At 45.5% G+C, this 57,671-nt stretch carries 49 protein-coding genes; 35 read left to right on the forward strand and 14 right to left on the reverse strand.

The window, feature by feature from the left end:
• Positions 1 to 2,851, reverse strand: a 2,851-nt coding sequence (locus tag QUA78_RS04480) for a DUF4347 domain-containing protein (protein WP_333398605.1), incomplete at its 3' end; no start/stop codon positions are given.
• A gap of 541 nt (positions 2,852 to 3,392) precedes the next feature.
• Here QUA78_RS04480 and mtnA point away from each other — a divergent pair.
• Genes mtnA through QUA78_RS04495 form a run of 3 tightly spaced genes read left to right on the forward strand, consistent with a single transcriptional unit; the run spans position 3,393 to position 5,845 of the window.
• Complete coding sequence (gene mtnA / locus QUA78_RS04485; protein ID WP_333299850.1) at positions 3,393 to 4,454, forward strand: S-methyl-5-thioribose-1-phosphate isomerase; 1,062 nt, start codon at positions 3,393 to 3,395, stop codon at positions 4,452 to 4,454.
• A gap of 37 nt (positions 4,455 to 4,491) precedes the next feature.
• The gene (locus QUA78_RS04490) at positions 4,492 to 4,980 is read left to right on the forward strand and encodes a type IV pilin-like G/H family protein (RefSeq protein WP_333398606.1); all 489 of its coding nucleotides are present in this window, start codon (positions 4,492 to 4,494) and stop codon (positions 4,978 to 4,980) included.
• A 7-nt stretch (positions 4,981 to 4,987) separates the two neighbouring features.
• A complete protein-coding gene (locus QUA78_RS04495) occupies positions 4,988 to 5,845 on the forward strand; it encodes a rhodanese-like domain-containing protein (protein ID WP_333299852.1) in 858 nt (285 codons plus the stop codon).
• Between the two features lie 114 nt (positions 5,846 to 5,959).
• On the opposite strand, the gene QUA78_RS04500 is transcribed toward QUA78_RS04495, so the two are convergent.
• Positions 5,960 to 6,307, reverse strand: coding sequence for a hypothetical protein (locus QUA78_RS04500; RefSeq protein ID WP_333189233.1), 348 nt, complete (start codon positions 6,305 to 6,307; stop codon positions 5,960 to 5,962).
• A 241-nt stretch (positions 6,308 to 6,548) separates the two neighbouring features.
• On the opposite strand from QUA78_RS04500, the gene QUA78_RS04505 reads away from it, so the two are divergent.
• A complete protein-coding gene (locus QUA78_RS04505; RefSeq protein WP_333299853.1) occupies positions 6,549 to 7,469 on the forward strand; it encodes a cation diffusion facilitator family transporter in 921 nt (306 codons plus the stop codon).
• Positions 7,470 to 7,684: 215 nt separating this feature from the next.
• Here the strand turns inward: QUA78_RS04505 and QUA78_RS04510 are convergent, their stop codons facing one another.
• Positions 7,685 to 9,106 (reverse strand): TIGR03985 family CRISPR-associated protein, encoded by a 1,422-nt coding sequence (locus QUA78_RS04510; RefSeq protein WP_333299854.1) that lies wholly within the window; start codon positions 9,104 to 9,106, stop codon positions 7,685 to 7,687.
• Between the two features lie 103 nt (positions 9,107 to 9,209).
• Between QUA78_RS04510 and QUA78_RS04515 the strand changes: the two genes are divergently transcribed.
• The 10 genes from QUA78_RS04515 to QUA78_RS04560 all read left to right on the forward strand — a co-directional run bounded on the left by QUA78_RS04515 (position 9,210) and on the right by QUA78_RS04560 (position 19,223).
• The gene (locus tag QUA78_RS04515) at positions 9,210 to 9,515 is read left to right on the forward strand and encodes a CRISPR-associated protein Csx3 (RefSeq protein WP_333299855.1); all 306 of its coding nucleotides are present in this window, start codon (positions 9,210 to 9,212) and stop codon (positions 9,513 to 9,515) included.
• A gap of 32 nt (positions 9,516 to 9,547) precedes the next feature.
• Positions 9,548 to 11,839, forward strand: coding sequence for a type III-A CRISPR-associated protein Cas10/Csm1 (cas10, locus tag QUA78_RS04520; RefSeq protein WP_333299856.1), 2,292 nt, complete (start codon positions 9,548 to 9,550; stop codon positions 11,837 to 11,839).
• Positions 11,840 to 11,869: 30 nt separating this feature from the next.
• On the forward strand, positions 11,870 to 12,442 hold the full coding sequence (csm2, locus tag QUA78_RS04525; protein ID WP_333299857.1) for a type III-A CRISPR-associated protein Csm2: 573 nt from the start codon (positions 11,870 to 11,872) through the stop codon (positions 12,440 to 12,442).
• A complete protein-coding gene (gene csm3 / locus QUA78_RS04530) occupies positions 12,439 to 13,395 on the forward strand; it encodes a type III-A CRISPR-associated RAMP protein Csm3 (protein ID WP_333299858.1) in 957 nt (318 codons plus the stop codon). The genes csm2 and csm3 overlap by 4 nt, the downstream gene beginning before the upstream one ends.
• A gap of 11 nt (positions 13,396 to 13,406) precedes the next feature.
• Positions 13,407 to 14,438, forward strand: coding sequence for a type III-A CRISPR-associated RAMP protein Csm4 (csm4, locus tag QUA78_RS04535; protein WP_333299859.1), 1,032 nt, complete (start codon positions 13,407 to 13,409; stop codon positions 14,436 to 14,438).
• A gap of 5 nt (positions 14,439 to 14,443) precedes the next feature.
• On the forward strand, positions 14,444 to 15,727 hold the full coding sequence (gene csm5, locus QUA78_RS04540; RefSeq protein WP_333299860.1) for a type III-A CRISPR-associated RAMP protein Csm5: 1,284 nt from the start codon (positions 14,444 to 14,446) through the stop codon (positions 15,725 to 15,727).
• Positions 15,721 to 16,485 (forward strand): CRISPR system precrRNA processing endoribonuclease RAMP protein Cas6, encoded by a 765-nt coding sequence (gene cas6, locus QUA78_RS04545; RefSeq protein WP_333299861.1) that lies wholly within the window; start codon positions 15,721 to 15,723, stop codon positions 16,483 to 16,485. The genes csm5 and cas6 overlap by 7 nt, the downstream gene beginning before the upstream one ends.
• Before the next feature lie 11 nt (positions 16,486 to 16,496).
• Positions 16,497 to 17,774 carry a TIGR02221 family CRISPR-associated protein gene (gene csx2 / locus QUA78_RS04550; RefSeq protein ID WP_333299862.1) on the forward strand — a complete coding sequence of 426 codons (1,278 nt, stop codon included), beginning with the start codon at positions 16,497 to 16,499 and terminating at the stop codon, positions 17,772 to 17,774.
• A gap of 112 nt (positions 17,775 to 17,886) precedes the next feature.
• Positions 17,887 to 18,513 (forward strand): hypothetical protein, encoded by a 627-nt coding sequence (locus tag QUA78_RS04555; protein ID WP_333299863.1) that lies wholly within the window; start codon positions 17,887 to 17,889, stop codon positions 18,511 to 18,513.
• 83 nt (positions 18,514 to 18,596) lie between these two features.
• Entirely contained in the window at positions 18,597 to 19,223 is a 627-nt protein-coding gene (locus QUA78_RS04560) for a hypothetical protein (protein WP_333299864.1), read from the forward strand.
• Between the two features lie 33 nt (positions 19,224 to 19,256).
• Here the strand turns inward: QUA78_RS04560 and QUA78_RS04565 are convergent, their stop codons facing one another.
• Positions 19,257 to 20,066 carry a Uma2 family endonuclease gene (locus QUA78_RS04565; RefSeq protein WP_333299865.1) on the reverse strand — a complete coding sequence of 270 codons (810 nt, stop codon included), beginning with the start codon at positions 20,064 to 20,066 and terminating at the stop codon, positions 19,257 to 19,259.
• Between the two features lie 124 nt (positions 20,067 to 20,190).
• A complete protein-coding gene (locus QUA78_RS04570; RefSeq protein ID WP_333398607.1) occupies positions 20,191 to 20,472 on the reverse strand; it encodes a hypothetical protein in 282 nt (93 codons plus the stop codon).
• Between the two features lie 162 nt (positions 20,473 to 20,634).
• Between QUA78_RS04570 and QUA78_RS04575 the strand changes: the two genes are divergently transcribed.
• Complete coding sequence (locus tag QUA78_RS04575) at positions 20,635 to 20,862, forward strand: hypothetical protein (RefSeq protein ID WP_333398608.1); 228 nt, start codon at positions 20,635 to 20,637, stop codon at positions 20,860 to 20,862.
• 124 nt (positions 20,863 to 20,986) lie between these two features.
• Here QUA78_RS04575 and guaA read toward each other — a convergent pair whose 3' ends face one another.
• Positions 20,987 to 22,588 (reverse strand): glutamine-hydrolyzing GMP synthase, encoded by a 1,602-nt coding sequence (gene guaA, locus QUA78_RS04580; protein WP_445302325.1) that lies wholly within the window; start codon positions 22,586 to 22,588, stop codon positions 20,987 to 20,989.
• A gap of 347 nt (positions 22,589 to 22,935) precedes the next feature.
• Positions 22,936 to 24,117: a cobalt-precorrin-5B (C(1))-methyltransferase CbiD gene (gene cbiD, locus QUA78_RS04585; protein WP_333299870.1), complete on the reverse strand. Its 1,182-nt coding sequence runs from the start codon at positions 24,115 to 24,117 to the stop codon at positions 22,936 to 22,938.
• A 421-nt stretch (positions 24,118 to 24,538) separates the two neighbouring features.
• Here cbiD and QUA78_RS04590 point away from each other — a divergent pair, with 421 nt between their 5' ends.
• The 4 genes from QUA78_RS04590 (at position 24,539) to QUA78_RS04605 (ending at position 31,555) form a co-directional block, all read left to right on the forward strand.
• Complete coding sequence (locus tag QUA78_RS04590) at positions 24,539 to 24,967, forward strand: hypothetical protein (protein WP_333204085.1); 429 nt, start codon at positions 24,539 to 24,541, stop codon at positions 24,965 to 24,967.
• 313 nt (positions 24,968 to 25,280) lie between these two features.
• Entirely contained in the window at positions 25,281 to 26,714 is a 1,434-nt protein-coding gene (locus QUA78_RS04595; protein WP_333299871.1) for an MFS transporter, read from the forward strand.
• Positions 26,715 to 27,347: 633 nt separating this feature from the next.
• Positions 27,348 to 30,104, forward strand: coding sequence for a phospholipase effector Tle1 domain-containing protein (locus QUA78_RS04600; protein ID WP_333299872.1), 2,757 nt, complete (start codon positions 27,348 to 27,350; stop codon positions 30,102 to 30,104).
• A gap of 248 nt (positions 30,105 to 30,352) precedes the next feature.
• Positions 30,353 to 31,555, forward strand: a complete 1,203-nt coding sequence (locus QUA78_RS04605) for a catalase (RefSeq protein ID WP_333299873.1) — start codon at positions 30,353 to 30,355, stop codon at positions 31,553 to 31,555.
• A gap of 436 nt (positions 31,556 to 31,991) precedes the next feature.
• Here QUA78_RS04605 and rpsD read toward each other — a convergent pair whose 3' ends face one another.
• Positions 31,992 to 32,600 carry a 30S ribosomal protein S4 gene (gene rpsD, locus QUA78_RS04610; RefSeq protein ID WP_172190738.1) on the reverse strand — a complete coding sequence of 203 codons (609 nt, stop codon included), beginning with the start codon at positions 32,598 to 32,600 and terminating at the stop codon, positions 31,992 to 31,994.
• Between the two features lie 194 nt (positions 32,601 to 32,794).
• Here rpsD and QUA78_RS04615 point away from each other — a divergent pair, with 194 nt between their 5' ends.
• Both QUA78_RS04615 and QUA78_RS04620 read left to right on the forward strand, forming a co-directional pair.
• Complete coding sequence (locus QUA78_RS04615) at positions 32,795 to 33,421, forward strand: hypothetical protein (RefSeq protein WP_333299874.1); 627 nt, start codon at positions 32,795 to 32,797, stop codon at positions 33,419 to 33,421.
• 151 nt (positions 33,422 to 33,572) lie between these two features.
• Positions 33,573 to 33,920, forward strand: a complete 348-nt coding sequence (locus QUA78_RS04620; RefSeq protein ID WP_333299875.1) for a rhodanese-like domain-containing protein — start codon at positions 33,573 to 33,575, stop codon at positions 33,918 to 33,920.
• A gap of 197 nt (positions 33,921 to 34,117) precedes the next feature.
• Here QUA78_RS04620 and QUA78_RS04625 read toward each other — a convergent pair whose 3' ends face one another.
• Positions 34,118 to 35,842 carry an AAA-like domain-containing protein gene (locus tag QUA78_RS04625; RefSeq protein WP_333299877.1) on the reverse strand — a complete coding sequence of 575 codons (1,725 nt, stop codon included), beginning with the start codon at positions 35,840 to 35,842 and terminating at the stop codon, positions 34,118 to 34,120.
• 303 nt (positions 35,843 to 36,145) lie between these two features.
• Between QUA78_RS04625 and metK the strand changes: the two genes are divergently transcribed.
• From metK to QUA78_RS04660, 7 genes are all read left to right on the forward strand, one after another.
• Positions 36,146 to 37,408 (forward strand): methionine adenosyltransferase, encoded by a 1,263-nt coding sequence (metK, locus tag QUA78_RS04630; protein WP_333299901.1) that lies wholly within the window; start codon positions 36,146 to 36,148, stop codon positions 37,406 to 37,408.
• A 268-nt stretch (positions 37,409 to 37,676) separates the two neighbouring features.
• The gene (locus QUA78_RS04635) at positions 37,677 to 38,849 is read left to right on the forward strand and encodes a family 10 glycosylhydrolase (protein ID WP_333299878.1); all 1,173 of its coding nucleotides are present in this window, start codon (positions 37,677 to 37,679) and stop codon (positions 38,847 to 38,849) included.
• A gap of 333 nt (positions 38,850 to 39,182) precedes the next feature.
• Complete coding sequence (locus QUA78_RS04640) at positions 39,183 to 41,099, forward strand: HEAT repeat domain-containing protein (RefSeq protein WP_333299879.1); 1,917 nt, start codon at positions 39,183 to 39,185, stop codon at positions 41,097 to 41,099.
• Between the two features lie 88 nt (positions 41,100 to 41,187).
• Complete coding sequence (locus QUA78_RS04645; RefSeq protein ID WP_333398609.1) at positions 41,188 to 41,445, forward strand: hypothetical protein; 258 nt, start codon at positions 41,188 to 41,190, stop codon at positions 41,443 to 41,445.
• Between the two features lie 228 nt (positions 41,446 to 41,673).
• A complete protein-coding gene (locus tag QUA78_RS04650; protein ID WP_333299881.1) occupies positions 41,674 to 43,638 on the forward strand; it encodes an ATP-binding protein in 1,965 nt (654 codons plus the stop codon).
• Between the two features lie 291 nt (positions 43,639 to 43,929).
• On the forward strand, positions 43,930 to 44,517 hold the full coding sequence (locus tag QUA78_RS04655) for a type II toxin-antitoxin system antitoxin SocA domain-containing protein (protein ID WP_333299882.1): 588 nt from the start codon (positions 43,930 to 43,932) through the stop codon (positions 44,515 to 44,517).
• Positions 44,489 to 44,866: a hypothetical protein gene (locus QUA78_RS04660; RefSeq protein ID WP_333299883.1), complete on the forward strand. Its 378-nt coding sequence runs from the start codon at positions 44,489 to 44,491 to the stop codon at positions 44,864 to 44,866. Before QUA78_RS04655 ends, QUA78_RS04660 begins: the two co-directional genes overlap by 29 nt.
• Positions 44,867 to 45,016: 150 nt before the next feature.
• On the opposite strand, the gene QUA78_RS04665 is transcribed toward QUA78_RS04660, so the two are convergent.
• The 5 genes from QUA78_RS04665 to mnmG all read right to left on the reverse strand — a co-directional run bounded on the left by QUA78_RS04665 (position 45,017) and on the right by mnmG (position 50,950).
• A complete protein-coding gene (locus QUA78_RS04665) occupies positions 45,017 to 45,961 on the reverse strand; it encodes a hypothetical protein (protein WP_333299884.1) in 945 nt (314 codons plus the stop codon).
• A gap of 48 nt (positions 45,962 to 46,009) precedes the next feature.
• Positions 46,010 to 47,236 (reverse strand): hypothetical protein, encoded by a 1,227-nt coding sequence (locus QUA78_RS04670; protein WP_333299885.1) that lies wholly within the window; start codon positions 47,234 to 47,236, stop codon positions 46,010 to 46,012.
• Positions 47,237 to 47,775: 539 nt separating this feature from the next.
• Positions 47,776 to 48,015, reverse strand: coding sequence for a type II toxin-antitoxin system RelN family antitoxin (locus QUA78_RS04675; protein ID WP_333299886.1), 240 nt, complete (start codon positions 48,013 to 48,015; stop codon positions 47,776 to 47,778).
• Positions 48,016 to 48,134: 119 nt separating this feature from the next.
• The gene (locus QUA78_RS04680) at positions 48,135 to 48,869 is read right to left on the reverse strand and encodes a GDSL-type esterase/lipase family protein (protein ID WP_333299887.1); all 735 of its coding nucleotides are present in this window, start codon (positions 48,867 to 48,869) and stop codon (positions 48,135 to 48,137) included.
• Positions 48,870 to 49,033: 164 nt separating this feature from the next.
• A complete protein-coding gene (gene mnmG / locus QUA78_RS04685; protein ID WP_333299888.1) occupies positions 49,034 to 50,950 on the reverse strand; it encodes a tRNA uridine-5-carboxymethylaminomethyl(34) synthesis enzyme MnmG in 1,917 nt (638 codons plus the stop codon).
• Positions 50,951 to 51,154: 204 nt separating this feature from the next.
• On the opposite strand from mnmG, the gene QUA78_RS04690 reads away from it, so the two are divergent.
• The 7 genes from QUA78_RS04690 (at position 51,155) to QUA78_RS04720 (ending at position 57,528) form a co-directional block, all read left to right on the forward strand.
• Positions 51,155 to 51,898 (forward strand): DUF3800 domain-containing protein, encoded by a 744-nt coding sequence (locus QUA78_RS04690; RefSeq protein WP_333299889.1) that lies wholly within the window; start codon positions 51,155 to 51,157, stop codon positions 51,896 to 51,898.
• A 433-nt stretch (positions 51,899 to 52,331) separates the two neighbouring features.
• Positions 52,332 to 52,454 carry a hypothetical protein gene (locus QUA78_RS04695; RefSeq protein WP_333299890.1) on the forward strand — a complete coding sequence of 41 codons (123 nt, stop codon included), beginning with the start codon at positions 52,332 to 52,334 and terminating at the stop codon, positions 52,452 to 52,454.
• A gap of 16 nt (positions 52,455 to 52,470) precedes the next feature.
• On the forward strand, positions 52,471 to 52,800 hold the full coding sequence (locus QUA78_RS04700; protein WP_333299891.1) for a hypothetical protein: 330 nt from the start codon (positions 52,471 to 52,473) through the stop codon (positions 52,798 to 52,800).
• A 198-nt stretch (positions 52,801 to 52,998) separates the two neighbouring features.
• Positions 52,999 to 54,528 (forward strand): photosystem II chlorophyll-binding protein CP47, encoded by a 1,530-nt coding sequence (gene psbB, locus QUA78_RS04705; protein ID WP_333299892.1) that lies wholly within the window; start codon positions 52,999 to 53,001, stop codon positions 54,526 to 54,528.
• 143 nt (positions 54,529 to 54,671) lie between these two features.
• Positions 54,672 to 54,767 (forward strand): photosystem II reaction center protein T, encoded by a 96-nt coding sequence (locus tag QUA78_RS04710; protein WP_083622085.1) that lies wholly within the window; start codon positions 54,672 to 54,674, stop codon positions 54,765 to 54,767.
• A 194-nt stretch (positions 54,768 to 54,961) separates the two neighbouring features.
• A complete protein-coding gene (gene nrdR, locus QUA78_RS04715; RefSeq protein ID WP_333299902.1) occupies positions 54,962 to 55,519 on the forward strand; it encodes a transcriptional regulator NrdR in 558 nt (185 codons plus the stop codon).
• Between the two features lie 833 nt (positions 55,520 to 56,352).
• Entirely contained in the window at positions 56,353 to 57,528 is a 1,176-nt protein-coding gene (locus QUA78_RS04720; RefSeq protein ID WP_333398610.1) for a 30S ribosomal protein S1, read from the forward strand.
• Positions 57,529 to 57,671 lie beyond the last annotated feature (143 nt).

The following is a 57,671-nucleotide window of genomic DNA, read 5'->3' on the forward strand; positions in this document are numbered from 1 at the left end:
TCACTCCGGCGACGCCAAGTTCTCCGGCTGCTTGAGTGCCGTTGCCGTCGGTGTCGTTAAATTTGATGCCGGTGATGGTACTCAGCGGTACGGGTATTGCTTGGTTGCCAAAATTCACTGTAGCAGGAGTAGTTTGACCGGCTGTCAGTATGACGGAAACCGGGTTAGCCGTAGTTGTTTGGCTTCCAGCCGGTACAACTTCCCGGACGCTGTAAGTACCTGCGGGCAAGTTGGGGAAAGTGAAACTGCCGTTGGCCCCGGTAGTTGCGGAAGTTTCGCCGGCACCGAGGATGCCGTCACCGTTTGTGTCGAGGAAAACAGTCACTCCGGCGACGCCAAGTTCTCCGGCTGCTTGAGTGCCGTTGCCGTCAGTGTCGTTGAATTTTATACCAGTGATGGTACTCAGGGGTACGACAACGGGAACAGGCTGTGCGGAAAATTCAGAAGTGTTGCCGGCGGCGTCGGTTGCTGTCGCGGTGATTAATTGACCTGCGGTGACTGCTGCTGGGAAAGTTTGATTAAAAGCAGCGTTGCCGGCGGCGTCAGTAGTTACCGGGACAGAAGCGATGAAGGTTTGACCTTGGGTGCCGGGGGGGGTGTTAGCAAAAAATTGGAGGGTGAAGTTGGTATTGGGGGTGCTGTTGAAGCTTCCCGCGACGGTGACGCTGCCAGCACTGGCGGTAGCGGTGGTGAGTACGGGGGTGTTTTGGAGGTTGTTTGCACCGGTGTCGGCGTCGCCCGCATCGTTGGCGGTGATGCCGTTGTTGCTGAGGTCGATGCCGATGCCAAGGTTGGCGAAGATGGAGTTGTTTTGGATGCTGTTGCCGGTGCCGGATGCAACAGCTACGCCGATATTGCCGTTGTTGGCGATGATATTTCCTTCACCTGCTGCTGTACCGCCGATCGCATTATTAGTTGCCGCAGCGGTAATCTGTACTCCGATTGAGCTATTGCCTAAGGGGCTAGTACCGTTGGCTGCAACGCCGATGAAATTGCCGCGCAAAGTGTTACCTGTTGCAGAGATGCCTGTAATCTGCACGCCTAAACCTGCGCTGAGACTGCTGTTGCCGGAAATGATATTGCCAGCGCCTGCGGCACTGCCGCCGATCGTATTGCTGGGTGCATTGTCTACAACGACGCCAATAATATTTGGCAAGGCAGCAGTGCCGGCGGCGTTGGTGCCGATGTAGTTGCCGAGTACCGAGTTGAGAGTGGCATTGGCGTTGAGAATTTGCACGCCGAAACCGTCATTGCCGGAAATGATGTTGCGATCGCCCGCAGCAGTCCCGCCGATCGTGTTGCTGGCAGCATCCTGTACGAGCACGCCAGTCAAGGTGTTGCCCAAGTCTGCTGTGCCGTTGACATCGGTGCCGATGAAGTTGCCCACGACTCTGTTGCCTGTGGCAGCGTTGCTGGTAGCAGGGGTGTTTTGAATGACTACACCGAAAGCATTATTGCCGGAAATGATGTTGCGCGCACCTGCGGTATTTCCGCCGATCGTGTTACCGGGGGCATTCTGAATCGCTACGCCAAAACCGACGTTGCCCAAGTCTGCGGTACCGTTGATGTCGGTGCCGATGAAGTTGCCCAGCACAGTGTTGCCTGTGGCTGTGGCACCATCGATAAACACGCCAGCGCTGCCATTGCCAGAAATCAAGTTGCGCTCGGCTACTGTGGTTCCGCCAACGATATTGTTAGAACCACCCGATATTTGCACGCCCGTCAAGGTATTGGGCAACGCAGCAGTACCAGCAGCGTTGGTGCCGATGATGTTGCCCAGCACAGTGTTGCCTGTGGCACCTGCGGCATTGATTAACACGCCGAAAGCATCGTTGCCAGAAATGATATTTCGATCGCCCGCAGCAGTCCCGCCGATCGTGTTGCCCGGTGCATTGTCAACTACTACGCCACTGCCACCGTTGCCCAAGTCTGCGGTACCGTTGGAATCGGTGCCGATGTAGTTGCCGAGTACAGAGTTGCCTGTGGCGGTATTACCTAAAATGAAGATTCCAGAACCCTGAAAGCGATTGATTGCCAGTCCGCGAATGGTGCTGCCACTGCCGGTGATGAGTATGCCGTTGGTTGTAGCCCCCGCATTGGTTCCATCGAGTTGGATCAGCGGGGTGCCGGCGAATCCAGGCTGAGAGGTGCCGTCGATGCTTACGGCCTCGGTAATTATTGGCAAAGAAGTGAGGAGCGCGATCGTCTGAACGCCTGCAGCGGGAATGTTGAAGTTAATAATATCCGCCCCAGCAAGGGCATTGGCTTGAGTAATTGCATTTCGCAGCGAACCAGGCCCAGCGTCAGCGGTATTAGTAACAGTAAACGTTGCCAAGGTGTGGGCGTAATTTGCCATTACCTCCGGCTCGATCGCCAATCCTGTTTTAATCGCTCCAGTAGCGTATTCAAGTAACCAGTTTCCGCCTTTTTGGGCACTCCCCGTAATATCTGCAGAAGCAGCAATATTAGCTTTTGTTAACTTGCTCAACTTTTGTACAAAAGCTTCTCCTTTTTCACCTGCTGCTACGTTGCAACCGTAAAGCAGAATTTCCCATCGATTTTGAATTGAGTTGACAGATGACGAAAACCACCGTTTCAAACTGTCGCGATATGTTTCTAAATTGTCGGAATTCAGCATAGTTTGCCCTAGCTGCAAACTTCCCGATTCCCCGTGAGAAATAATGTGAACGCTTTCTATACCTTGGCGGCTCTGCAGTGCTTCGGCAATTTGTTCGATGCCGTCCCGCGCCCGATCGACTAAAATTACCTCTGTACCGGCTTTAACACCGACCGCCAGACTCTGCCAATCTTCAACTGCTGAATCTACGAAGACTATTTGTTGGTTTTTCATAATTACTGTTACCCCATGCACCTAAGTAGGTTTTCAAAATGTTGTTTCCGTGCGATGATAGCCCCTACTTCAATCCACCACAAATACGGCTACCACAAAACCCGCCTTCAACTCAGTAAAAGTTGCACAGACAAAGCTTTACAATCATCTATTTCTGTGATTTTTCTCAATGTGTTGGAGCTGGAATGTTGCTCGATCGCACTTTTTCATTCTCAACTTTCTCAACTTTAAAAAAAAGGACTTCATGTACAACTAGCTTGTTCCCGATTTCGGAAATTATTCAAAAAATATAAATATAATTTACACAACTTAATGTTCTATTTTTTACTAAGTACACTTTTGTGAAAAAGAATCCAACTCTACGCAAATTCCAAACCCAGAGAGTGATAAGTATCCAGCAATTATTCAATCTCAAATCTCAAATCTCAAATCTCAAACCGCAGGACTGGGATTTTGGCAAATTCAGCGTATCGCTCATAACATAGAGAAATAGTCGCCTTCATGGCATCATAGAAACTTGTCCCTCACATAATTGAAATCGATGACCGCTCAAAACTCCCCAGTTTCCCCCGTCACCTGGCTCGAAGACCGAGTTCTGCTAATTGACCAAAACCGACTGCCGAAAGAATACGGTGTAGTCGAAATTAGCCGCTGCGAAGATATGGCTGAGGCGATTAAAACTATGATAGTCCGAGGTGCCCCGGCAATTGGGGTAGCAGCAGCTTACGGGATGTATTTGGGGGCGCGAGAAATCGAAACGGGCGATCGTACCGAATTTCTCGCTAAACTAGAAGAAGTTGGGGACTTATTGCGATCGACTCGTCCCACAGCGGTTAATTTGTTTTGGGCAATATCGCGAATGCTCAAAACAGCCGAGAAAACTAGCGGTTCCGTCGAACAAGTGCAAAAAACTTTGTTAGAAATGGCTAAAACCATTCAAGCAGAAGACTTGCAAACTTGTAAAGATATCGGCGACAAAGGTTTAGAAGTTCTGCCCGCTACACCCGAAAAATTGAACTTACTAACTCACTGCAATGCAGGTGCATTAGCAACAGCAGGCTACGGTACTGCCTTAGGTGTATTTCGTTCTGCTTGGCGAGAAGGAAGACTCGGAAGAGTTTTTGCAGACGAAACTCGGCCCCGTCTCCAAGGTGCAAAACTCACCACTTGGGAATGCGTGCAAGAAGGAATTCCCGTGACATTAATAGCCGACAATATGGCCGCTCACTGCATGAAACTCGGCATGATTCACGCGGTAGTTGTCGGTGCAGATAGAATCGCTGCTAACGGCGACGCTGCCAATAAAATTGGCACTTACAGTTTAGCAATTGTTGCCAAAGCTCACAACGTCCCGTTTTTTGTCGCTGCGCCTCTGTCAACAATTGATTTTGAACTTTCAGACGGCAGCAAAATCCCCATTGAACAACGCGATCCAGTTGAAATGTATCAAGTTGGAACTACGCGAATTTGTCCTGTGGGAGTCGAGTTTTACAATCCCGCTTTTGACGTAACTCCTGCGGAATTAATCTCAGGAATTATTACAGAACACGGCACGGTTGCTCCTGGGGCATTGAAACAGTTTCAGGCAAAACAATTAGTTTAATTATATGTTCTTCAACCGCTCATTCCACCTGGTTTCTGTGAAATTAAGCAGGATTTATAGCAGCAGCAACTGGCAGTTCAAAGTTGCAATCGCAGCTCTAACTCTGCCAGTTGTTTTCAGTCCAGTCTCGGAAGCTCAAGTTTCACCAACGCTTAAAGCTAAGGAAGCAGAAGCCAAAAAATTTGTGGGTTCGATGAATAAAGCTCAGCAAGTTTACTATTCTGAAAAAGCAGGTTTTACAAGTTCTGTTTCCAATCTATTGGTTTATATGGGTCTCCAAATTAAACCTGACGCAGCCAATTACAGCTACTCGATCGGCATGGTGAAAAAAGGTGCTGTATTTAACTACGGAGTCTCGAAGCAAGCTAATCTAAAAAGTTTTGTGGGGGGAGTCTTTTTGGTGGGAAACAAAACCCAAACTATCTTGTGTCTAAATGCAGCCACTGGCAAAATTAAACCAGCTAATCCAACTAATACCAAAGGGGTTTTAGCCTGCGGTGCTAATACAGCCAAAGTTACTCAATAAATAAATTATGTCTAATTTACTGGGTAATTTAGCAAATAACTGGATAGTAAATGCAGATTTAGCTAAGCAATTGCTGGAACAAGAAGCTACTCTTCTAGATGCTCGCGAACCTATTTTAAAGTGGTTTTGCCGTCTCCGACCAGCTATTCCCGTAACTTGGCAGGAATTTTCGCGATCTGACTTTCCCCACAAGGGAAAAATTATCGAAAATAACACAGTTTTAACTCAAAAACTGCAAGCAATTGGCATTTATCAAGACAAACCTGTCATCGTCGTTGCCGATTCCATGAAAGGGTGGGGCGAAGACGGGCGAATTGTTTGGATGTTGCGGACTTTGGGACACGAAAAAGCCGTTTTTGTCGATGGAGGATATCGAGCCTTTATCAAAGGTGGAATTAATCGAGTAAAAGCTACAAAGACTCCACCGAAAACTGGAGATTTTGTAATATCTCGCCGCTCGAATTGGGAAATTCAGCGGGATGAGTTGAAAGCTATTTTAGGCAATGATAATTTAGTAGTTATCGACGCCAGAGAGCGGCGAGAATATGCAGGTAAAACGCCTTACGGAGAACAGCGGGGCGGCCACATTCCCGGTGCGGTTCACCTCTATTACAAACAGTTAATGGACAAACAGGGAAAACTGCTGGCTCGCGGGGAAATTGTCGCTATTTTGCAGCAAAAAGGAGTTTCGCAGTCAACTCAAATTGTGAGTTATTGCTCCGGGGGAATTCGCTCTGCATGGTTGACTTGCGTCTTGACAAATGTGGGATTTTGTGCTAAGAATTATGCAGGTTCAATGTGGGAATGGTCGGCTTCGCCGGCAGATAGCTATCCCCTTTCAATCAGCCTTTTAGGGGCCGGCTAGAAGCCCAACCCCTACTCCCCACAAGAAAATTAACTCTTCGCTTCACAGGCCCGAAAGCCTGTTCTTATTCAAGAAGTCGGGAATCTAAAACAAGAGCGTTTCAGGTTGAGAATCTCAACCGACTTGTTCGATATACTGAGCGAGATCGTCGCGCAGGCGGCTGAGTTCGGCTTCGGTGGTCACGCGCACGCGATCGTCCCGAACCGTAATCAGCACTTTCGCAGCAAAAGGAGTTGGCCAGATATTCGGGTTGCAGAAAACTTCCAAAAATACATCCCCTGCATAGCGATATTCCATGGGTTTCTGGGGAGAAGCTTTAGCGCCAGCGGTTTTGGCTGCTACAGCTTTCAAGCTTTCCATCAAAGCTGCAATTTCGTTTTGCAAATCCCGCGCGGCTTGCGGAGAAAAGCTAAAGGAGACAGAACCTTCGACTAAATTCAGTGTCAGCGGAGAAAGAGACATGGGCAATGAAATTTAACATACAATTGTTAATGATAAAAGATATAGTAACCCAAAAGAAGTACATTCCCGCTCAATTGGACTGCGAGAATGCTATTAATTAAAATTTATCTCAAGAAGCTAGGCTAAATTAATGAATATAAATCTAGTCGCAAGCTAGATTCCGCAATACTTTTAACCTGTGATGACTTGATAAGCTTTAAACTAGAAACCAGAAAACTTGACGGCCGATCGAGGAGATTTTATGGTTGCCGATAACCGTTCCGAAGTCCGCAAGGTTTTAATAATTACCTTATTGCTAAACTTGCTGGTGATGGCAATTAAAGCAGCCGTGGGATGGCTGACTGGTTCTCTCAGTTTGCTGGCAGATGCTTTGCACAGTGTCACGGACAGCGCTAATAATATTTTAGGATTGGTAACTAATCATTATGCCAACCCGCAGCCCGATCGCGATCATCCCTACGGACACCAAAAATTTGACGCTCTCGGAGCTCTGGGAATTGCTGCTTTTCTGGGAATTGCCTGTTTTGAAATTCTCAGCGGTGCTGTCGAAAGGCTGCTCAAAGGTGGCACAGTTGTCAAAATATCGCCAAATGAACTGTGGATTTTGCTGATTGTACTGGGGATTAATATTTTTGTCACTTTTTACGAGCGCAGAGTTGGCCAACGTCTCGGTAGCGCGATTTTAGTGGCTGACGCTCAGCACACGATGAGCGATGTTTGGGTGACAATTATGGTCATCGGCGGGTTGATCGGTGTTTGGCAAGGGCAGGTTTGGAATATACCTCAACTGCAATTCCTGGATGTGTTTTTGTCTTTTCCTGTGGCTGTTTTGGTGTTTAGCAGCGGTTGGAAGGTTTTAAGGGAAAATCTGCCTTGGTTGGTGGATGAAATGGCGATCACACCGGAGATTATTCACGCGATCGCGATCGATGTACCGGGGGTTGTCAACTGTCACTCGATCGCCTCCCGTGGCGTTGTAGGGCGTCAAGTATTTATTGAGATGCACATGATTGTGGATGCTGTCGATGTAGAAACAGCTCACCGGATTACAGAAAAAGTAGAAGCCCGTTTGGAAGAACGTTTCAGCCCTGTACGCATCTTAATTCACGTTGAGCCGCCGGCTTACGAGTCCGACCAAATTAGCTACGATTCTGAAAAATGAAGGAACAACCAGTGATTTTGACACGGATACAGGGATTAATTGAAGAATCGGGAAAGTATTTTTACTTACCGCAATTCCTCCAATTTTTTAAATCCTATCAATCGGGTTAGAGCGATCGCACTTAATTTATTGCTAGTTTTCCACAGGAAAAGGGGGGTTTTCCACAGAAATCGGCAAGTTTTCCACAATAGCTTTGATAATTATCGGGCAAGAGACTATTGGTACAAGTTCCGAGTTTTTTGGATTTCTACGGCCATTTTCTGTCGCAAGTTCCAAGGTAGCAGAATTTCGACTTCTGAACCTAAAGCGCGCAACCACCTCAGCGGGTAGTAGTCTGTCTCTCGGTAAGTGACTTGGTAGTAAGCATCGTCGGTTGGGCGAGACTGGAGGATTTGTAAAAGTGCCGATCGGTGTTCTGGGTTGGGAGTGTATTGTTTGATTAATGTGGCGGCGCGATCGATATCTATGGCGGTACAGGTATGGTGAATGCTGATTCCCTGCATATAACTTTGATGAAAAGTGCGATCGAACCGCAATACCATCAGTGCAGTTTCTTTATAAAAATCGCAGCCCCAAGCTTCTTTTAACATATCGTTAACTGTTTTGGGAGTTGGCAGGTTATTTTCCTGATATTTTTCCTTGAGTAATTGCGGAACCCGAGAATCTTGCCAATCCAAGGATTCTAGACGTTTTGAAATAATGCGATCGAGCCGATATTTGTACCAATTAATTTCACCTCTGGGGGTGCTGCCGTAGGCACACAAATATTTAGCTCGATCCATAAAGTAAATACAAACAGGATAAACAACGCACTCTTTAATCTGATTTTGATGAGCGCTGCGATAAGTTAATAGCAAAGGAGCGATATTTTGAGAATCCCACATTTCCTGCAAATCGCTCTGAAATTGATCGACAGCATCTTGCATGGGACTAGATTCGGGTACGAGATAATCAACGTACAAAAAGACGCGGTGATTATCTTCATCAACTACCTCTTCTGAAAATTGGTCGGCTAATAAAGGCAAACTTGGGTCGAGAAAACTAAACATCCCCAAAGTAGCAGCGAGATAAGCCTGTGTTTTTGGAGTCAAATTGCTGTCTGTATTGGGGTTTTCTGTTAGACGGGAAATTGGCGGTATTTGTTCAACTCGGCGGTAGTTTTTACTTCTACCCGTCACGCTGGTTAACCGTTGCAGCAAATTCCGACTTACCAAGAAATCGAAGTCATTTTGCAGCGATTTTCGTACCTGAGCGAATAACTTTTCTGCTAAGAGCTTGTCTAAATCAGCATCGGCAATAGCTATTTGTTTTTGCAAAGAATGCCGCCACTGATTTACAGATACATTCCATTTTGTCAACCACTGTTGCGTTGTTTTGTTGCAAGCACAATTCGGGTCTGAATAGTTAAGAATATCTTCCTGCTTTTCATCTTTGTAATTTTTGCCAAAGAAAGCTTCGCGCCAATCAGCATAGGTAAAGGGACTGCTAAGGGCAATATATCCCTCGTCGCTGTACAGCCAACTTACCAAAACCCATAACCTGATGGCGCGGGTGAGATTTTGCATTTGGTCGAGAGTTCCGTTGGCGAAATCCTCTAGGAGTCTGGGGTGTGGCGGATTGCGAAATGTTGGGTTCATGGTGGGTTGAGGGATTTAAATTGTGTTTTATAGCGTAAGGGCGATCGGAAGGGGGTGTTTCCGATAGTATGCAATAATCCGGGAGATCGAGTGGGAATAGCTGATGACTACTTACAAGATTGAACTTCAGGGTGAAGTGTTAAAAATTGGATTTGGAGAAGCTGCTCAAAACGACCAAATTGTGCGAGATGCGGCGGCTCGTTTGGCAGAAATGAGCAATTCTGGGGAATTGTCGGGAGGCCGGCTAATTAAAATTAATGGGCCGGCATCTGTACCTGTAGCTTGTGTTTTGGTTCACAAAGTTTCTCATATTTACGGTGCAGTTGGAGTTTTCGATCCCAAATTGGAAAAATATGTAATTGCTATTACTCACAATCCTGAGTATAATTTGGGTGACTTAGTTGATTGATAGTTCGCTAGGTAATTGAGGAAGTTTTAGATATGACATCACAAGAAGTTGCTCTCCAAGTTATTCAGCAAGCTATCTGCGCTTTAGCAGATTGGGCTGAGGCCACATTACCCGATGGATGTCAGTTTTTAACTGAAAATCCAGCCGTGACTAAAGCGAAAGGATTATTGTCATGGCAGGACGATACGCACATAAGTTACTTGGAGTTGCTATTTGATGCTGTCAAGTTTTCAGAGGATAACGAACGAAATAAGCAACACTATTGTCCGGCAGTGGCTATTCATGCTAGCGATGATTCTTACCCATCTATTCCTTACCCGTTGACAGAACATCCTGATTTAAAAACATATAAAATCATTGTCAAACAAGAGTTAGAAAATATTGGAGAACAAAACTGGCAAAACTTATCGCTGCTAACTCTGATCTTAGAGAAGTATGGTTCTTGTCTCAGCTTTGGCGAGGGGAATATTGCTTTTATAGATATGGCGCGATCGACTGCGGCTGTTGCTTGTGCGATCGCTCACAATCCAAAAGCAGATAACATTTGTTTAATTGCCGGCGATTTATCGGGAATTCAAAATTTTATTTACACTATCTCTTCTGATGGAGCGCTTAAATCTCTCCGTGCCAGAAGTTTTTATCTGGAATTAGTAGCAGAAGAAATTGTGCAGCAACTTTTGGAAAAGCTAAATTTACCGCGTACCAGTGTTATCTATGCTGGTGGTGGAAACTTGTATTTGTTAGCACCGGCTACTGAAAAGACTAAAACTGTTGTTGGGCAAGTACAAACTGATTTCAATAAATGGTTGCTTGGGAAATTTCAAGCTAAAATTTTCTTGGCTTTAGCTGTCTCAGAACCTTTCCCCGTCGCAGATGTAGCGAACGCTAACTTTGCAAATCGTTGGAATAACGCTATCAAACAAGTAAACAAACAAAAGTCTCGTAAATTTTCTAACGAAATTGGTGATTTACTCGCTCTTAAAATTAGCTACGAACAAAAATGCCGAGTTTGTCATCGAGACGATACGGAAGATTTAGATATACTAAATCGAAATGAGGTAGATTCTGTATTAGCTTGTCCCACTTGTCGGGAGATGTTTGATTTGGGGAGTAAATTGTTAAAAACTGAGGTAATTATCCGTTCTTCTGAACAACAAATACAAAGTGATACGCATACAATTAGTTTGGCTTTGCCAACAGGCCAGAGATACTATCACATTTTTTCAAGCTGGAAGCAAATTATTCAGGATGCCGATACAGCATTATTAGTTAACGACTGGGAAGTTCAACATTATCAATTTCGTCATTTTCGCAATTCAGCACCTTTATTATTGGGTAACTATGCAAGAGAAAGCCTAAAAGAACCCGGTACAACAATGCGTGCGGGAGAGTTAGCAGAAAAGTCGGAAGGTATTAAGCGAGTAGGATATTTGCGGATGGATGTTGACAATCTAGGCAAAATTTTTGCTAAAGGTTTAGGAAAGAAACACTCATTGCCCAGATTAGCTGGACTTTCCCGCCAGATGAGTTATTTCTTTAAAACTTACCTCAACAGCTTGGCCAAAAATCGGAATACCAATTTTATAGAATCATTACAAAATCCTAAGTATTTAACAGGAAAATCACGTCTTGAAGTAGTATTTATTTATGCAGGAGGTGATGATTTATTTGTCAGCGGCGCTTGGAACCAAGTCGTTGAATTTGCCTTTGATGTTTATCAAGCTTTTCGAGCTTACACGGGTAACAATCAAGATATCACTTTATCGGGTGGAATCAGTATCAACGATATCAAGTTTCCCTTGTATCAAGCAGCTAGTGAATCAGGTGCAGCGGAGGAAGCTGCAAAAGGAAACGGTAGAGATAGTTTAGGATTATTTGGAGAGGTATTTAAATGGGATGAATGGTTGGGATCAGTTAAGGTAAAGGTTATAGAAGAAACAATCAAGTATCTAAATCCAGAAAAATTACCTAGTTTGTTTGGCATTTTACCTTTTGTCCAGAAACTCTATAATATAGACAATAACTATTCTCGAAGCTTTGTCAGAAATCTACTCAACACTGCTCAAGTTCAAAATCACATGATTAAGGAGATTAAGGAAAAACGAAAACAACGACATTATCAAAATCAAGAGCAAGATATTCGCTATTATCTGCACTTGCCCAAAGTTGCTTATACTTTAGCTCGATTACCTAAGAAAGTGTTGGATGATGATGATTTCCGTAAATCATTAAAGAGTCCGTATAATGCACCTTATTTTCAAGCGCTCGCAACTTGGATAGAACTACTCACTCGAAAAGATAGCCATGACTCAAATAACGATTAAAACCAAACACATTTTTGAAGAGAACTAACTATGGCACAATTACCAAACAAACCTAATCCTTCACCGAGAAGTGATCGCTCAAATCAACCTTCTTCTAGTAATAGTCAAAATCGAGCGAAGCAACACGATATAACTGCTGAAGGACAAAGAAATGAAGATATCGTGACCACAATGGTAAAAAAAATTGATGGGTTCAAGATAGGGCTGAGGGAGTATAAAATTCGAGAGATAGTTGAAGATACAAACGAGTTAGGAAAAATCCTTGCAGTTAAAGGGGATAAAGGATTGAAGACTAACCAAATTCGTAAATTTTTAGATGCCATTAACCGTTTTAAAGTGCAGCAGAGAAAAAACACTGGATTTTCCGAGAATCATAGAGATGAATTACATATTCTAAGATATCAACTAGCCTATGCGGCAGCTAGACAAAAAAAGAAGGATAGCGATCCAGTGGAACCTTTGAAAAAAGTTTTGGAAGCAGCCATTAAACAGACTGGTGTTACTGGTAATGACTTAGAACGTTTAGAGGATTTTAATCGTCTCGTTCAACTTGTTGAATCAATCGTCGCTTATCACAAAGCAGCAGGAGGAAAAGATCAATGACCGTATCAACGACTGACAGACCTCAAAAGCAACTTCTTGGCAAGCTTCATGTCAAAAGCATTCTTATAGTAGAAACAGGACTGCACATAGGTGGTGGTGGTGAAGCACTCAACATTGGTGGACTCGATAAACCCGTCATTCGCGATCCCATCACTCAACATCCTTATTTACCTGGTTCATCAATCAAAGGAAAACTGCGCTCTATTTTAGAACGGCTTCTGAATAAACCATTAAATCGTAAAGGAAGCCGAGATACTTATCGCTATGAAAGTGGTGACTTAGTGGATGGAGTTACAGAGATAGACGCACAATACGTCAAATTTCAAGGAGCAAGAACTTGCGAAGTCTCTCGTGTTTTTGGATCTACTGGTGTAAAGTGCTGGATTGAAACCGAAATAGCTCGTCGAGAAGAACTGCTTGAGGATAAAAGTGAGTCAAAGCAGATTGATGGCAAGGCATATTCAAAAATTACAGGACGTAATGCACCAGCGCGTTTAATTGTTCGTGACTGCCATTTAATTGAAGACTCTGCTAAAGAACTCGAAAGCATTGATACTGGATTATACATGACAGAGTGGAAGTTTGAAAATGGACTCGATCGCGTCACAGCAGCAGCAAATCCCAGACAAGTAGAGCGAGTTCCGAAAGGTGCCAAATTCCTGTTTGAGATGGTTTATACAGTTGAAGATGCTACTCAGGCACGAGAAGATTTGAGAAATATTTTGCGTGCAATCCTGGTTCTGGAAGATGATGCTTTAGGGGGACATGGTTCTCGTGGCTATGGCAAGATTAAATTTCAAAAATTAGAATTTTGCTACCGAGATTATCATAGCATTAACGAAGAAGGAAGTAGTGCGCTGAGTTTACCATCTTGCAATGAACTACCTGAACCAATCGAGGATACAACAAAGTTATCAGAAAGGTTTGATGAAATTCAGAAACTTTTACCATAGGGATGTCAAAAATGAGGATCTGGAAATTATTCAAACTCAACTTTGGGCGCAACCCCGTTCACTTTGGCGAGTTGGGAATCGGGATAGAAGAAACCAGCGAACGAGTCCATTCAGACACACTGTTTAGTGCATGGGTGAGTGTTTATGCTCGATTATTTGGCCAAGTCGTGGTTGAGGGGTTGTTGAGAGAAATTCAAGAAGAACCTTCATTTCGTCTGAGTTCTACCTTTACTTATCGGCAAGTAGATGGTAAACCAATTTACTATCTACCCCGTCCTTTGCAGCGACCAATTAACTATCCCGAAGATGATTTTGAGTTTACCAAAGCTTACAAGAAGTTAAACTATCTTCCTCTGGAAATCTGGCAGCGATGGTATCAAGGAAAAGGATTTATAGAAAGTGATCGCCTAGAACTAATCGCCAAAACAAAAGGTCAAGCAAATGGCGATTTACAAAAAGCAGGCACTTTTGACTGCGGTGAAGCTTCTAAAAAAGCAAAAATTCCCAAAATAGCAGTCGATCGCACCACAAGAGCTACTAACCTCTATTCTACAGGATTTGTTAAATTTGCAGAAAATTCAGGGTTATATTTTGTAGCTGAATTTGATAACCAAAATATAGCGAATACTTTCTTAGCAGTTTTAAACTTTCTAGGTGAAGAAGGATTAGGTGGCGAACGTTCTAGCGGTGCGGGACAGTTTAAGGTTGAACCAGACGAGTTAACCCTGCCTTGGAAACAAGTTATCGAATTCCCTAGCAAAAACTATTACAGTCTTATCAGTCTTTTTTGGGAAAATCCTTTACCTAGCGGTTGCTTGGAAAATGCCAGCTATGAATTACAAAAGCGAGGCGGATGGATTTCATCTTCTCCCTCTGGCAGTCAGCGTCGTCGCAAGTCATTACAAATGTTTGCTGAAGGTTCAGTTTTTCCTCTTAAACCACAAGGAAAATTAGCAAATGTAACACCAGATGGTTTTAGGCATCATCAGATTTATCGGAGTGGCATTAGTTTGAGCTTACCCATTCAAGTACAAAGTAACTAAAAATCATGGTTTCTACTTCCGAAAATACTCTTAGTAAACCAGAAGTTTATGAAACGAAGTGTATCCAGCTTACCAGTCCGATTCTGCATATTGGTTCGGAAGTGTCTCAACTGAGTTGGTTTGAATATGTACAAACGAGCGATCGCGTTTATTTACCAGATCGAGAAGCTTTAGCTAAAGCCTTAAACCAGAGAGGAAAGTTACAGGAGTATATTCGCCGAATAGAAGAGCGAGAAGAAATTACCTCGCTGCTAAAAGATGCTTTTGGTGACAACTGGCAAACTAAAAAATTCGATGGTGAACTAATTTTTCCCAAAACTGGTATCAATCGCAACTGGACTGATGAAACAATTACCGATTTGCGTCCGATGATTCGTAATGGATTCGGACAGCGTTACATTCCCGGTTCTTCAATTAAGGGTGCGATTCGGACTGCGATCGCCTACCATCTTCTCAAACGCGAAGTAGATTATCGCGTCCCCTTGTCAATACCATTTTCAAACCGAGTTAGCGAGATAGAGGCTAGGCTACATGATAGCATGGGAGCAATCAAACACAATGCAAAATTTACTGACGATCGACTCTTCATGGATAGTTTATTCACTGATTTTGAGCTATCATATCAAGGGCGATCGGTCAAAAGCAAAATTGGGCCTAACACGGACTTTATGCGAGCCATTAAAGTCACCGATTCTCAGCCTTTGCTAGAATTCAAAAGAGTCACTAAGCAAGGAAAGAATGTATTTTTTAACTTACCTATAGTTGCTGAAGTTATTGTCTCCAGCCGCTTTCCAGATTATAAGGCAAAATATCGCGCTCCGATTTATGCGGAAATGGTTCGCAACGTGCAGACTGAATTTACCATCAGTCTGGATACGGAAATGCTGCAATGGTTCACTCACAACGAAGGGATGCAAATACCGTTTAAAAATCTGGATGAACTGCTGAAAATTTGTCAAGAGTTTGCTCAAGAGCAATGGGATGCTGAACACGATTATTGGGAGGATATCAAAAATAATCGCTCTCAAGGTAAAGACTTAAATTTCAGCTATATTCAGGAACTATACGAACCGACTGAGTGCCCTTATAGCTTAAGGGTTGGTTGGGCAAGCGGAATGTTGGGAACTACGGTTAGTTTATGTCTTGATGAGAAATTGGTAGCAGAAATCCGTGATACTTGCGGAAGCAAAGCACCGGGTTTTGAAGCACCAAAATCGCGGCGGACTGTTGTAGATCATAAGGGCGATATCAAATATGTACCTGGATGGGTAAAGTTTAAGCCATGCTAATTCGTTCTACCTGGACATTAACTGTATCCGAACCCGCTCTTTTGCCGCGCGCCTACCATTTAGAATTGGTGAAGGAGTTGCATCGCCGATTAGACTTAGAAGTCGGGAGTGAGGCTGTACCTTCTGTAAGTTTTTCAGGAATTCAGGGTTTCTACCAAGTTTCAAAAGATTTTCAGACGTTTACACCAGATGAGTTTTATACCTTGTCTTTGTCTGGCTTGCAGGAAAATGCTGCAAAAGCGATCGCCTCCTTAAATCTCTCACCATCTCTCGAATTTCTAGGTGCTAAATTTGATATAATTAATCGAGAAGATGAAATCAGCAGCTACGAACAACTTTACACAGAACTTGTAGCCAATGAACCCGAACCCGTCCGCCGCTTCGACCTTAAATTTACAACTCCGACTGCTTTCGCGCAAGGTTCTACGCACTTAGCTTTACCCGTTCCCAATCAGATGTTTCGCAGTTGGTTAGAAAGGTGGAATCACTTTGCTCCTGTTTATTTGGGGAGTGATGAATTAATCGCTTATTTGAGTCAGGCTGTTTTATTAAAACACCACAACATTCAAACGCGATCGCACCAGTTGCCGAGAGGATATGTAAATGGGTTTGTTGGCAAAGTAACGCTGCAAATTCCTTACCGCACTGATGCTTTGCTGGCTAATGTAGGGAATTTACTGATTCAATACAGTCAGTATGCAGGTACGGGAATTAAAACCCGTTTGGGAATGGGTCAAACCAAGATTAAACTAGATTAAGGAGCTTAGCAATGAGTCAAACAAAAATCATTACAAAAATCATTACATTTTTAGGTAAATATCCAAGAGAAACTATTTACAGTCATAACGATAGCACCTACAAAGGTCAAGTATTTGCTGAAGCACTGCACCAGTTTTGTAAATATGACACTATGTTAGTGTGCGTCACAGAAGAAGCAAAAGCAACTACTTGGCCTCTATTAGAAGCACTAGGAGATGCGCGTATCAAGCCGATTGATATCCCAACTGGTAGAACTACGGAGGAAATGTGGGAAACTTTTAAAATCATCACTCAATATGTTGATGAAGACGATCGCGTAATTTTTGATATTACTCACGGACTCCGATCGCTCCCTTTTCTCGTATTTTTATTCGCTGCTTACCTCAAAGCCGCTAAAAACGTAACAATTGCAGCTATTTACTATGGTGCTCCTGAGTTAAGCGACAGCAAAAATAACGTACCAGCGCCTGTCATTGACCTATCTGAATTTGTGTCAATGATTGATTGGATTACAGCCACTAATCAATTTGTCAAAATAGGAGACGGACGAGAACTAGCTAAGTTACTTAAAAGTGCTATACCATCAAATTCTGAACTAAGCGAAATTCCATCTAGCAGACAAATTAGAGACAATCTTAAAAAGTCGGTTGAAGCAATTGAGAATATCTCTCTAGCTTTAAGTGTAACTAGACCAATTGAGACGATGCAATCGGCTACTAAGTTAGAACAACTTCTCAAGGAAGCTGCACCAAGTTTTGCCGATAGAGCTAAACCATTTTCACTTTTATCAGACAAGGTAGTTCAACAGTACGGACAATTTGCTCTCGAAAATCCTAAAGATGAAGCAGCATTAAGCGAGAATCTGCGACTACAATTGCAGATGATTCAATGGTATATCCAAAAGGATAAAATTGTACAGGCTGTCACCTTAGCTCGTGAATGGTTAGTTTCTTTGTTAGTGCTGAGTTTGGGACTCGGTAAATATATGTTTGACAAAAATAAAGGTCGAAAATATGCAGAAGACGTTCTCAATAATGCTGCTGAACACCGCAAACCTGAAGATAAACGTCGTAAAATTACTGCAACTGAGTACGACAAGCTGTTTGAAGCATTACCCCTAGCAAATGAATTGGTTAATATTTGGAATCAAATGCCAGAGTTGCGTAATGATATTGCTCATTGTGGCATGAATAATCAACCTCAGACTGCTGGCAGGCTTAAAGAAAAAGTTGTATCACTATCTCTTAAATTCGAGACAATTAGCAAGGAACTATTGCCAGATAAATAGACTGAAGAATAAATTTTTGTCAAGGCGATCGCTCTTCCCACCAAAAGCGATCGCCCTTTCCCATACTAAAATCATCTCAATAAAATACCTAACCTAAATTTGGTAAGTGATTATGCCATTCAGCGCTTACAAAACCATCGATTCTGTTGTCAAAGAATTTCAGATTACCTACACCAAATCTAACTTTATTATTGAAACTGAGTTAAACATCCCCGATTACTTTCGAGAAGACTTGGAAATAGTCATGCAAGATGGTGCAGCGGACTGTTCGGAATATGCCATTTGCGAAAATCTGATTTATCCAGTTTTAAAGGAAGTTTGGAAGCAATATCGCCAAAAGTTTATATTGTGGAGTCACAAATCCTTAACCTATGACGAAAATCTATCAGGATTTCCCGAGTATATATTAGCGAAAAAGTCTCCGTTGGGAAATGTTGTATTTGACAAGCCTTACTTTTTGTTAGTTGAAGCCAAACAGGATAATTTTGAGGCGGGATGGGCGCAGTGTATGGTGGAAATGATTGCCGCACAGCGACTGAATGAAAACTCAGAGCAAGAAGTCTTTGGGATTGTCTCAAATGGCGATCGCTGGCAGTTAGGCAAACTTAAATCTAATGTTTTTACTCGCAATCAAATGTTTTATACAATTCAAGAATTAGACAAACTTTTCGCTGCTATCAATTACGTGTTTCAACAGTGCGAATTGCTACTAGATGCTGAAGCCACAAGCCAGAATTGAAAGCCTGAAGCGGAAACCGATCGCCCTTTTCCCATGCTAAAATCATCTCAATAAAATACGCAACCTAAATTTGGTAAGCGATCATGCCCTTCAGTGCTTATAAAACCGTCGGTTCAGTCCTCAAAGAATTTCAGATTACCTACACCGAATCTAATTTTATAGTAGAAACAGAGTTTCATGTCTCTGACTATTTTCGAGAAGATTTAGAATTTACAATGCGAGAGGGAGTCGTTGACAATTCTAAATTTGCAATTTGCGAAAATTTAATTTATCCAGTGCTCAAAGAAGTTTGGAAGCGCTATTACAGCGGGTTTGTTTTGTGGAGCCATCAATCTCTCACCTACGATCAATATCTTTCGGGATTTCCTGAATATATTTTGGCCAAACGTTCTTCATTAGGAAAAGTCGTCTTTGAACAACCTTACTTTCTGTTAGTTGAAGCGAAACAAGATAACTTTGAAAATGGATGGGCGCAGTGTTTGGCTGAAATGATTGCCGCACAGCGACTGAATGAAAACTCAGAGCAAGATGTTTTTGGAATTGTATCAAATGGGGGAGTCTGGCAGTTAGGTAAACTCAAATCTAATGTTTTTACTCGCAATCAAACGTTTTATACAATTCAAGAATTAGATCGGCTTTTTGCCGCGATCAATTACGTGTTTCAACAGTGCGAATTGCTGCTGGATGATGAAATTGGCTATCGCAATTAAACATTCTTTTTGCGTGACATTTTCGGTTCTCAACTACACTTCATCTGGATTAATCCCCATTGCCCTTAACCTCTCGGCTAAACGCTCTGCTCGCTGGCGTTGTTGTTCGGTTTGCTGCTGAGCGAGTTCTTTTTCCTGACGTTGTTGTTCGGTTTGCTGCTGAGCGAGTTCTTTTTGCTGGCATTCTTGCTCGGTTGGAGTCGGAATCCAACTGCCACTCGCATCATACCAGCGCAGCCACGATCGCTCAAGACCTTCAAAAGCACCTTGCCAAATTCCCAAACCCAATTCGATCTCCGGCATCCAAACCCGCGACTCTGTTAAAATTAATTCTTCATAGCGATCGCCCGCTAACACAAAAGCCCGGAGGTTATTGGTTGCTCCATCAAATACTATATAGTAAGGAACTCTCAGAATCTGTTCGTAAACTTGCCATTTAGTCGGAGGTTGAGCAAGCCCTCTGACTGTTTGTCCTAAATCTTCGTTTTCTGTTCCCGGCGACACCAGTTCCACTACCACAAAAGGACTGACTTCTTCTTGCCAAATAACGTAGGATTTCCGCAACTCTTGCTGTTGGTAAAGCCTGTCAACGCCAACCACGCCAAACCAATCAGGCCTTTTGTACCACTGAGTGTGGCTCACATCAAAGTATAGATTTAAGTCGCTGGCAACAAATACTCGATCGATCGGATAATTGGACGGGCTAAAAGTATATTCCAGGCAGCGGGATTGCCAAAGATGAAATAGATCGGGCAAACCTGAATCCTCCGGGTGTTCGCTGTTGAGATCGTACATCGTTGGGAGTACGTTTTTCGGGGTTGGAGACTGTTCGGTTTGATACATAGTTGCTCGTTTCCTAGCTGCAGGTAAAATCGGGAGCAATTTGTCGATCGAAAAGACGCGACTTCACGCTGTTCGATCGAGAAATCTAACTTTGGTTCGCATTAACTTTAGATTAACCGATCGGTTAAGGGGCGATCGCACGCACCAGAAAAAATGCGATCGCCCCCAAGTATGACTCGGCAAAATAGCGAATCAAAATCCGAATTACTTCACCGCCCACAGGTGACGGTATCGGCGGACTCCACTCCCAAACTTCTGCAACACCTTTGACGTGCAACTGGTGAATCATGCTGTCTACGCCTTTGGGAAGGCCACAGGCCAGCAAGCGGACGGGTTGCTTGTTAACAGGGACATCGGGAATCTTTTCTCGCAGCAGTTTCGGGACTGACTTGGAAGTTGATATCATAGAGTATCCTCCTGAATTTGGGAGTCCAAACCCCTGCCGTGTCTAGATTGGAGTCAGAAGCGGTGGGGGTTTGGTTTTTGTTGTCTGAGGCTACTATAACATCTCTGCATCAATCTGCATCAATCTGCATCAATATTAATCGTTATTGTTCGGGCTGATGTAATGCGATACACTGAAAAGATGACTAAACCCGACAGAACAACTGTAGACATAAAAGGATTGCGCGAAAGAATTACGGCTGTTTCGGCTTTGCCAGAGTTAGCCGATCGAGCCCTGTCGGCTGTGTTGCGAATCCTAGTTACCAAAGGGCTGGAGTCTTACGAACAAAAGTTAGCCCAAAGTACGCAGCAGCAAATTTCGCAGCGAACAGAGGAATCAAACAATGATTAATCTAGTTGTTCAGACCGTACAGATCCCTTCCCCTGAAAGCGATTTCTGTAGATACAAAGGGCGGGTTTCACCCACAATAATTGCCTAAAACCCACAATCTCCTAAACCCGCCCCTAACTACAAATCACTCCCACTCGATCGTTCCCGGCGGCTTAGAAGTAATATCGTAAACCACCCGGTTCACCCCCTTAACCTCATTCACAATCCGGTTCGAGATCAGTTCCAACAAATCGTAAGGAACCCGCGCCCAATCAGCCGTCATCCCGTCTTCACTCTTAATAAATCGCAGAACGATCGGGTAAGCATAAGTGCGCTGATCGCCCATCACCCCTACACTGCGAATCGGTAGCAAAACTGCAAAAGCTTGCCAAAGTTCACCGTACAATCCGTGGCGGTTAATTTCTTGGCGAACAATGAAGTCAGCATCTCGCAAAATATTTAGTCTCTCTGCGGTAACTTCTCCTATAATCCGAATCGCCAATCCCGGGCCGGGGAAAGGTTGTCGGTTCACGATTTCTTCGGGAAGCCCGATCGACCGGCCGACTTTTCGCACTTCATCCTTAAACAGTTTTCGCAGCGGTTCAATCAGCTTAAATCGCAAATCTTTCGGCAAACCGCCGACGTTGTGGTGGCTTTTAATTTTAACAGCAACTCGCTCGCCGCTTTTCGGGTCTGCATTAGTGTCAGCCGACTCAATCACATCAGGATAAAGAGTACCTTGTGCCAGGTAGTCGAAGGGGCCCAGACGCTTCGATTCTTCTTCAAATACGTTGATAAATTCGTGACCGATCCGCTTGCGTTTTACTTCCGGATCGGTAATCCCTTCAAGTTGAGCTAAAAAGCGTTCGCGAGCATTAACATACTCAACGTCAATGTGGAATTGCTCTTTAAATAATTTTACCAACCGTTCTGGTTCATACTTCCGCATAAACCCTTGGTCGATAAACATACAGGTAAGTTGGTCGCCGATCGCCTTGTGCAGCAAGAAAGCCAAAGTAGAAGAATCTACACCGCCCGATAGAGCCAGCAACACTCGTTTCTCTCCGACTTGCTCTCGAATTTCGCGAATCGATTGATCCACAAAAGTAGCAGTCGTCCAAGTCGGTTCGCACTCGCAAATGTGGTAAACAAAATTGCGAATTAAAGCTATTCCCCCGATCGAGTGAACTACTTCTGGATGGAACTGAACGCCGTACAAATTTTTCTCGTGGTTAGCAACAGCAGCAGACGGAGTATTGTCCGTGTGAGCGAGGATCTCAAAACCCGACGGCAACTCGGAACAGGAGTCTCCGTGACTCATCCACATCGTGCTGCCTTCTTCGACATTTGTCAGCAAATCCGTAGGATCGTCAATAAATAGCGATGCCTTGCCGTATTCGGCTAACTTAGCCCGCTCAACAGTTCCTCCGAGCTGCTTTACCATCAACTGCATCCCATAACACACTCCCAACACCGGTATTCCCAAATTCCAAATTTCTGGGTCGCATTGGGGAGCTCTTTCATCGTATACAGAACTCGGGCCTCCTGAAAGAATAATTCCTTTAGGATTGATAGCTTTTAACTGTTCTGCCGTAGTGCGGTAAGAAATAACTTCTGAATATACTTGAGTTTCGCGAATTCGACGAGCAATCAGTTCGGAATATTGCGAACCGAAGTCGAGAATCACGATTATCTGGCGCTCTATCTGCTCCACAAAAGAGTTTGTGAGGACTGATTCAGTTTCTATTTGAGTAGTCACGGTTATTGCGTAATTGCTAAGTGCTAATTGGGCAGAAAGTAGCGGAGGTATCTGTCGCTGTCTCAGTACAATTATAAGGAAAGCGAAGCACCATTTCTCGCTAGGAATAAATCTTATTTATACTAGATTGCAGTCAGCGATGTTAGTCGATTAATCGGGCACAGGGCAAGCATAGATTTACGTCGATCCTTACCCTAATTAATAGAATTATTGCTTCAGAAATAACTTCCCGAAGCAACCTAGTATAATTAAGGTCTAGGGACAGAGAATTATTACTTGTTAAATATTATCCCTGACCGATGTTTTAAACAGAATTCAGGGATATTCACACTACATTAACAAATTTGGGTCAAAAATGTATCTCCTATGTCACTTTTAACAATAATTTTGCGATCGCGCCCGAACATCACCGATCCCACGGGGATTCTCCGGTTGGTGTGAGTAAAAATGCAATCCGATGAGCGCAAGTCTATTTGTCGGGCGATGTCGCCGTAAATTCGATCGACCCAATTGCTGCCAGTTTGGGCGTCCAAAGCCCGCAGTTGCCCGAGAGCATCTTCCGCCGTCGCTGCGGCAAAAATTGCGGAACACGCATCAGCGGACATTCCAGCCTTAGCACAGTAAGCTGTGAGAATTTCCCTGCGCCCGTCAGCGAGGTGGTGGTGAGTGTGAAAAATTCCCGCCGCCAATTTCATCAGTTTTCCGTGATAGCCAAACAGCAAAATAGATTGCACGCCCTGATATCCTGCTTCTACCAGCAGCGGGCCCAGCCAGTTAGCGGTTTTGACGAGCCGATCGGGATTAATCCCCAGTTGTCGCGCCAAATCCAATCCGTTTTCGCCGATGCAGAAGACTAAAGTGTCAAACAGTTCCGCTTTCTGTTGCAGTTGTTCGCGGTAAACTTCCAACTGTCCCGGGGCGCTCAGCGGTTGAGAAATGCCAGTTGTACCCAGCAGCGAAAGTCCTTCTACCACGCCGAAAGCTTCGTTAGAAGTGCGGGTGGCTAGTTGGCGCCCTGACGGCAGAATCAGGGTGACAGTAATTTTTTCGGACGGTGCGAGTTCTCGGCTCAGATTCGATCGCAGCAGCCGCATTGCGTAATCATAGATCGCCGCTCCTCCACCGACTGTGTGACGCCCTATACCTTCACCGCCGAGAATCACAATCTGCTCTCCCTCTCCCCGATTCTCTCCCTCTCTCCCCCTCTCCCTCTGTTCCTCTCTCCCGCTTTCCCCCTCTTCCCCTCTCCCCAATTCCACCATTGCCCAAACAGGGGTATTGCGAGTCAGATCGAGGTTGTCCCCCGGATCTGAGCGAGTCACGCCTAAAGCCGTACCAGTTTTGAGTACAGACGCCTGCTCGATCGGAATTTCTGCCGTTATTTGTGGTTCCAGTAAATTTACTGATACGCTCTCTAGAGACTGAATACCCTCACGCAAGCACCGCAAAGCTGCAAGTGCAGCCGCACAGGCAAATACTGGCAGTGTATACCCGGATAAAGGTTGAGTTTTAGTCACGCTATAATTCAGAAATCCGTAAATTTGCCGGCGATCGACATCACGCCTTCGCAGTGATACCCCTCAAACATTTAAGTTTGATTCTAGGGTTTGCTATTATCATCAGTTAGCGTAAATTTTGTCAAGTCATTATTTTGTCCTGCCAGTTGCCGAGCGCAGCCACACTTTTCTTGAGGTGCGCTCGCCAACAACCGACTCCGAAGCCTTACGGGCACGTACGGGTGATTTCCCTAAACAACCAGGAATCTCGATCGCGAGCGCTGGGACTGACCAACTGATTCCAGGAATTAAGTACAATTACTGTAAACAGGTTCAAAAAAAAGATGGTTACAGCTATCTTGCACAGACGTTGCACCCTTTTTCCTCGCATCTACCCCGTCCTGAGTACAGGTATGGTGAGGGGTTCGCAGGAGGAGGAAAGATGAAGACCGCCACTACCTTCACGGCGTCAGTTGTTTCGGATTCCACCGCTCAACTAGATCCAGAAACCACCGCATCCAACACCATTGTTTTGCAACCCAAGGGCTGCCTCGGCGGCATCGCTGTCCTAGATTTCCAAACCAATTTGGAGCAAGCCTTAGAAACGGCTGCCCTTGGAGTTGTCGTGGATATGCAGCAAGTGGATGCTGTCGCCCCAGAGGCAATTGCCGCCCTGGCCCGAGGGCTGGAGTTAGCAGCTATACTCGGCAAGTCGATCGTCTTACATTCTATAGATTTAGCTAGCCGTAAAGGTTTGAGAGCCGAGTGGAGGATCTCGCGCGAAATTTGCTTTGGCCCTTGGGGGGACTTGTTTGAGGTGGAATTCGAGCAATTTTTGTCAGGGGAAATGCTGCGATCGCTTCCTTGTTAAGCCCTAACACCTACTTTTGTACAATTAGCAAATTTATATCTCCCAAGCGGTTGATGTCCAAGCGATCGCTTGCCCTCTATATTAATAACAATTACCCGGAAGTGCCAGTCTAGCTTTCAAGCTAACATCTTGAAGGCGGGGCTGGTTTTATCTTAATAGGCTAGCTCAGCAATTCCTAGCAGAAAGATTAAATTTTTTTGACACCTGCGCATGAAAAATAATTTAATGGCCGGCCAGCCTCAAACCCTTGCCAAACCAAGATTTTGCCATTAATTCTTTAATCTGCGATCTAAAATATAAAATTCTATGACTTATGGTTGAACCAGTTGCAGAGTTAAATCAACCTCTATCTTTCCAGACTCCAGAAATACTAGATAATAAAATATCTCAGCTAGTTCTACCTCCAAAAACAGCTCTCAAAATTTCTAAACAAGACATTCGCTCGACTCTCAAAGCCTCAATTCTGGACGGCGTTTTTGCCAGTGTCTTCGAGTCGGCGACCGCCGGCGTGCTGCTGAGCAACTTCTTGCTGCAACTCGGTGCCAGCAGCGTGGAAATAGGTATATTCTCTGCTATTCCGATGGTGGTAAATCTCCTGCAACCATTAGGAGCCTACATCGCAGACCGCACAACCAGTCGCTACTGCTACAACCTAGGGATATTCGGCGTGTCTCGGCTGCTGTGGCTGGTGCTGGCGGTGGCAATTGTTTGGGGTTTCCAGCAGGCAGACCCCCACCAACTGCTGCTGTGGACGCTGGCAACCGTCGTAGCAGCTAGCGTGCTAGGAGCTTTTGCCAGTGCTAACTGGTTTAGTTGGCTCGCGGCCGTCGTTCCTCAACGTTTGCGGGGACGCTATTTTGGCTTTCGCAACAGTGCTACGAGCTTGATTAGTTTGCTGGGAGTGCCGCTCATGGGATTGTCCGTGTCAACTTGGGGCGCAGATCCAATTTTGGGCTACGGTGTTGTTTTATTGGTGGGTGTTTTGGCGGGAATGATTAGTTTGGGGTGTCAATTCTTCATGGTTGATGTGAATCCGCAGGTATACAAAAAAGATGCACAGAGCGATCGACTTACAGAGAAAAAAGAAAAGCAAATAACAGATTTTGTGCCTTCTGTACTCAAAGATTCTAATTTTTTAATCTTTATCCTTTACTTCAGCGTGTGGACATTTGCAGTTAATCTCTGCGCGCCTTTTTTTAATATCTACCTGCTGAAAGATTTAAGCTTGGATGTAAGTTTGGTAACGATTTACACCAGCTTGAGTTCCGGGGCAAATCTGCTGCTGCTGATGTTTTGGGGCAAGTTGGCCGATCGCTTGGGAAATCGCCCCCTGCTAATTGCGGTGGGGCTGGTGGTGGCGATAACGCCTTTGCTGTGGTTGGGTACGGGCAATTACCCGTTTGCGGTTTGGGTGTGGCTGCCGCTGCTGCACTTGCTGGGGGGAACGACTTTAGGGGCGATCGGGCTGTGTACTAACAATATTCAAATGGAGATAGCGTCGATCGAGCAACCCTCGACTTATTTTGCGATCGCCGCAGCAGTTTCGGGATTGGCTGGGGCTTTGGGAACTACTACCGGCGGCTTTCTAGCCCAACTTCCCGGCATGAGTTTGGGATCGCTCTTTGCCCTCTCGGCTGCTGTGCGATTGGTAGGCTTGCTGCCTTTGGTTTTGGTGCGAGAACCCCGCAGCCAGTCGCTGCGGTCGATCGTCCCTACTTTTGGACGCTTCAAATTAAACCGGGGCTAGAAAATTTTCCCACAAATTTATCGATCGAGAAACCAGAAAAGCCCAAAGATTGTTAAAAACTTCAAGCACATCGCAGAAAATCTGAGAGTCGCTGCAACAAATTTTCATCCAAAACACAGTCCAAACCTGCTATCCGTGTGGCCAATACGTCACAATTATCTTGCAGCTAACTGACAAATCGATAAGATATAGCTGTTTTACAAGCTGACAAGGCAGAGCGTAAATGTGTTTAAATGTTTGTTAGCTAGGGCGTCGGAGCGCTACTCCTGTTAGGAGAATCGAGCCTTTTCCCAGAACCAAACCTAGGATTTCACGCTCTAAATTTTTTACGTTTTAAGAGAATCGAGCCTTTTCCCAGAACCAAAGCTACTATTTCACGCTGTAAAGATTTTAATTTAAGAAATATAAATAAAATTAACATTTTAATACAGCCAACTAGACTAGATGGTGTTTTGAGACTAATATCCGGACAATCGAAATAGCTAAAGATTGCCCAGCCACATAACAATTTCAAGCCAAAAATTAGCAGGGAGCGCCTGACGCGACAGAAAAACGCGAATTGGCAATTCTCTTGTAACCGATTACCAATGACAGCTTGCTATCAAATTTCCGATTCAAAGAGAGAATGTAAATATGAAACGTCTGATCGTTTGCTGTGATGGAACTTGGAACAAACTAGATACTGAGTGCCCAACTAATGTGGTTAAGCTTGCCCAGGCCGTGAAACGGACAGCCAGTGACGGGGTTCCGCAGATCGTGTTTTATGACGAGGGAATTGGAGTAGACAGTAACAAGATTGTGGGCGGAGTCACTGGGCTGGGAATCGATAAAAATATACAAGATGCCTATCGTTTTCTTTCTTTCAACTACGATCGGGGTGACGAAATCTATCTATTCGGGTTCAGTCGCGGTGCTTACACAGTCAGGAGTTTAGCGGGGATGATCTATTGCTCCGGTCTCCTATCCCGCCGTAACATTACCATGGCATCAAAAGCTTACGAGCTTTACCGTAAGCCAAATATTAAACCACAGGCTCAGGAAGCAAAGGATTTCCGCAAAAATTACGGCAAAGATAACGGCGATAGCGTCCCGATTACCTTGCTTGGTTGTTTCGACACCGTTGGAGCCCTTGGTATTCCTCTTGTACCCGCCTTGAAGAAGTTTGAGACACAGCTCAAAACAAGGTACAAATTCCACGACACCACTTTAAATAAGGATATTGAGAATGCGTTGCACGCCGTGGCGATCGACGAAATTCGCGAAATCTTTGATGTTACCCTGATGAAGAAAAATCCTGATGCCCCGAAGCAGAAGCTTCGTCAAGTTTGGTTTCCAGGCGAGCATGGCTGCATCGGCGGTGGTACGCCAGCATACCGCGGGTTATCAGATACTGTCTTGAAGTGGATGTTGGATCAAATCAGTGACTTGGAATTGAAGCTTGAATTCGAGCCAGAGGCCATTAAGGATATCCAGCCTAATTATAAGGTTCCATTTCAAAACACTCCTGGGTTCTTCAAATTGGCAGGAATCAAGTGGCGCCAGGTGGGGGATACCATTGAGGATCTTCATGAAAGCGCGATCGAGCGTTGGGAAAGCGAAAAGAAGTACCGCCCCCAGAATCTAAACAAGATTTTCTCTAAAAACTTAAATTCAATTGAAGAGGATAGAGAAGACTCGAGCAAGATCCCGGAATTGAGGCTTGGCAATCACTCAAATCTACCAGAACCCAAACGAGAAACAATTATGCCTTCAAAAAGAGACACATCAAGAGACGGGCAGAAAAACAAAATCGAGACTTTGCTTTTAACTAACTTCAAGCCGCTTTGGAACTTGATTCAAAGCAACGAGGGGCTTAGCAAAAAAGTCAACAAAACTCTGATTAACAATGCCGTCTTAAAAATTCCAACTCGCCCCTATGCGTTTAGTACCATGTCTCCCTACACCTCTTGGGAGTCATTAAACGATCGCTCTTATTCGGGACTTCATCTACCGCCTACTGATTGGAAGCCATTAACGGATAAAAGCTACGTAGGGGTGAATTTAAGCCCCACAGAGAATTTTGAAAAGAATCTCCCGCCTATTAAGGATTTGGAGGTCTTGTACCGCAAAAAAGGAGGGAAGACGAAATATTCGGCCAAATCCTCTCTTATGTTCCCCTATTTCGTACAATGGTTTACCGACAGTTTCCTGCGAACCGATCGACTGGATCAGCGCAGAAATAGTTCCAACCACCACATCGATCTGTGTAACGTCTATGGGTTGAACGCAAATATTACTCGCCTGCTGAGGTCTTATCAAGGAGGCAAGCTAAAAAGCCAAATTCTCAATGGCGAAGAATATCCTCCTTTTTACTATGATGAGAACGGACAGCCTAAGGAAGAATTCAAAGGAATTCCCCATCAAATAGTCGGTGAATACGACGAAAAAAAATCAGATAAAATACCCCCGGAAAAGAAACAAAAATTATTTGCAATGGGGATAGAGTTAGAGCGTGTCAATGTGCAAGTTGGCTATGTAATGCTCAACGTTCTTAGCTTAAGAGAACATAATCGCGTGTGCGACCTCTTAGCAAAAAATTATCCAACTTGGGATGATGAACGCCTTTTCCAAACCGCCAGAAATATCGTGATGGCGGAGTTTCTGAAAATTGTGCTTGAGGATTATATCAACCACCTTACTCCCTATCACTTCCAATTCTTCACCGATCCCCCAGCATTTATTGATGAAAAATGGTATCGCAACAATTGGATGATGGTAGAATTTACTTTAGTTTATCGTTGGCATAGTATGCTGCCCGATAAGCTAATTCATAACGGGAAAGAAATGCCTATGCCCGAGTCGATGTGGAACAATGATATGATCATTAACAAGGGTTTGGGAGCTATGTTTGAAGAAACTTGTTCCCAACCAGCAGCGCAATTGGGTTTATTCAATACGCCTGATTTCCTAATTCCAACCGAGACAGCCAGCATTCGTGCAGGTCGTGCAGCCAAATTAAGAACCTACAACGATTACCGCGAACTGTGCAAGTATCCACGGGTGACCGATTTCAATCAAATTAGTGGCGATGAAGATGTCCAAAAAGAATTGAAACGATTGTACGGTCACGTAGATAACATTGAGTTGTATGTTGGACTCTACGCAGAAGATTTGCGGCAAAATTCAGCCTTACCTCCTTTAGTCGGACGACTGATAGGAATTGATGCTTTTTCTGAAGCTTTCACCAATCCTCTATTAGCCGAAAATGTCTTCAATCCAGAAACTTTTTCACCTGTAGGTTGGGAAGAGATTATGAATACCAAAACCCTCTCGCAGGTGCTGAACCGTAATGTTCCTCGCGGTAAAGAGTACAAAGTTTCTTTTTATAATGAGGGTTGGAAACCATCTTAATTAGCTGACAGAACACGAGGAAAGTGGGGTTACAACTTGTAAAGTGTACGCCTTTCTTTCCAATGTATAACTCCTGTTCAATAAGAGCCGACAGTCGCAGTGGTGAGTTGTTCGCGGTTTAGAGGATGACGCAATTAACCGGGAATAACTTACACCTGAGTTCCCTCGAAATTACGTGAAAAATCAGGTAAAATAGAAGGGGCAAATGCCAACCATTATCACCACAATCAGCTTTTCAAAGGTTATTTATGAGCAAGAAGTTATTTACCGAATATCCCGAACAGGACGAACGCAAATACTACGATCTTTTGGTTGAGCAGGCCAAGCTTCGGATGGATAATCTTTACGGGGATAAGGAGCGGGCGCTGCGAGATACTCACGCCAAAACTCATGCGTGCGTTAAAGGAACTCTGGAAATTTTTGACTTCGATCAGCAAGCGATTAAACGGGAATTGGGCAAACGCGCTTCGTTAAGTTCTTCGCAACTCAATGCTATTTCCCTTAAGCAAGGTTTGCTAGCAAAACCCAAAGAATATCCTGTTTGGTTGCGATTTGCTAACGGGGCTACCAAAGTATACCCTGATTACGCCAAAGATTCGCGCTCAATGTCAGTGAAAGTGATGGGGGTGGAAGGGGAACGACTGGCGCAAAGCCACGAGTCAAAAACCCAGGACATCATTGTTCACAATTCAGAGATATTTGTGAGCCAAACGATCAAAGACTACTACGGCTTTTTTTCTGCTCTTGTGGAATCACCAGAGACATTGAAAAAGTGGCTAATGCGACATCCCAGACACTTTATAGCGGTCTCGACCCTTACGGGTAGCCGGACTCCGAAGAGTGTGCTAACAGCAAAATATTGGAGCGGTTCACCATCTGCTTTGGGTCTCTATCCCGATTTCGATCCCTCCCAGCCTGGTCTAGTTCCTGTCGAATATCCTGCTGTAATTAAGTATGGGTTTACTCCGGTTTCATGCCAACCACCGCACGAGATAATTCCAGAACAATCTCGACCGGGAATTCCTAAAATTCCCTTTGTCGATCGCGCTAAAGCCTTGGGTTTAGATCCCAATAAACCAGACAATTATTACCGGAACGATCTAATTCAAGCCTTGGCGAAACCTGATGCCGAATACTGGTGGGATTTTGGCATCCAGTTCCAAACCAGCCTAAAAATGCCGATCGACGATGGCATCAATGTCTGGAAGGAACAGGAATCACCCTTCTTGAGAGTAGGTCGTCTCACTGTCAAGCATCAGATTATTGATTATGAAAAACAATCCGATTTCAACGAAAACCTGAGATATTCTCCCTGGAACGGCTTAGCAGTTCATCGTCCAGTAGGTGCGATCAATCGGATACGCGGTGTTGTTTACCCCGTTGTAGCGAATTATCGCCTTCAAAAGCGAGGTCTTGTCCACCAAGAACCAACCGGAGAAGAAACATTTTAAGGAAATAATTTGAGGCTGGGACATCATATCATTTCCGGTTACACCGGAATGATGTTGACTGTTCACTGTTGACTGTTCACTGTTGACTGTTCACTGTTGACTGTCAACAGTGAACTCGAATTTACTATTCCGATGCTAACGGATTTGATATCATTTAATGCCATCAGGCAGGTGTCGTCTGAGCAAATGGCCACTCAAGGAAGTTAACAAGCGAAACCTTCAAAAAATCCCATCCCTTTTTAGGGGGTGGGAGTGTTGAAAATTATTAATTCTTAGTCCTCAGTCCTCAGTCCTCAGTTTTGTGTCAGTAGAAATTGATTAATCCCAGTAGGGACACGGCATTGCCGTGTCCCTACTGGATAAACCTGGAATACGCTGTAATAATTCCACCTTCAACCAACTCATGACTAATGACCAACGACTGATGATTAATAACTTAGGCTTGCCGTGAGTAGTATTCCACCACTAACAGTTCGTTAATCTGAAGAGCAATCCACTCGCGTTCGATAACGCCATTAACTTTGCCAACCAGTTTTTGCTTATCAAATTCCAAGTGATTGGGCAAGTGAGCCAAGCCTGGGTCTTTGAGATTAGCTTCTACCATTGTGCGCGAGCGCTCTCTATTTTTCACCGCAACTACATCACCAGGCTTGCACTGATAGCTGGCGATATTGACTTCACGGTCATTGACAGTTATGTGACCGTGATTTACCAATTGTCTAGCGGACGGAATGGTTGGAGCCATTCCCATCCGAAACACAGTATTGTCCAAGCGCATTTCCAAAAATTGCAGTAACACTTGACCTGTGGAGCCCGTGACACGGCGGGCTTTGCGGACGTAACGGAGCAGTTGGCGTTCCGTCACACCGTAATTGAAACGGAGTTTTTGCTTTTCTTGCAAGCGAACCGCGTACTCAGAGAGCTTTTTGCGGTTTTGACCGTGCTGTCCAGGCGGATAATCTCGTCTGGGGGTTTTGCGGGTTAGACCCGGCAACTCTTTCAGGCGACGGACGATTCTCAATCGGGGGCCTCGATATCGAGACATTTATTTTCCTCTCTAATATCTGTATGCAATTTTATGCAGACTCTATATTATATGTTGGTAACGGTTAAAATTCCAACAATGATCGATAAAAAAACGATCGACCGCAGCGCGATCCATAATGTGTGCGGTAAATTCTGAAGGAAAAGCCGATCGATCGCCGCACTCAGCCAAAAAAACTCACTACTCGATCTGCCATGCACAACCGCAATTTTTCCCGCACTTCTTCCCCAAAGCCAGCACCGACAGGCTCAAGCCCTACCGGGCGCTGGATATTGGCTCTCGGCACGCAGCTAGCAGCACTCGGTTTGTTGGCCAGTGCACTGCCAATCTCGCCAGCATCAGCCATCACGATTAGAATCCCTCGCAATAGGAATCCCTATCGCGTCTGCGCCCTGGAACTAATCGAAGCCGGAGTGGGGGCCGAGGCAGCAGCAGCCGCTTGTGCTGACGCGCTCCACCCCCGCGACATATCTAAATGCGCTCTCCAAATCAACCGCAAAACCAATATTTCTGGTGTCGAAGCGCTCTCTAGCTGTCGGCGGGTGAGGCGTCCCGCCGAATTGGCTACTTGCGTAGTGAATATTAACGGCAAAACTCGAACTCAACCGGCGGCTCCCCTGGTAGTCCTCGATGGGTGTCGCCGCAGTTTATTGCCACAACAGTTTGCTGAATGCGTAGTCGGTTTGAGCGGCAGGCTCGACTTTCCCACTGACAGGTTAATCGCCACTTGTCTCGACCCGAGGGACACAGTGAGCTTGGACGGGCGTCCTGCACCTACGCCTCCTGTGGAGCTAATTTCACCGCCTTCGCTGCCCAATTAATCACTGTTGACTGTTGACTGTTGACTGTTAACTGTTGACTGTTGACTGTTAACTGTTGACTGTTGACTGTTGACTGTTGACTGTTAACTGTTAACTGACTGATGACTGATGACTGATGACTAATGACTAATGACTACTTTTTTATAATCAAATGTCAGAAATTTTTGCTCAAATTACAGTCGAAGAATTAGGTCGCCAATTAGCCGAAAGCAATGCTGAGAAATTGCAGCTTGTAGACGTGCGGGAACCTGACGAAATTGAACTTGCTGCACTGCCGGGATTTGCAGCTTTTCCGCTGAGCGAGTTTGCCGAATGGTCCGGTGAAATTGACACTAGACTCGATCGCGACACAGAAACCCTAGTTCTGTGCCATCACGGAGTGCGATCGGCTCAAATGTGCCACTGGTTAGCCGAGCGAGGATTTACCAACGTTAAAAATATCGTTGGCGGTATCGATGCTTACTCAATGCTGGTCGATCGAACCGTCCCCCGCTATTAACATCAAATCCAGCTCTTAACTATCGTTTTATTCAGAGTCCGCGCGGGCGGACTTTGTATGTGTATAGCAGTTCTCAATCTTGGTGAGGTATGCCCTATGCCCTATGCCCTATGCCCTATGTCCTATGCCCGCTTATCGAGAGCACCTCATGTTACTGAGAAAGGCTATATAAACGAATTATATTCCCCCGGGATTAGCTAATTAACAGCAGCAAATCGAAAATTTAAAAGCTTACTCATAGTGAGCCGATCGCGCCCCTGCCTTTTCGAGTGATAAAGAGCCTCATCAGCCGCCAGTACCAGCGTTGCTGCATCATTTTCCGGCCCCGGAACAACGCTGGCAATTCCCAAACTCATCGTTACCACAGAATTAGGCAGACAGTCAAGTATCTCCGGCTTAAAAAAAATCTTCAAATCTTTAACTTTCGCTCTAATGTGTTCGGCAACAAGCAGAGCGCTCGCCGCATCAGTTTGAGGTAAAATCACAGCAAATTCCTCGCCCCCGTAGCGAGCGGCTACATCAGCAGGACCCTGGAGCGATCGGCGAATTGTCTGAGCTACCGATCGCAAACAATCATCTCCAGCTTGATGTCCGTAGGTATCATTATATATTTTGAAATAATCGATGTCGCACAAAATCAAAGATATCGGCGACCCATCGCGAGCCATATGTTGCCATTCCGCTCGCAAGCAACTGTTAAAATGCCGTCTGTTGCCAATTTGAGTAAGTTCGTCCACATTCACCAAAGCTAGCAGCCTTTGATTTTCTTGCTGCAACTCCTCCCAACCAACAGTCGAGAAACAGTCCTCGCACAAATTTTGCTCTTGAAAATACAGGCGATATAATTTGCAAGACAAGATACAGTTATTTCCCTCTAATTTGACAAGTCCCATGCTGTGTAACTGATAGGCGATAAAAGGTTCGATGTGAACGCTATTTTTAGCATCGACAACCTGTTGGAAGGCGGATGCCAGTGCCGGCTGCTGTTGAATGGCGATCGACTGATTTTGCAAGTAGTCGCTATAAATTCCGCTGTGAGTAGGAGCTGCTGTTAACAGTTCTTCCAACTCGGCTCGCCCCACTTCCTCCCCAGGCTCATCCCGATCGCCCGACAGGCTATTTTGCTGCAAAATTGCCAGGTGATAGAGCGCTAAATGCACTAAATAAGGATGCCCGCCTACCATGTTCATTAATTGCTCGATCGGATAGCTATCGCTCCAGTTCAGTCCGTATCTGCGCGCCAAATCTTGGACTTGTTCAGCAGTGAATTCTGAGAGTTTAATCGGCATTCCTACATTAAATGGAGATTGATTAAGACTCAAAGCAATATAAATTTCTGTCGAGTGAATGACGACGATGCGGAGTTTTTGCCAAGTTAGAATGTGTCGAGATTGTTCGTACCAAGAACGCAGCAGTGGCAGAAATTCTTGAACAATATGGGCGCGTTCAAATACTAGGTTTACTTCGTTGAGTACCAAGACAACCGGACTGTCAATTTGTTCGAGCAAATAGTTCTCAAAGTAAAGAGTGCAGCTTACCTTGCTGCCCATATCTTCATCCCAGAATTCAGCGAGATTTGGTTCGAGTTTGAGTTGCCGAGCGACATTGACACAAAGCCAGCGCAAAAATTTATCTAAACTACCAAAAACCGCTGCGTCGGCTTGCTGAAAGTCTACAGTTACTGTGCGGTATCCACGATCGACTGCCGCGTGAATTATGCGCAGCATCAGCGAACTTTTGCCCATTTTTCTGGGAGCTTTAATGCGAATTAGGCTCCCTGGCTTGCTAATTTCTGCGCAAGCTCGGGCTTCGGCGGGCGATCGATCGATATAAAATGGAGAGTCAATCGGTATTGGGCCGCCGGGAAATTCTAGGTCTGCAACCGTTTGGATTAAGTTTGGTGATTTTTGGATTCCTGCCATAGTCCTTCCGCGAGGCGATACCCTGACTGTATCTTACCTTTGTCAGGTTAGGGGGGTAGACTAGCGGTGTGTCCAAGCTCGATCGAGAATCCTACAAAATCTAAGTTTTTAAGGACTTCCCACGACTGACTTTGCTATAGTAGTGTGACTTTACCCAATCTCAAACCCTGCTTCAACACTTCTGCAGACCGACAAAAATTCGACGGCGGCCCAGACGCCATGATTCTTGGCCATTACCTGAAAAATAACTCGTCGGTCGTCGATGTCGCGCAGGCTTCGCCCCCATCAAAGGAGGAACAATCATTGTCACGTCGCTACCTGTTTACCTCTGAATCGGTCACTGAAGGCCATCCCGATAAAATCTGCGATCAAATTTCAGATACGATTTTAGATGCCTTACTGACTGAAGACCCCAAAAGCCGCGTCGCAGCCGAAGTAGTCGTCAACACCGGCTTGATGCTGCTGACGGGCGAAATTACCACTAAAGCTCAGGTAAATTACATAGAATTAGCCCGGAAAAAAATAGCCGATATTGGCTACATCCACGCTGACAACGGCTTTTCTGCCAATAGCTGCTCGGTGTTGGTGGCTCTTGATTCTCAGTCTCCCGATATTGCTCAAGGGGTGAATACAGCCCACGAAAGCCGGGAACAATCGAGTGAAGAGGAATTAGACGCCATTGGAGCCGGCGACCAAGGCTTGATGTTTGGCTTTGCTTGCAACGAAACGCCGGAAATGATGCCTCTGCCGATCAGTTTAGCGCACCGGATTTGCCGTCAACTGGCAGCAGTCCGCAAAACCGGTCAGTTATCTTACCTGCGTCCCGACGGCAAAAGCCAAGTTACAGTAGTCTATGAGGACGGCAAACCTGTTGGCATAGATACGATTTTAATTTCTACGCAGCACACCGAAACGATCGGCGACATCACAGAAACAGCCGCAGTTCAAGCCAAGATCAAAGAAGACCTTTGGACTGCTGTCGTCCAACCCGTGTTTGCCGATATTAGCGTGAAGCCGGATGCAGAAACTCGCTTCCTTGTCAACCCCACTGGCAAATTTGTGGTCGGCGGGCCTCAAGGGGATTCCGGTTTGACGGGCCGCAAAATTATTGTGGATACCTACGGTGGCTATTCCCGCCACGGCGGCGGCGCTTTTTCTGGGAAAGACCCCACCAAGGTAGACCGCAGCGCGGCTTATGCTTGTCGCTACGTTGCTAAAAATATCGTAGCTGCTGGTTTGGCCCAAAAGTGCGAAGTGCAGTTGAGTTATGCGATCGGCGTTGCGCGGCCTGTTAGCATGATGATCGAAACTTTTGGCACTGGAAAAGTTGATGACGATCGCCTTTTGGAAGTTGTGAAGCAACATTTTGAACTGCGTCCTGCGGGAATCATTCAGGCATTTAACTTGCAGAATTTGCCTGCTGAAAGAGGCGGCCGTTTCTATCAAGATGTGGCAGCTTACGGTCACTTCGGACGCACTGATTTAGATTTGCCTTGGGAGGAAACTGATAAGGCGGAACTCTTGAAAGAAGCTTTGAGCCAGAAGTTGTCTGGAGTAGCTGGATAGTACAATTTTGGGGTGCGCACTGCGCACCTTATCCATAAATAATATCGGGTGCTACGAATAAAGGTAGGGTGCGCAGTGCGCACCTTATCCATAAATAATATCGGGTGTTCTTCGGCGCACTTTATCCATAAATAATATCTGGTGCTACCAATTAATAACGTAGCGTGTTCTTCGGCGCACTTTATCCATAAATAATATCGGGGGCTACAAATCAATAACGTAGCGCGCGCAGTGCGCAGCTTACAAACCACAAAAATAGAATAAATAAATGCCATTCTTCACACCTTTTCAATTAGCAATTCGCAGTTTTGCCTCTTCGCTCAAACAGGGGTTGGCGGCTGGATTTTATGCACCAAATCCAGCAACGCTGCCAACTTCGTTTGCGACTAACAATCCTGGTGGAATTCGCGGCGTTTGGATACCCAGCACAGACTGCAAAGTTCTCACCTCAAAAGAGCGAACTGCTGAGGCAATGGACTTTCTCGCCGATACGGGATTTAATACAGTTTTTCCTGTAGTTTGGAGCCAGGGTTTTACGGCTTATCCTTCTCAAATTATGCGCGAACAGTTTGGGGTTGAAATTGACTCGCGCTATCAAGGTCGCGACCCCTTAGCAGAAATATGTGTTGAGGCAAAAAGAGTTGGTTTAAAAGTGATTCCTTGTTTTGAATACGGATTTGTGAGTTCTTACAATCGCAAGGGCGGTCATTTGCTGGCGAAAAAACCTGAGTGGGCCGGCCGTGATTCCAGTGGCAATTTACTTAAGAAAAATAACTTTGACTGGATGAATTCTCTTGACCCGGAAGTGCAAGACTTTGTGCTGGGGTTGATGCTGGAAGTTGCTAAGAATTATCCGGTAAACGGCGTTCAAGGAGACGATCGCATTGCGTTTCCGGTAGAAGGCGGTTACGACGAAAAAACGGTTAAACGCTATCGAGAAGAGTGCGGTAAAGCAGCGCCGTCGGATTGTAAAGAGAAACATTGGCTGCAATGGCGCGCTGATATTATTACTAAGTTTGTGGCTCGTTTACACCGAGAAGTGAAAGCTATTAATCCTGATTTATTGCTGTCGATGTCGCCGAGTCCTTATGAGTGGGGACTGGAGGAATATTTGCAAGATTCTAAAGCTTGGGTTGACAAAAACTTGGTCGATCTGCTTCACCCGCAGTTTTATCGCCGCGATTTTAACGCTTACAAACAATTAGTAGATCGACTGATTGGGGCACAGCTTAGCGGGGAGCAAGTAAAGTGCGTGTCGCCCGGTATTTTGTTGTCGAATCGAGGCAGTAAATATACCATAACTCCCGAGCTGTTGTTGCAAGTAATTTCTTACAACCGCTCTCGCGGCATTCAAGGAGAAGTGATGTTTTTTTACGAAGGTTTGCGAGATAACGGTAACGCTTTGGCTGAGGTTTTGAAAAAAGGGCCCTATGCTCGTTGAGAGATGGTCCCGGAATCAAGCTGTTTCCGGTTGGCTGGGTTCAACCGAGCCGATCGCTATTTCAAGCCAACGAGCTATAAAATGATATAGCAGAGTTAGGCTATCTAACAACCCAGCGATGCCAAGCAGCAAGCGCTACTAATTGTCGAGCTGATTGCCCAAACAAACCCGATAATTAATAATTGGGGAGTTGCAAAAATAGTGGAATGAGACATATTTTAGAAGTGGTGCAAGCTTTTTTGAGAAGTAGAGTTTTGTAGACGCTATATTATTTTTTATACACACATTTTAAAAGAGCAATCTCAAGCGCTCGCTAAAATATTAGGTAAATCAATGAACTCCGCAGCAACCCTCATCCAACAGCTACCCGAGCTCAGCGATGCTCAATTCAATCAAAAATATTTGAAACAAAAAGAAGGGATGCGCACCTTGGCGACAATATTGCCGGAAGTAGAACAGCAAAGTCTGGCTTTGCGGGCAGTAAAATTAGCCCTAAAAGTAAATTTAAAACTCGGCTCGAAGCTAGCAGGAACGGTAAAGCCAGAATTTCAAACAGCCACAATAAAATTAATCCAAAAAATCCCAACTTCGCCGCTGCTCAAAATTAAACTGCTGGCCCTAACAAGTTCCGATCTGGCAATTCCGATGCTGGTGGCAACATTGAACCACAAAGAAAGTGCAGTGCGCCTTCATGGCATTCGAGCGATCGGGAAAATCGCCTCCGAAGCAGCAGTAATTGAATTAGCCCGATCGCTCGAATCCGAAGATTCCCAAGTGCAAGCTTGGGCGGCTTGGGCGTTAGGAGAAATCAACTCGAAACCAGCAGCCTCCGCACTGCTCAAAGCCCTCAACCACAAAGCCTCCGGGGTGCGCGTCTGGGCTGTTTGGGCCTTGGGCAAAATTCACCCCAAAACAGCCGTCCCCGCACTGCTGAAAGCCCTCAAACACCAAGACTCCGAGGTGCGCTGGCGGGCGGCGGTCAACTGCGGGAAAATCGGCGTGTCTGAGGTAGTTCCCGGCCTAATAAACGCCCTCAGAGACTCGAATCACATCGTCCGCGCTAGGGCCGCGACGGCTTTGGGGAAAATCGGCGATTGTGACGCAGTACCCAGCTTAGTAGAATTGCTCCACGACGATCCCGACTCCTATGCAGTTTCTTTGAGGGCCGCCGAGGCCTTGGGACAAATCGGCACGGAAACGGCTGTGGCCGGCCTGCTGGAAGCCCTCAACCATGACGACTCAGACGTGCGCGGCAGTGCAGTTTCTGCCTTGGGGGAAATCAGCAGCGAGGTGGCTGTGGTGGCGGTAATGCGATCGCTCTCGGATCGGGACATTTTCGTGCGCGGCAGGGCTGCGGTTGCCCTGGGGAACATCAATACAGCCGGAGATGATAACTTGCAAAAAATGGTGACAGCGGGACTGGCGAGCGCAATTGGCGACAGCGAATCTTATGTGCGGTGGAGAGTTGCTGCTGCTTTGGGGGAAATTGGGACAGAGGAAGCTGTGGCAGGTTTGGTGCGGCTGCTGGGGGACGAAACTTCTGGAGTGCGCCAAAAGGCTGTTAAATCCCTCGGTCAAATTGGCTCGACGGCTGCTCTTTTGGCTCTGGAAACAGCTTTAAATCGCGAATTTGCTGACGTTCGCGCGCTGGCAGCCCAATACTTGCCCGATTTGAGCACTGAGGCAGAAACCGTTGATTTAGATCCCTGTGTTTCCGCAGAGCTCTCGGGTGAAAAACTGCCGAAAATCCTGATTGCTTCGGAAGCAGAAGCCAGCGAATACATTGTCGATCGCCCTGGCGCGCGCGAGATCGAATACCTGATCTCGATCGGCAGTCCGGGGGTGCCCGATCCCAGAAATTTTCACAAAGTCCCAAACCGACTGCGGCTGGAATTTAACGACCTCGACACCCCCGTTGACGACCCCGATCAAATATTGCCTACCCTTGAGGATGTACTCAAAATTATTGACTTCGCCCTCAAAATGTCGTCGCAGGGAGGCAGTTTGCTCATCTGCTGCCAAAGTGGGATCAGCCGTTCAACTGCCACAGCTTTGATTGTTTGTGCAGCGCTGTTGGGTCGCGGCAAAGAACGGGAAGCTTGGGCCGTTGTGCTCGCCGCCAGACCCCAAGCCAAGCCGAACCGCTGGATGGTGCACTTGGCGGATGAAGCTTTGGGTAGAGACGGTAAGCTAGCACTGGCGATCGAATTGACCGCTGCCACTCCAGAACTCGCAATCGCCAACAGTTGACTGGCAGAAACCGGGTTTCTTTTCGTAAACCCTACAGTTATACTCAATAAACGACACTTGACCTCAGACTTCTCTTTGCGGGGCAACGATGCCAAAAGTCGATCGCCAGGGTGCAAAAGTTCGATCGGCTGCTGCATTTGTGACATTCTGTGCTACAAAGTCGTCGGATGCTCAACAAAAACCGTCAAGCAATCGTCGCATTGCTGGCAGCAAAACTCCAAAGCTGAGGAATCGGGTGCATTGTCAACAGACAATATCAGCTTGGGGGAGCTCACAGGCAAAACGCATCAGACAGAATTTTCTGGCTGTAACGTTCCACGCGGGGATAATTCACTGCCGGGATTAATTTTTATCTATTTTGCCTGCTGCAGACTTTTACGAGTCGAAAAAGTAATTTGGCAACAGCCATCAACAGCCTAATTATCTATTAGACATCAACCGAATTTAAGTTTCTCCTCGGACTCGACAAGAGTTTTAGATACTTTTTCGCCGATGTCTACTAGAAAATAGACAAGCTTTTCCGTTTGGAGAATTTAAGAGCGTGGTAAATTTTAACAAAATACAGCGGTTGCATATGTCAAAAATTAACTTGCTCAAAAAAACAGGGAACGAAGCAAGTCTATCGGTAGCCGTTTGCGAAGGCAAAGGCGAAATAAATTCCGACTTAGAACCATTTAATCAGCAGGACAAACCTGTAGGAACGCCAAAAGTTAACCCAAAAAATAGCAATGTAGGTAAACTGATGCCGCTCTTTATTTCCGGACAACGGGCTTCTGTAGAAACCGCAATCCCAAAAACATCCAGCCAGGATTTTGTACAAAAATCATATTTAAAAATCAGCAAAAGTTGGCCATCTAAAATTGGCAGTTTGCCTATCCATAAAAAAATTGGTGGCGGGTATTTGCTGGCAATAGGAATCGGCTTTATTGGCTCCCTGAGTGGACTGGTAATCGCCGACTACTACCAAGGACAAGGAGTAAACCAACTCAATGATGCTCACCTGCAAGCCCAATTGCTGGGCAATTTTAAAGATGCAGCGCTGGCAGCGCAATTGCAGGGAGCACAGCTAGATTCTTTTGTAGACAATTCAGCCCAACTAGAACTGCAAAAAGAGCAGTTGGTCGCGAGTGTTACTAAGGCAAAAAACCTGCGCTTGCGCATAGAAAAGTTTGCCTACAGCCAACCCGCTTGGCTGGCAGCAAAGCCGGAAGTTCTTAAAACTGTACTGCAAGAGTGCACGGAAGATTTAGAATCCTACGCCGATACTCTCAAGTCAACTTTGCAGCAAATCCAGCAATCGCAACTGTCGCCTCTGGAGATAGAGTCGGCCCGAAAATTGTTGGCAACAGAAAGCGGAGAAGGTGTCAAACAGCTCAACAAAAGCCTTGAGGAATTGAGCAAAATCCTCGAAATTGCCCAGCAGCAAGAGGGGCAAGGGGGTGAAGTGATGGAAGACGCCCAAGGAATGGAAAAAGCCATAATTATTATTAGTATGCTGCTGTCGGTAGTGGTGGCGGGAATTGTGGCTTGTCGCACCAGTCGGGCGATCGCCCAACCTGTTATCAGCGTCACTCAGGTGGCCCAACAAGTAGCCGCCGAGTCTAATTTTGACTTGCGAGCCCCCGTCACGGCACAAGGCGAAATAGGCTGTCTGGCTGTCTCTCTCAATCACTTAATTGAGCGAGTTTCGGAACATACAAAAGAATTGAAACAAGCTAAGGAAGCAGCCGTCACCGCTAACACTGCTAAAAGCCAGTTTTTAGCAAATATGAGCCACGAATTGCGGACGCCTTTAAATGCGATTATCGGCTACAGTCAACTACTTTCAGAAGATGCTCAGGATGCGGGATTTGATGAGTTTGTACCCGACTTGAACAAGATTCAGAAGGCGGGTACGCACCTGCTATCTTTGATTAACGATATCCTCGATTTGTCAAAAATTGAAGCCGGGGGGATGAAACTCGAAATCGATGAATTTGACATCGAATCCCTGGTTGACAATGTTACGGGTGCCGCGAAACCGTTGGTAGAGAAAAATGGCAATGTTTTAGACATAGAGTGCGATCGAACTGCGGGTATCATGCACGCAGATTTCAAAAAAGTGCGGCAGGTTTTGATGCACCTGCTGAGTAATGCTGCTAAGTTCACCAAAAACGGCAGGGTGAAACTGACTGTCAGGCGCATTGAAGGAAGCGGCAAATTGAATGCAGCAGGGCGATCGGCGATTGACAATTCAATGGCTGCCGATGAAACTCCTTCTGCGGCGATCGCTTGTCCCCTGCTGAATGTTCAAGAGTCGGATTGGATTTGTTTATCTGTTAAGGATACCGGAATTGGAATGTCGGAAGAACAACAGCACAAATTGTTTGAAGCTTTTGTGCAAGCTGATTGTTCATCAACGCGACCTTACGACGGCGCGGGATTGGGGCTGACACTCAGCCGCTACTACTGTCATATGATGGGTGGCGAGATTTTGGTAGAAAGCGAGGAGGGAAAAGGGTCTATTTTCACTGTACGCATACCGGCGGGAAATGGGTGATGTGATGTTTGGGCGAGAGATTTAGGGGGTAGGCGGAGAGAGGGGCGAAAATTTATGTTTCAAACCTCTGGCTTTATGTCGAAATGTTTTACTCTTGTCAGTGGCGGCGATCGTTCCGGGCGCAATATTTTATTTTTTTGTAAAGTCTATTTAAATTTTTTTTTTGCGTTTTGTTACACATTTTTAAGATATCATTGCACTATTTACAGGGTTCGTATATAATAATTATATATTGACATTTTGCAAATTTGTTAAAAGAAAAAACGTTTATTTAAGGATGTGGATTGAGCCATGATTGACTGTCTCAATGCTGCTCGCTACTTCATTATCAGAGCTTATGAGGATGGTATAGAAGCTGAAATGACCAATATGAAGGTTCAGAAGCTTTTATATTATGCTCAGAGCTTACATTTGGCGCTATACAATGAGCCATTGTTTGCAGAAGAAATCCAAGCGTGGCGCTATGGGCCTGTTTGTCCTCCTGCTTATAGATTCTACAGTGATTTTGAGGCTAAACAATTACCAATTCCTCCCAAAGAATCCTTGTCGGATTTTCCGTCTGAGAAAAAAGAACTTTTAGAAGAAATTTGGGATTACTTCGGTGGCTACCATGCTTATCGACTGAGTGATATGACTCACGGAGAATTTCCTTGGAAGAAAGCTCGTAAAGGTTTACCACCTCAAGCAAGTTCAACGGAGCCAATTCTGCTTAATGATATGAAGGAATTAGGTTATCAAAAGCTCGATCGCATAGAACGCGATCGCCCTGCATACGAACTAGCAATGTCTGAAACTGTGAACAATGCGTTTGCTTCGGAATCCTTAAATCGTATTGGCAAAGGAGAAGTGCATGACTGGCTCAACTCCCTTCTCGATTGAAGAATCCGATAATTTCAAGCGTTCTTTCAAAAAACTTGCAAAAGTTCACAGAGATAGCTTTGTTGCGCTGATTGGAAAAACTTTGGAAGATTTGATAGACGATCAATATCCCAAAAACTCTCACAATGAACCTCTACCCGGAAAAACTCAGTTACCGGAAGACTGGACATTTCATAAGCTGGAAATCAGGTTTTCAAAAGGGGCTTCGGGGCAAATTAGAATGATGTACTTGGTTAACGCTACTACTTGCACAATTAGACTGGTTTGGATTTACAGTCACGAGCAGTTTGCCAAACGCCCTGCTAATGACGATCTAAAGAGTGTTATCAGAGAAATTTTAGATTTTTAAATGTATGTGCTAAACGAAAATTTTCAGTTATTTAAGCATCGTTTTGTTTGGCTACTATCTTTTAATGAGAACTTATGCCATCACAAGGGCTTCATCATTCAATTAATCTCTCCTCATCTGCCTACAACTATGCCAATACAACCAAGTGCTTCATTCACGCCAAGTGGGTGCGCCAAATTCACTAACGAAGCAATTGTCGATATGTTCAAATCGTATTTCACCAACCTTACCGCGTACACAGGTTGCTGCAAGCCAGCATCCTGCTGAGGTTGATCGTTTCAATATAATATCCTGATTCCAACTTCCATTACGAGCATGAAAAAAGACACGGTAATAAGCAGATTCAGGCAGTGTCCACTTGACATTCAAGAAATCCGCAGGGGCATTGATTTCACCCCATGACCTGCTCATTATATCTCGATTAGCATTCATGTCTCGAATTCGTAAACGCACATCGTACAGAGGATGATGTCCACATCGAATAATGGCAAAATCACGGGCAATGCTTTGTACAAGGTCAAAGTTATACAGCATCCAGTAACAGAAAGTATCACCACCTGTCTGAACAGCCTCAAGATGTTTCTGTGCCAAGAGAACCTCATTCTTAAAAGCTTCGACCTCCTGACGCAAAATCTCCTCTGTAAAATCTATTCCTAGAAACTGCTTCCGCACACTAATCATTTCAGGCTTATCAAGGATCGTGGTGATCCTCTCTAAATGAAATAGTTCAATAGGAATTATTCCAGCAGCTTTCTGAAGAGATTGACGCTCTGCAAGACGGAGTTCCTGATTTGTGACAAAGGCTAACGCATCTGCCTGATTAGAATTTACACCTTTGAGGTCATCAAGCAATTTGTTCTCAATTTCCTTAAAGTCCTTCTGTCCTCTTGGAAAGTAGACAGCCATCAACCATTTCTGCCCTCCCTTTTGACAAACAGCATCCTTTCCCCCATCTTGACCACCCAATGGATGGCTGGGGTCTAAGCTGTTATAGCCTTCATGAAGGAGAATCTGTGCTGCTAGTCGCTCTGAACGAGCTTGACCGTTTGTCCACTCTCGCAGTCTATGCCATGTCTCGTCCCACCGATCAGTCAAAATGTACCCCCCTGTTAATTACTTTTACTGAGCAACTTACATCTTAAACTAGATAGAAACTGATTCCTTTAATTGAACTGTGTTTGTTGGCTCTAGAATCAGATATCCATCAACTGATGAGGATTGTGATAAGATCCCCAACTTCTGTTCAAACTCGGACGGCTTCATTTGCTGTTCTTCCAAAAGCTCGTACTGTGCAACATAACCCTCAAAGACAGCGCCTCTGGCAATCAGCTTTCTCAGAGAAGGAATAAGCATTTTCTGTTCTTTCTCTAAACCAATCCCTACGTTTTGATTAAGACCTGACCCACCTCCTGAGAACCAACCTTTTGAGTACCATGTCTCATTGATTTTGCGTCTCAACTCATCAATCCAGCCTAAACCTTTCTTTTCCTCGTAAACAAAATCCAACCACTGAGTTAATTCTGCCACTGATACATCATCCACAAAATCTGTTGCCAAAAAGCGCTCAGGATACTTCCCTACCAAAATTTCTTTTGAAATACGGTGCGCTTGAGTTTGCCAGAATGTATTCATTTCCTCTATTTCTTTGTGTGCAATGTCCAGCATTCCCAGTTCAGCCGTGCATCGCGCTTGAGCAAGAGCAGTTAGTGAGAAATACTCCTCGTTCGCCATCGCAGTTTCAATCGTACTTGCTTCGGAGAAAAGTTCTCTATAGCGCATATTAATTTCAGCAAGTGTATTCCGCGAATTATGCATAATAGTATGGCGGTGCTCAGAAGCTGTTCTTGCATCAATTTTCAGTAGTGCGTTCAGTGCAGCAAAAAGTTTGGCTCGCTCACTACTTTCAAGAAAATATTTAATCGCCTGTACATCTTTCTGAATCTCCTTTAACCTGCCATCAATGGTATTTAATTTATTATTGATTGCCACAAAACCGATAGCACTGACGACTAGCCCTAAACCAGATAAAACTGCCGTGCCTGTGGCAATTTGAAGAATCTGTTGAGTTGATTCTGAAAGTGTGTTAATTTGACCTGAGAGTTGCATTAACTGATAGGTGTTGGACTTTGTAATATCCTTCAGTTCATGCAGTTGAAAATTGGCAACAATTCCCGGAATAAAATCGAGTCCTGGAATGGCACTGAGTGGATTTAACCCAACTGGAATCAAATGCCGAATAATTTGCCCTGCATTGGGAGTTCCTGCCGCCCAACGAACCACACCACCATAAAGCTGGTATTTTCCAGCCGCCAAGCCTATTAGAGTCTCATCTGGGATAGCTCTAGCAACAGTCCAACCAGGGAATATCATAGTGTCCTCTAATCTTGTTTAAATTGGCTATTTCCGATCGCAGATAACCTCGATCCGATCGCCCTTCTCGATTTCTCATGTCGCGAGCGCAACCAGCGCCACTGTTATATATACATAATCACATAATTTTACCTGCGTTATATTCCTATTTTAGCAATTTCCAGTAGTTATCTATACCTCCTCTTTACCTTCCGTCGCCCGTTGGTCATATTCTGCAATGATGCTCCGAAGGTCATCTGCTGCAATATCCACTTGTTCAGATTTTGTGTAAATCGTCAGCAAAATGATTGCCACTGCTTTTTTGACATAGTAAATTCAGACGGTAGCCACCGCTTTTACCTTTCTGAGTATCGCTATTTCGGACTCTCAGCTTGAAGACTACATAACCAATATCCGGTATTTGATCGCCGGGCAGCTCCCCCTGCTCAAGTTGTTCGATGACGGGTTGTATATCATTCCGAATACTGCGATATTTCTTGGCAAGAGCGCGTAGATTTCGGTTGAACGTGGGCGAAATTTCAACTTGAATTTAAGGCTGCTCAGACATCTTCAAGCCCTTCCCAAAGTTGAGCAACTGAGATAGTTTGTCCAGTCATGGCTTCGTGCCAAGCTTGCCGAAAACCTGCTAACACTTCTGCTTGAGATTGAGCGTCTAGGTCGGTCTCTTCTGGAATTAGAACAATGACTTCTACAGGGCTATTTTTATCAGTTATTAGAGGCAGATCTAAGGTTAGTTGTCCCTGCTCATCGATTGTTGCCATGACTTTCAGTGCTTTCATTGCTACTCGCCGATCCTTTAGTTGGTAATGGTTAGATTTATTTCCAGGGTTTCAAGTTGGTGGTTTGTCCAATCGGTTGCAACTTCATTGGTTTCGATCGTTAGACATCTAGCATTATCCTACGGCACCAAAATACCAGCAATTGCCTTGTTGAGTGCCACATAGCCTTCTGAATTAATATGCAGAAAATCTCGACTGTATTTGGGCTCAACAATCCCCTGGGAATTGGCCAATACCTGGCTGCTATCAAACACAGTTACTCGATCGGCCGCCAGCGTTTTGATATAATCGTTTACGTCATTAATGGCGATCGCCACATCATCCGACCAAAACGGCATTCGCTGTATGGGCAACTTTCCTAACGGAAAGATAGTCGTCACCACAACCTTGGCTCCAGTGTCAAGAGAATTTTTCACGATTTGCCCAATATTTGTCTGGCAATTTCGGATAATCGCCTCTTTTTGTTCTGGAAACAGAGGAATTGCCTTGAGGTCGTTGACACCAACTTGAATCACAATCATCTTAGGCTTCAGCGAGGCTACGTGCTGCTGGAAGCGTCCAAGTACCTGCGCCGTAGTCTGACCGCCTATGCCGCGATTGATGATAGTTGCGTTTTTGATTTGGTCAGGTGCCGGCCAAGTCTCAGCCCGTGAATCGCCATAAAAAACAATGACAGGCTGTTGTGTCTGTTCTGCTGAGCTGGGATAGGAGCCTTGGCCAAGTGGGTCAAGTCCCGTAGCATTTAATAGGAGGTAATACTTTTGCCATTGCTGGTAGAGAAAGACATTCAATCCTGCTGACCCTAACAAAGCTAAAGAAAGCCCTACTATTGCTATTTTTGTGGGTCTGTTCATGAGCCGAAATTGTATTTACGCTGCCCAATAATACAGACTTCAGCAGACGGCGTGGCACTTTGCATCATATATATCTCTATACGCAACTGATTAAAAGTTAGCAGCAAAACCATTCCTTCTTTACGATCGTTATATCACCGGATGCGATCGAGTATCAAATCGGATTATTTTCCCACACCAGCCGGCTGCTGACGGTTTCGCACTTCCAGAAAAATCAACAAAGCATTAACATCAGCCGGATTCACCCCGCCAATTCTCGCCGCTTGGCCAATAGTCAGCGGCTGCACTTTACTCAACTTTTCCCGCGACTCTTTCGAGAGAGTGGTAATTGCCATGTAATCCAAATCCGCAGGCAATTGTCGGCGTTCGTGTTTGGCAATGTCATCAATTTGATTTTGCTGTCTTTGCAAATAACCGGAATATTTGATGTCAATTTCTGCACCATCTTTCTCAGCCAACTTCAGACTCGAATTGCCTAAATTGTACCGTTCCAAATCGACGTAATGAAAACCAGGACGGCGCAGCAAATCAGCCAGAGTAATCGAACCTCTAATCGCTTGTTGAGTGTCAGCCAAAATTGCCTTGCCAATCTCCTCGTGTTCTTTCACACGAATCGAGTACAAACGGGCTTTTTCCGCCACAATATTAGCTTTTTTCCGCTCAAATAACTCCCAGCGGCGATCGTCTATTAAACCAATTTCCCGTCCCAGGGTCGTCAAGCGTTGATCCGCATTGTCCGATCGCAACAATAGCCGGTATTCCGATCGCGAAGTCAACATCCGGTAAGGTTCCCGCAAATCCTTCGTACACAAATCATCAATCAAAGTCCCGATATAACTTTGCTCGCGAGGAAACACAATCATCTCCTGATTTTTCGCAAACCGAGCCGCATTAATCCCTGCCACAATCCCCTGTGCAGCCGCCTCCTCATATCCCGTCGTACCGTTCACCTGACCCGCGCAAAATAGCCCTTCAATCTTCTTAGTCATCAGCGTTGGAAAGCACTGAGTTGCCGGCAAATAATCGTACTCCACAGCATAAGCAGGGCGCATCATCTCGCACTTTTCCAAACCAGGAAGAGTCCGCAGCATTTGCAACTGCAAACTTTCCGGTAAACCAGTAGAAAATCCTTGGATATAAAGTTCAGGAATATCTCTACCTTCCGGTTCAATAAAAATTTGGTGACTTTCCTTATCCGCAAACCGCACAATCTTATCTTCAATACTCGGACAATAGCGCGGCCCTTTCGCATCAACCCAGCCGCCGTAGACTGGAGAAAGGTGCAAATTGTCTCTAATTAACTGATGAGTGGCTGGCGTAGTTCGAGTCAAATAACAAGGCATTTGTTCGCGTTCTACCCAAACTTCTGGATCGAAACTAAACCAGCGAACCTCTGCATCTCCCGGCTGCGGTTCCAGGTTGGTATAATCGAGAGTACGTTTGTCTACTCTTGCCGGAGTTCCAGTCTTCAACCTGCCAGTTTCAAAGCCCAAACGATTGAGAGTTTCCGTCAAACCAACGGCTGCAAATTCTCCCGCACGTCCGGCGGGCATCGACTTATTGCCCACCCAAATCGTGCCACCTAAAAAAGTACCTGTCGTCAGAATTACTGCTTTGCATTCAAAGGCGACGCCGAAGTATGTTTCGACTCCGATAACTTCTTCGTTTTTGCCCAAAACTAAGTCTGTAACCATCGCTTCGCGGATGGTCAAATTCTCTTGGTTTTCAACAATATTATTCATCACAGCGGCGTATTCCCGCTTGTCGGTTTGTGCTCGCAGCGCCCAAACTGCGGGGCCTCGTGAAGAGTTGAGGATGCGTTTTTGCAAATAAGTACGATCGGCCATTTTGCCAATTTCCCCGCCTAACGCATCAACTTCGTTAGTGAGTTGGGTTTTAGCTGGGCCGCCGACAGCCGGATTGCAAGGTTGCCACGCAATTTTGTCGAGGTTGAGGGTGAGTAAAAGGGTGCGACAGCCGAGGCGAGAAGTGGCGAGGGCGGCTTCGCAGCCGGAGTGTCCGCCACCAACTACGATGATGTCGAAACTGTCTTGGAATTGTACTGGTGTTTGTGCGGTCATTCGATTTTAGATTTTAGATTTTAGATTTTAAATTGAAGAGGTGACTCTACGGATTAATTTGGGGGCTTGTATCCTGGATGTTGGCAATCAATATAAGCGCAGGTGAGAGATGGGGTTTTAGTCTTGTCTTTATTCTAGTATAAGTTAAAAGCTAAAAAACACTTATAATGTAGCGTTTATGTCAAAAAGTTACCATAAGGCGAGATGACGATTTTATTTTACGTTGATGAGGGTGGCACTGGCTGGAAAGATATGGAGACAAATTTATTTTTTTTAGCTAGCTTTGCTATCCATGTCCAGCACTGGTCACAAATGGATAGAGAATTTTCAGCACTTAAAAAGGAGCTTTTGAGTGGAAGGGAACCTGAAGACTGGGAACTTAAGGGGCGCGATGTTTGGCAAGGTGTGGGTTCATTTAAGAATTTTCCAAGGGAATTCCGTCTTCGAGCGTTCAAGAAAGTTTCAGAAACTATGAGTCAGTTACCTTGCCATATATTCGCTGTTCAAGTCAAAAAAAAAAGATTGCGCGAAACCAGCGAAGATGTTAAAGATGAAACTGGTTTGTATCGCTTAGCTTTCAATCAATTATTAGAGCAGCTAGATGCTTATCTAAAGGAAGATAACGAAACTGGAATATTACTTATGGATTCGCGCTCAACTCAGCATACCAGTATTCAGGATGGGAGATTGCTCAGAGTGTATCGAGATTGGAAGTCACAAAAAAAATCTTCTAACTTTGTGGAACTACCTTTGTTTGGCTTCTCAGAATTTTACACTGGTTTGCAGCTAGCAGATTATGTGGTGTACTTGATCGATCGTAATTCAAAGGAAGCAGGGACAGCCAGTGGTCATACAGAATTGGAGGAAGCATTCAATCTACTTGAGCCGAAAATGCAGTTGTTGAAAATTCCTATTCTCCAGCATAAAATCCACTTTGAAGACCGCTAAAATGAAGGGTAAGTTTAAATGCGAATCCACGACTATAATAGTCGTGGATTTCGCCCTTATTGAGAGCTTAACCCTCTTTTAAAAGGGGCTTAAAATAACTCTCTACGCCTTGGCGGGGCGTTATTTTGGTAGGGATGGTTTCTTTCATGAATGTATCTTTCAGGTTGACAGGCGCACGGTATCTCAACCGTACCATACCTCCCCGTGCAGTTCGGGGCACCTTGTCTCTGACAGGCGCACGGTATCTCAACCGCACCATAACTCCCCGTGCAGTTCGGGGCACCTTGTCTCTGACAGGCGCACGGTATCTCAACCGTACCATACCTCCCCGTGCAGTTCAGGGCACCTGTCATTTAATACCATTATATAGTATAGTAAAAGGTTTGCTCAAATATCGAACGCTCATAATTGGGGCATATTAATTGAGATTAAGATGATGCGATCGACTGTCAGCGACCAAATGGGCAGAATTATCACAACCGGGTTGAGGGGCGTTATTCTTCACCTATCGATCGCCCTCAACACAACCATCTGCGCTATAACAGCAAATAATTAACAAGCGTACACAACAAATGAAATACTTCTTCTTATCCGACGGCTGGAAAGTCGGGCGCGTCTGGGGCGTCGGCGGCGAGTGGACTCACGCCGCCTGGAGGCGTCAGCCGGACATCCAACAGCTCAACCTCTGCCTCTGGGATCAAAAAGAAAAAATGTGGCTCTACCGCGTAGAAGACGCCGTACTCATGGTAGAAGTCAAACCCACAGACCTCGTAGACCCGAACGATCCTGCCAAAAACATCGGCAACGTCGTGCTGACCAGACTCATCGATGCCGAGCAAGTCCTCGAACGCCTCGGGACGATCGCCGCCCGCTGCGAAATGGGCAACCCGCAACTAATATAATGCCCAACATATTGCAATCGGTTCTAACACTCGATACACTTCTTTAAATAACTTTCATTTTTATGCTTCCACCTTTGAAGGTAGATGGCATTCGGCAAAAGGCAGAGTTTAAAGCCCGCAGGTAACTGCTCGGGATTCAGAATCTGATTTTTCCGTCAAAATAGACATCATCACTTACACCTTGGAGAACCGCAGTCAATGGGACTACCCTGGTATCGCGTACACACAGTCGTCTTAAATGACCCAGGCCGATTGATTTCTGTACACTTAATGCACACTGCCCTCGTGGCAGGTTGGGCCGGCTCAATGGCCCTTTATGAACTAGCAGTTTTTGACCCCACAGACCCAGTTCTGAACCCGATGTGGCGTCAAGGGATGTTCGTGCTCCCCTTCATGACCCGCTTGGGAGTAACGGGTTCTTGGGGCGGTTGGAGCATCACCGGCGAAGGTAACGTCGATCCGGGCTTCTGGTCTTTTGAAGGCGTCGCTGTCGCTCACATCATCCTCTCGGGTCTGCTGTTCTTAGCAGCAGTCTGGCACTGGGTATTTTGGGACTTAGAACTTTTCAGAGACTCTCGCACCGGCGAACCAGCCCTCGACTTGCCAAAAATGTTTGGCATTCACCTGTTCCTCTCCGGCTTGCTTTGCTTCGGCTTCGGCGCATTTCACCTTTCTGGACTTTTCGGCCCGGGAATGTGGGTGTCCGACCCCTACGGCCTGACCGGTCACGTCCAGCCAGTGGCGCCTGCTTGGGGCCCTGAAGGCTTCGATCCATTCAATCCGGGCGGCATCGTCGCTCACCACATTGCAGCGGGCGTAGTCGGCGTAATTGCCGGTTTGTTCCACTTGACAGTGCGGCCGCCGGAACGGCTTTACAAAGCCCTGCGGATGGGGAATATCGAAACTGTACTTTCTAGCAGTATCGCTGCCGTGTTCTTCGCAGCCTTTGTGGTTGCGGGTACGATGTGGTACGGTTCTGCTGCTACTCCGATCGAACTTTTTGGCCCGACTCGCTATCAGTGGGACGGAAACTACTTCCAACAAGAAATCGATCGCAGAGCTCAAGCTAGCTTGGCCGCGGGCCAAAGCTTCCAAGAAGCTTACGAACAAATTCCCGAAAAATTGGCTTTCTACGACTACGTGGGCAACTCTCCTGCTAAAGGCGGTTTGTTCCGCGCCGGCGCAATGGTCAACGGCGACGGCATTGCTAAAAGCTGGCTAGGCCATCCAGTATTTACTGACAGCGAAGGCCGGGTTTTGTCGGTGCGCCGTCTCCCCAACTTCTTTGAAACTTTCCCAGTAATTTTGACTGACAAAGATGGGGTTGTTCGCGCTGACATCCCCTTCCGCCGCGCTGAATCAAAATACAGCTTTGAACAAAGCGGAGTTACCGTCAGCTTCTACGGCGGCGAACTTAACGGTCAAACCTTTAATAATCCTCTAGATGTTAAGAAGTTTGCTCGCGCTGCTCAAAAGGGTGAAGTATTTGAATTCGATCGTGAAACCTTGAATTCTGACGGGGTGTTCCGCACTTCGACTCGCGGTTGGTTCACTTTCGGACACGTTTGCTTTGCTTTGCTATTCTTCTTCGGCCATATCTGGCACGGTTCTCGGACTATTTTCCGCGACGTGTTTGCTGGAGTTGAGGCTGACCTGGAAGAACAAGTCGAGTGGGGCCTGTTCCAAAAGGTGGGCGACGTGACCACAAGAAGAGAAGAATCTCTCTAGATTTCGCCAGCCTCTGGCTAGGGGGGAAACTTCCCCGCTACACAAAAACCCGGTTTCTTCAAGAAACCGGGTTTTTTTAGTTAATAATAAAACCAACAATTAAGATAAAATAATACGGCAAGGGAAGATAGGGAAAATTTAACATGGAAAGCGTTGCTTACATTTTGATTCTGGCTTTAGCCTTAGGTGTACTATTTTTTGCGATCGCCTTTCGGGAACCTCCCCGGATTGGCAAATAATTAGCTATACGCCTCCAGCAAGTCCAAAATATCTTGAACCGGACTGCGGTTAGCCCGCATCATAGTGATCTAATTTGGTGCGGGACTATTTCACCGCTGTGTGCTAAGTAATTTTTCTAGTCCAGCCATTCATCAGACCCCAGGCGGTTAGATGAATGGCAATTTGCTGGCAATGCCTGTTAAAATCAGCAATCATGCGCTGTTCCTCCTGCCAACACACAAATAGCCGCGTTCTAGAATCGCGTTCAGCCGAATCCGGTCAAAGCATCCGTCGGCGGCGCGAGTGTTTGAGCTGCCAGCACCGCTTCACAACTTACGAACGCATAGAATTTGTGCCGATTACGGTGATCAAGCGGGACGGCAAGCGCGAATCTTTTGACAGGTCAAAATTAGTCAGGGGACTGATTCGGGCCTGCGAAAAAACCGGTTTGTCTTCCGGGCATCTCGAAACCCTGGCAGAAGAAATCGAGGCGCAACTCCAAGGTCGATCGCTCCGAGAACTCGCCAGCTCAGAAATTGGGGAACTGGTGTTGTTGCACCTGCGGCCGCTCAGCGAAGTCGCTTACGTCCGTTTCGCCTCTGTATACCGCCAATTTCGAGGCATCCGAGACTTTGTAGATACCCTAAATCACCTTCAGAATCCGCTCAACGAAGCTGAAGAGCCAGAAACAGGGCCAGATTTTAACGCAGATTCGCCACAGCCGGATGCAGTCGATCGAGAAAGCCCCGCATCCTGCGCTACTCCCAGCTAAAATCGCTTAAATTAATTTAAAAGCAGTAAGCGGGTCAGTCGATTTTAGATTGTCGATTTGAGATTTGAGATTTTAGATTTACTCGACAGATGCAATCTGGGAGCTTGAACAAGAGTCGAAAATTTTGATCTGTCCGCGACAGGAGTACGTGGCACGGTATCCGTTTTTGGGCGGGGTAAGTTATAGAAATATTCTTTTGAGATTGAAAACCCTGTCCGTTTAGGCCCCGGATTCCAAGCAACGGCGGGAGCGACTTGCCGAAGTCTGAGCGCTTCGCCGAAGCTCTCAAGAGACGAAGAGTCCCCGTGTTCTTTTTTCTGGGTCTTTGTGCTAGGTGTGTTATGATCGTCATCGGTCTAAAATTGAGTATAACTAAACAACGTAAAAACTTAACTCGATTGGTTAAGTGCTGCGTCACACCTCACGGTGTTGCAGTTTAGGAAAGCTAAATTTGAACTAAACCTAACTACAGGTGAAGAACTAATTAAATACGGTAAGGCATACCGGAATTTACGCTTCTGGAGAAACCGACCTCTACTTAAACTGGAGTAATCCTGTTGCAAGCGGCGTCGGCTCGTTCAATGAAGAATCTCAGTTTCTTTATACCTGAGAGTGTCAATGGACTCTGAATGTTAAGATTAAACCTTTTAACGCAGAGTTTCGAGTAATAGCAGTGGCAAGCCCGGACGTGCAATTGCACAGGGAAAAAGTTAGCAAAAACTGACTTTAGTAAAAGGTTTTGAAAGAAGTTAACCGCTTTTTCACCAAAATCTCTAATATCTGCCGGCACAAACGAAAAACATGAAGGAGAGAAATCCTAGGAAACTATTCGCATGGTCAATCTCAAAACCACAGTCAAAGACATCGGCTTTACTCACGAAGATTTTGCAGCCCTACTTGATAAATATGACTATCACTTTAGCCCGGGCGATGTAGTAGCGGGTACAGTTTTTAGTATAGAGCCGAGGGGCGCTCTGATTGATATCGGTGCTAAAACAGCAGCGTACATTCCCATTCAGGAAATGTCGATCAATCGAGTCGAAAGCCCTGAAGAGGTATTGCAATCAAACGAAACCAGAGAATTTTTCATTCTAACCGATGAAAATGAAGACGGACAATTAACTCTGTCCATCCGGCGCATCGAGTATATGCGGGCCTGGGAAAGAGTGCGACAACTGCAAGCAGAAGATGCCACAGTACGATCGCAAGTATTTGCCACCAACCGCGGCGGCGCACTCGTGAGAATAGAAGGCTTGCGAGGCTTTATTCCCGGTTCTCACATCAGCACCCGCAAACCGAAGGAAGAATTAGTCGCCGAAGAATTACCATTAAAATTCTTAGAGGTAGACGAAGACCGCAACCGCCTAGTATTGAGCCACCGTCGCGCCTTAGTTGAGCGCAAGATGAACCGCCTCGAAGTCGGGGAAGTGGTCATCGGTACAGTACGCGGTATCAAGCCTTACGGTGCCTTTATCGACATCGGCGGCGTCAGCGGCTTGCTGCACATCTCGGAAATTTCGCACGATCACATCGATACGCCTCACAGCGTCTTCAATGTCAACGACGAAGTGAAAGTGATGATCATTGACTTGGATGCTGAGAGGGGCCGGATTTCTCTCTCCACCAAGCAGTTGGAACCGGAACCGGGCGCGATGGTCAAAAATCGCGAATTGGTGTACGAAAAAGCTGAGGAAATGGCAGCTAAGTTCCGGGAGAAAATGCTCGCTCAAAAGCAAGCTAAAGCAGGCATAGACATTCCTGTAGACTCGATCGATGCTGATGATGACCTCTCCGACGAAATACTCGAAGACGTGCCCTCAGCAATGGAAGAAGATCTGCCAGAAGAATTAGCACCGGAAGCAGCAGCACCGGAAGCAGCAGCACCGGAAGCAGCAGCACCGGAAGCAGCAGCACCGGAAGCAGCAGCACCGGAAGCAGCACCGGAAGCAGCAGCACCGGAAGCAGTATTAGATGTAGAGGAAGCAATCCCTCCTGCGACGGTAGAATAACATCGCAAGTCATCGCAAGTCACTGTCATTAAAAGAGGGTATTTTCCCTCTTTTTTTTGCCTTCAACGCCTAAATTAGCAATTAGCAATTAGCAATTAGCAATTAACAACCATTTAATACCACCGTCCCAAAAAATGCAACTG

The organism is Microcoleus sp. K4-B3 (assembly GCF_036704615.1).
Lineage (GTDB): Bacteria > Cyanobacteriota > Cyanobacteriia > Cyanobacteriales > Microcoleaceae > Microcoleus.

Bases quoted from the DNA above. Each gene is read 5' to 3' on its own strand.
- mtnA (WP_333299850.1), top strand. From the start codon at position 3,393: ATGACCGCTCAAAACTCCCCAGTTTCCCCCGTCACCTGGCTCGAAGAC.
- QUA78_RS04495 (WP_333299852.1), top strand. From the start codon at position 4,988: ATGTCTAATTTACTGGGTAATTTAGCAAATAACTGGATAGTAAATGCA.
- QUA78_RS04500 (WP_333189233.1), bottom strand. From the start codon at position 6,307: ATGTCTCTTTCTCCGCTGACACTGAATTTAGTCGAAGGTTCTGTCTCC.
- QUA78_RS04505 (WP_333299853.1), top strand. From the start codon at position 6,549: ATGGTTGCCGATAACCGTTCCGAAGTCCGCAAGGTTTTAATAATTACC.
- QUA78_RS04510 (WP_333299854.1), bottom strand. From the start codon at position 9,106: ATGAACCCAACATTTCGCAATCCGCCACACCCCAGACTCCTAGAGGAT.
- QUA78_RS04515 (WP_333299855.1), top strand. From the start codon at position 9,210: ATGACTACTTACAAGATTGAACTTCAGGGTGAAGTGTTAAAAATTGGA.
- cas10 (WP_333299856.1), top strand. From the start codon at position 9,548: ATGACATCACAAGAAGTTGCTCTCCAAGTTATTCAGCAAGCTATCTGC.
- csm2 (WP_333299857.1), top strand. From the start codon at position 11,870: ATGGCACAATTACCAAACAAACCTAATCCTTCACCGAGAAGTGATCGC.
- csm3 (WP_333299858.1), top strand. From the start codon at position 12,439: ATGACCGTATCAACGACTGACAGACCTCAAAAGCAACTTCTTGGCAAG.
- csm4 (WP_333299859.1), top strand. From the start codon at position 13,407: ATGAGGATCTGGAAATTATTCAAACTCAACTTTGGGCGCAACCCCGTT.
- csm5 (WP_333299860.1), top strand. From the start codon at position 14,444: ATGGTTTCTACTTCCGAAAATACTCTTAGTAAACCAGAAGTTTATGAA.
- cas6 (WP_333299861.1), top strand. From the start codon at position 15,721: ATGCTAATTCGTTCTACCTGGACATTAACTGTATCCGAACCCGCTCTT.
- csx2 (WP_333299862.1), top strand. From the start codon at position 16,497: ATGAGTCAAACAAAAATCATTACAAAAATCATTACATTTTTAGGTAAA.
- QUA78_RS04555 (WP_333299863.1), top strand. From the start codon at position 17,887: ATGCCATTCAGCGCTTACAAAACCATCGATTCTGTTGTCAAAGAATTT.
- QUA78_RS04560 (WP_333299864.1), top strand. From the start codon at position 18,597: ATGCCCTTCAGTGCTTATAAAACCGTCGGTTCAGTCCTCAAAGAATTT.
- QUA78_RS04565 (WP_333299865.1), bottom strand. From the start codon at position 20,066: ATGTATCAAACCGAACAGTCTCCAACCCCGAAAAACGTACTCCCAACG.
- QUA78_RS04570 (WP_333398607.1), bottom strand. From the start codon at position 20,472: ATGATATCAACTTCCAAGTCAGTCCCGAAACTGCTGCGAGAAAAGATT.
- QUA78_RS04575 (WP_333398608.1), top strand. From the start codon at position 20,635: ATGCGATACACTGAAAAGATGACTAAACCCGACAGAACAACTGTAGAC.
- QUA78_RS04590 (WP_333204085.1), top strand. From the start codon at position 24,539: ATGAAGACCGCCACTACCTTCACGGCGTCAGTTGTTTCGGATTCCACC.
- QUA78_RS04595 (WP_333299871.1), top strand. From the start codon at position 25,281: ATGGTTGAACCAGTTGCAGAGTTAAATCAACCTCTATCTTTCCAGACT.
- QUA78_RS04600 (WP_333299872.1), top strand. From the start codon at position 27,348: ATGAAACGTCTGATCGTTTGCTGTGATGGAACTTGGAACAAACTAGAT.
- QUA78_RS04605 (WP_333299873.1), top strand. From the start codon at position 30,353: ATGAGCAAGAAGTTATTTACCGAATATCCCGAACAGGACGAACGCAAA.
- rpsD (WP_172190738.1), bottom strand. From the start codon at position 32,600: ATGTCTCGATATCGAGGCCCCCGATTGAGAATCGTCCGTCGCCTGAAA.
- QUA78_RS04615 (WP_333299874.1), top strand. From the start codon at position 32,795: ATGCACAACCGCAATTTTTCCCGCACTTCTTCCCCAAAGCCAGCACCG.
- QUA78_RS04620 (WP_333299875.1), top strand. From the start codon at position 33,573: ATGTCAGAAATTTTTGCTCAAATTACAGTCGAAGAATTAGGTCGCCAA.
- QUA78_RS04625 (WP_333299877.1), bottom strand. From the start codon at position 35,842: ATGGCAGGAATCCAAAAATCACCAAACTTAATCCAAACGGTTGCAGAC.
- QUA78_RS04635 (WP_333299878.1), top strand. From the start codon at position 37,677: ATGCCATTCTTCACACCTTTTCAATTAGCAATTCGCAGTTTTGCCTCT.
- QUA78_RS04640 (WP_333299879.1), top strand. From the start codon at position 39,183: ATGAACTCCGCAGCAACCCTCATCCAACAGCTACCCGAGCTCAGCGAT.
- QUA78_RS04645 (WP_333398609.1), top strand. From the start codon at position 41,188: ATGCCAAAAGTCGATCGCCAGGGTGCAAAAGTTCGATCGGCTGCTGCA.
- QUA78_RS04650 (WP_333299881.1), top strand. From the start codon at position 41,674: ATGTCAAAAATTAACTTGCTCAAAAAAACAGGGAACGAAGCAAGTCTA.
- QUA78_RS04655 (WP_333299882.1), top strand. From the start codon at position 43,930: ATGATTGACTGTCTCAATGCTGCTCGCTACTTCATTATCAGAGCTTAT.
- QUA78_RS04660 (WP_333299883.1), top strand. From the start codon at position 44,489: ATGACTGGCTCAACTCCCTTCTCGATTGAAGAATCCGATAATTTCAAG.
- QUA78_RS04670 (WP_333299885.1), bottom strand. From the start codon at position 47,236: ATGATATTCCCTGGTTGGACTGTTGCTAGAGCTATCCCAGATGAGACT.
- QUA78_RS04675 (WP_333299886.1), bottom strand. From the start codon at position 48,015: ATGAAAGCACTGAAAGTCATGGCAACAATCGATGAGCAGGGACAACTA.
- QUA78_RS04680 (WP_333299887.1), bottom strand. From the start codon at position 48,869: ATGAACAGACCCACAAAAATAGCAATAGTAGGGCTTTCTTTAGCTTTG.
- mnmG (WP_333299888.1), bottom strand. From the start codon at position 50,950: ATGACCGCACAAACACCAGTACAATTCCAAGACAGTTTCGACATCATC.
- QUA78_RS04690 (WP_333299889.1), top strand. From the start codon at position 51,155: ATGACGATTTTATTTTACGTTGATGAGGGTGGCACTGGCTGGAAAGAT.
- QUA78_RS04695 (WP_333299890.1), top strand. From the start codon at position 52,332: ATGATGCGATCGACTGTCAGCGACCAAATGGGCAGAATTATCACAACC.
- QUA78_RS04700 (WP_333299891.1), top strand. From the start codon at position 52,471: ATGAAATACTTCTTCTTATCCGACGGCTGGAAAGTCGGGCGCGTCTGG.
- psbB (WP_333299892.1), top strand. From the start codon at position 52,999: ATGGGACTACCCTGGTATCGCGTACACACAGTCGTCTTAAATGACCCA.
- QUA78_RS04710 (WP_083622085.1), top strand. From the start codon at position 54,672: ATGGAAAGCGTTGCTTACATTTTGATTCTGGCTTTAGCCTTAGGTGTA.
- nrdR (WP_333299902.1), top strand. From the start codon at position 54,962: ATGCGCTGTTCCTCCTGCCAACACACAAATAGCCGCGTTCTAGAATCG.
- QUA78_RS04720 (WP_333398610.1), top strand. From the start codon at position 56,353: ATGGTCAATCTCAAAACCACAGTCAAAGACATCGGCTTTACTCACGAA.